The sequence below is a fragment of the Saccharopolyspora spinosa NRRL 18395 genome (assembly GCF_000194155.1).
Taxonomy (GTDB): Bacteria; Actinomycetota; Actinomycetes; order Mycobacteriales; family Pseudonocardiaceae; genus Saccharopolyspora; species Saccharopolyspora spinosa.
The window spans coordinates 2,142,033-2,199,703 of sequence record NZ_GL877878.1 but is presented as its reverse complement, the minus strand read 5'-3'; the positions used below and the strand labels follow the sequence as shown (position 1 = coordinate 2,199,703).

General features: G+C 66.3%; 46 protein-coding genes and 1 pseudogene (2 of these 47 cut by a window edge). 21 read left to right on the top strand and 26 right to left on the bottom strand.

Translation table 11 applies throughout. From position 1 onward, the window contains the following. The 8 genes in view from SSPN_RS0110995 to SSPN_RS54550 are tightly spaced (at most 37 nt apart) and all read left to right on the top strand, a layout consistent with a single transcriptional unit that may run on beyond the window. Positions 1-77 carry the 3' portion of a PE domain-containing protein gene (locus SSPN_RS0110995; protein ID WP_029535207.1) on the top strand. 349 nt of this gene lie to the left of the window's left edge, so 77 of the gene's 426 nt are visible here — the last part of the coding sequence; its start codon lies off the left edge, out of view; its stop codon occupies positions 75-77. Continuing rightward, positions 74-643, top strand: coding sequence for a DUF3558 domain-containing protein (locus SSPN_RS50775; protein ID WP_083821667.1), 570 nt, complete (start codon positions 74-76; stop codon positions 641-643). Before SSPN_RS0110995 ends, SSPN_RS50775 begins: the two co-directional genes overlap by 4 nt. Positions 644-655: 12 nt before the next feature. Further along, the gene (locus SSPN_RS0110985) at positions 656-1,906 is read left to right on the top strand and encodes a PPE domain-containing protein (RefSeq protein ID WP_010694439.1); all 1,251 of its coding nucleotides are present in this window, start codon (positions 656-658) and stop codon (positions 1,904-1,906) included. Positions 1,907-1,943: 37 nt separating this feature from the next. Beyond that, positions 1,944-2,252, top strand: coding sequence for a YbaB/EbfC family nucleoid-associated protein (locus SSPN_RS43385; RefSeq protein WP_010694438.1), 309 nt, complete (start codon positions 1,944-1,946; stop codon positions 2,250-2,252). 6 nt (positions 2,253-2,258) lie between these two features. Beyond that, on the top strand, positions 2,259-2,561 hold the full coding sequence (locus tag SSPN_RS0110975; protein ID WP_010694437.1) for a hypothetical protein: 303 nt from the start codon (positions 2,259-2,261) through the stop codon (positions 2,559-2,561). Between the two features lie 4 nt (positions 2,562-2,565). Beyond that, entirely contained in the window at positions 2,566-2,883 is a 318-nt protein-coding gene (locus SSPN_RS0110970; RefSeq protein WP_010694436.1) for a hypothetical protein, read from the top strand. Between the two features lie 34 nt (positions 2,884-2,917). Continuing rightward, positions 2,918-3,586 carry a WXG100 family type VII secretion target gene (locus SSPN_RS0110965; protein WP_083821666.1) on the top strand — a complete coding sequence of 223 codons (669 nt, stop codon included), beginning with the start codon at positions 2,918-2,920 and terminating at the stop codon, positions 3,584-3,586. A gap of 4 nt (positions 3,587-3,590) precedes the next feature. Next, positions 3,591-4,196, top strand: coding sequence for a hypothetical protein (locus SSPN_RS54550; RefSeq protein ID WP_143539474.1), 606 nt, complete (start codon positions 3,591-3,593; stop codon positions 4,194-4,196). 113 nt (positions 4,197-4,309) lie between these two features. Here SSPN_RS54550 and SSPN_RS0110960 read toward each other — a convergent pair whose 3' ends face one another. The 3 genes from SSPN_RS0110960 to SSPN_RS0110950 form a co-directional block, all read right to left on the bottom strand. Beyond that, positions 4,310-4,543 (bottom strand): hypothetical protein, encoded by a 234-nt coding sequence (locus SSPN_RS0110960; protein WP_010694432.1) that lies wholly within the window; start codon positions 4,541-4,543, stop codon positions 4,310-4,312. A 131-nt stretch (positions 4,544-4,674) separates the two neighbouring features. Further along, a complete protein-coding gene (locus SSPN_RS0110955; protein ID WP_010694431.1) occupies positions 4,675-4,905 on the bottom strand; it encodes a hypothetical protein in 231 nt (76 codons plus the stop codon). Between the two features lie 2 nt (positions 4,906-4,907). Then, complete coding sequence (locus SSPN_RS0110950; RefSeq protein WP_010694430.1) at positions 4,908-5,150, bottom strand: hypothetical protein; 243 nt, start codon at positions 5,148-5,150, stop codon at positions 4,908-4,910. A 340-nt stretch (positions 5,151-5,490) separates the two neighbouring features. Between SSPN_RS0110950 and SSPN_RS0110945 the strand changes: the two genes are divergently transcribed. From SSPN_RS0110945 to SSPN_RS0110930, 4 genes are all read left to right on the top strand, one after another. Next, positions 5,491-6,357, top strand: a complete 867-nt coding sequence (locus SSPN_RS0110945) for a helix-turn-helix domain-containing protein (protein WP_237710510.1) — start codon at positions 5,491-5,493, stop codon at positions 6,355-6,357. A 23-nt stretch (positions 6,358-6,380) separates the two neighbouring features. After that, positions 6,381-6,578, top strand: a complete 198-nt coding sequence (locus SSPN_RS0110940; protein ID WP_029535205.1) for a DUF397 domain-containing protein — start codon at positions 6,381-6,383, stop codon at positions 6,576-6,578. A gap of 216 nt (positions 6,579-6,794) precedes the next feature. After that, positions 6,795-11,612, top strand: a complete 4,818-nt coding sequence (locus SSPN_RS0110935; RefSeq protein WP_010694427.1) for a DEAD/DEAH box helicase — start codon at positions 6,795-6,797, stop codon at positions 11,610-11,612. Between the two features lie 130 nt (positions 11,613-11,742). Then, the gene (locus SSPN_RS0110930) at positions 11,743-15,009 is read left to right on the top strand and encodes a DEAD/DEAH box helicase (RefSeq protein WP_010694426.1); all 3,267 of its coding nucleotides are present in this window, start codon (positions 11,743-11,745) and stop codon (positions 15,007-15,009) included. 369 nt (positions 15,010-15,378) lie between these two features. Here SSPN_RS0110930 and SSPN_RS0110925 read toward each other — a convergent pair whose 3' ends face one another. From SSPN_RS0110925 to SSPN_RS50765, 11 genes and pseudogenes are all read right to left on the bottom strand, one after another. Continuing rightward, a complete protein-coding gene (locus tag SSPN_RS0110925; RefSeq protein WP_203218594.1) occupies positions 15,379-16,953 on the bottom strand; it encodes a restriction endonuclease in 1,575 nt (524 codons plus the stop codon). 350 nt (positions 16,954-17,303) lie between these two features. After that, entirely contained in the window at positions 17,304-17,987 is a 684-nt protein-coding gene (locus SSPN_RS0110920; RefSeq protein ID WP_044573788.1) for a DUF2637 domain-containing protein, read from the bottom strand. A 26-nt stretch (positions 17,988-18,013) separates the two neighbouring features. After that, positions 18,014-18,217 (bottom strand): hypothetical protein, encoded by a 204-nt coding sequence (locus tag SSPN_RS0110915; protein ID WP_010694423.1) that lies wholly within the window; start codon positions 18,215-18,217, stop codon positions 18,014-18,016. A 513-nt stretch (positions 18,218-18,730) separates the two neighbouring features. Continuing rightward, entirely contained in the window at positions 18,731-19,462 is a 732-nt protein-coding gene (locus SSPN_RS0110910) for a M48 family metallopeptidase (RefSeq protein WP_010694422.1), read from the bottom strand. After that, positions 19,459-19,791 (bottom strand): hypothetical protein, encoded by a 333-nt coding sequence (locus SSPN_RS0110905; protein WP_010694421.1) that lies wholly within the window; start codon positions 19,789-19,791, stop codon positions 19,459-19,461. Before SSPN_RS0110905 ends, SSPN_RS0110910 begins: the two co-directional genes overlap by 4 nt. A 92-nt stretch (positions 19,792-19,883) precedes the next feature. Then, a pseudogene (locus SSPN_RS43380) lies at positions 19,884-20,393 on the bottom strand (transposase family protein); the annotation flags it as partial. A 149-nt stretch (positions 20,394-20,542) separates the two neighbouring features. Continuing rightward, complete coding sequence (locus SSPN_RS56605) at positions 20,543-20,686, bottom strand: hypothetical protein (RefSeq protein WP_010694419.1); 144 nt, start codon at positions 20,684-20,686, stop codon at positions 20,543-20,545. A gap of 26 nt (positions 20,687-20,712) precedes the next feature. Then, positions 20,713-21,587 (bottom strand): IS5 family transposase gene (locus SSPN_RS50770; RefSeq protein ID WP_170121539.1). Its coding sequence is split into 2 segments (ribosomal slippage): positions 20,713-21,240 and positions 21,243-21,587, totalling 873 coding nucleotides; the frame shifts between segments, so codons are not numbered across the junction. A 23-nt stretch (positions 21,588-21,610) separates the two neighbouring features. Then, positions 21,611-24,547: a type I restriction endonuclease subunit R gene (locus SSPN_RS43375; RefSeq protein ID WP_010694418.1), complete on the bottom strand. Its 2,937-nt coding sequence runs from the start codon at positions 24,545-24,547 to the stop codon at positions 21,611-21,613. 20 nt (positions 24,548-24,567) lie between these two features. Next, entirely contained in the window at positions 24,568-25,329 is a 762-nt protein-coding gene (locus SSPN_RS0110875; protein WP_010694415.1) for a hypothetical protein, read from the bottom strand. A gap of 329 nt (positions 25,330-25,658) precedes the next feature. Continuing rightward, positions 25,659-26,249, bottom strand: a complete 591-nt coding sequence (locus tag SSPN_RS50765; RefSeq protein ID WP_083821664.1) for a restriction endonuclease subunit S — start codon at positions 26,247-26,249, stop codon at positions 25,659-25,661. Between the two features lie 1,213 nt (positions 26,250-27,462). Between SSPN_RS50765 and SSPN_RS0110870 the strand changes: the two genes are divergently transcribed. The 4 genes from SSPN_RS0110870 (at position 27,463) to SSPN_RS0110855 (ending at position 30,129) form a co-directional block, all read left to right on the top strand. Then, a complete protein-coding gene (locus SSPN_RS0110870) occupies positions 27,463-27,738 on the top strand; it encodes a hypothetical protein (protein ID WP_010694414.1) in 276 nt (91 codons plus the stop codon). A 390-nt stretch (positions 27,739-28,128) separates the two neighbouring features. After that, entirely contained in the window at positions 28,129-28,455 is a 327-nt protein-coding gene (locus tag SSPN_RS0110865) for a hypothetical protein (protein ID WP_010694412.1), read from the top strand. Beyond that, entirely contained in the window at positions 28,455-29,672 is a 1,218-nt protein-coding gene (locus SSPN_RS0110860; protein ID WP_010694410.1) for a putative T7SS-secreted protein, read from the top strand. The genes SSPN_RS0110865 and SSPN_RS0110860 overlap by 1 nt, the downstream gene beginning before the upstream one ends. 58 nt (positions 29,673-29,730) lie before the next feature. Then, entirely contained in the window at positions 29,731-30,129 is a 399-nt protein-coding gene (locus tag SSPN_RS0110855; RefSeq protein ID WP_010694408.1) for a contact-dependent growth inhibition system immunity protein, read from the top strand. 359 nt (positions 30,130-30,488) lie between these two features. Here SSPN_RS0110855 and SSPN_RS0110850 read toward each other — a convergent pair whose 3' ends face one another. Next, a complete protein-coding gene (locus tag SSPN_RS0110850) occupies positions 30,489-31,898 on the bottom strand; it encodes a WXG100 family type VII secretion target (protein ID WP_044573782.1) in 1,410 nt (469 codons plus the stop codon). Between the two features lie 2 nt (positions 31,899-31,900). After that, positions 31,901-32,356: a YbaB/EbfC family nucleoid-associated protein gene (locus SSPN_RS43370; protein WP_010694405.1), complete on the bottom strand. Its 456-nt coding sequence runs from the start codon at positions 32,354-32,356 to the stop codon at positions 31,901-31,903. Between the two features lie 1,166 nt (positions 32,357-33,522). Here SSPN_RS43370 and SSPN_RS0110840 point away from each other — a divergent pair. Together SSPN_RS0110840 and SSPN_RS0110835 are read left to right on the top strand one after the other, a co-directional pair. Beyond that, on the top strand, positions 33,523-34,194 hold the full coding sequence (locus tag SSPN_RS0110840; protein ID WP_010694404.1) for a TetR family transcriptional regulator: 672 nt from the start codon (positions 33,523-33,525) through the stop codon (positions 34,192-34,194). A 233-nt stretch (positions 34,195-34,427) separates the two neighbouring features. Next, positions 34,428-35,528, top strand: coding sequence for a helix-turn-helix transcriptional regulator (locus tag SSPN_RS0110835; RefSeq protein ID WP_010694401.1), 1,101 nt, complete (start codon positions 34,428-34,430; stop codon positions 35,526-35,528). Here the strand turns inward: SSPN_RS0110835 and SSPN_RS0110830 are convergent. The 4 genes from SSPN_RS0110830 to SSPN_RS0110815 are packed head-to-tail and all read right to left on the bottom strand — an operon-like array spanning position 35,437 to position 39,702. Beyond that, on the bottom strand, positions 35,437-36,933 hold the full coding sequence (locus SSPN_RS0110830; RefSeq protein ID WP_010694400.1) for an amidohydrolase family protein: 1,497 nt from the start codon (positions 36,931-36,933) through the stop codon (positions 35,437-35,439). The two genes, SSPN_RS0110835 and SSPN_RS0110830, sit on opposite strands and share 92 nt — an antisense overlap. Further along, positions 36,930-37,154: a phosphopantetheine-binding protein gene (locus tag SSPN_RS0110825; RefSeq protein WP_010694399.1), complete on the bottom strand. Its 225-nt coding sequence runs from the start codon at positions 37,152-37,154 to the stop codon at positions 36,930-36,932. The genes SSPN_RS0110830 and SSPN_RS0110825 overlap by 4 nt, the downstream gene beginning before the upstream one ends. Further along, on the bottom strand, positions 37,151-38,716 hold the full coding sequence (locus tag SSPN_RS0110820) for a (2,3-dihydroxybenzoyl)adenylate synthase (protein WP_010694398.1): 1,566 nt from the start codon (positions 38,714-38,716) through the stop codon (positions 37,151-37,153). Before SSPN_RS0110820 ends, SSPN_RS0110825 begins: the two co-directional genes overlap by 4 nt. Beyond that, a complete protein-coding gene (locus tag SSPN_RS0110815) occupies positions 38,716-39,702 on the bottom strand; it encodes a ketoacyl-ACP synthase III family protein (protein ID WP_010694397.1) in 987 nt (328 codons plus the stop codon). Before SSPN_RS0110815 ends, SSPN_RS0110820 begins: the two co-directional genes overlap by 1 nt. A 143-nt stretch (positions 39,703-39,845) precedes the next feature. On the opposite strand from SSPN_RS0110815, the gene SSPN_RS0110810 reads away from it, so the two are divergent. Then, on the top strand, positions 39,846-44,675 hold the full coding sequence (locus tag SSPN_RS0110810) for a type I polyketide synthase (protein ID WP_029535202.1): 4,830 nt from the start codon (positions 39,846-39,848) through the stop codon (positions 44,673-44,675). A gap of 111 nt (positions 44,676-44,786) precedes the next feature. On the opposite strand, the gene asnB is transcribed toward SSPN_RS0110810, so the two are convergent. The 6 genes from asnB to SSPN_RS0110780 are packed head-to-tail and all read right to left on the bottom strand — an operon-like array spanning position 44,787 to position 52,534. Next, a complete protein-coding gene (asnB, locus tag SSPN_RS0110805) occupies positions 44,787-46,604 on the bottom strand; it encodes an asparagine synthase (glutamine-hydrolyzing) (RefSeq protein ID WP_010694395.1) in 1,818 nt (605 codons plus the stop codon). 24 nt (positions 46,605-46,628) lie between these two features. Continuing rightward, complete coding sequence (locus SSPN_RS0110800; protein ID WP_010694394.1) at positions 46,629-47,840, bottom strand: cytochrome P450 family protein; 1,212 nt, start codon at positions 47,838-47,840, stop codon at positions 46,629-46,631. Further along, on the bottom strand, positions 47,828-49,264 hold the full coding sequence (locus tag SSPN_RS0110795) for an ABC transporter ATP-binding protein (RefSeq protein ID WP_010694393.1): 1,437 nt from the start codon (positions 49,262-49,264) through the stop codon (positions 47,828-47,830). The genes SSPN_RS0110800 and SSPN_RS0110795 overlap by 13 nt, the downstream gene beginning before the upstream one ends. Continuing rightward, positions 49,261-50,043, bottom strand: a complete 783-nt coding sequence (locus SSPN_RS0110790) for an ABC transporter permease (RefSeq protein WP_010694392.1) — start codon at positions 50,041-50,043, stop codon at positions 49,261-49,263. Before SSPN_RS0110790 ends, SSPN_RS0110795 begins: the two co-directional genes overlap by 4 nt. Continuing rightward, a complete protein-coding gene (locus SSPN_RS0110785) occupies positions 50,040-50,981 on the bottom strand; it encodes an ABC transporter permease (protein WP_010694391.1) in 942 nt (313 codons plus the stop codon). The genes SSPN_RS0110790 and SSPN_RS0110785 overlap by 4 nt, the downstream gene beginning before the upstream one ends. Further along, a complete protein-coding gene (locus SSPN_RS0110780) occupies positions 50,978-52,534 on the bottom strand; it encodes an ABC transporter substrate-binding protein (RefSeq protein WP_010694390.1) in 1,557 nt (518 codons plus the stop codon). The genes SSPN_RS0110785 and SSPN_RS0110780 overlap by 4 nt, the downstream gene beginning before the upstream one ends. Before the next feature lie 380 nt (positions 52,535-52,914). On the opposite strand from SSPN_RS0110780, the gene SSPN_RS0110775 reads away from it, so the two are divergent. Both SSPN_RS0110775 and SSPN_RS56600 read left to right on the top strand, forming a co-directional pair. Next, a complete protein-coding gene (locus SSPN_RS0110775; RefSeq protein WP_044572815.1) occupies positions 52,915-53,652 on the top strand; it encodes a thioesterase II family protein in 738 nt (245 codons plus the stop codon). Further along, positions 53,649-57,671: the 5' portion of a non-ribosomal peptide synthetase gene (locus tag SSPN_RS56600; RefSeq protein WP_010694383.1), read on the top strand. Its footprint extends 3,324 nt past the window's final position; 4,023 of the gene's 7,347 nt are visible here — the first part of the coding sequence; its start codon is at positions 53,649-53,651; its stop codon lies beyond the right edge, outside the window. Before SSPN_RS0110775 ends, SSPN_RS56600 begins: the two co-directional genes overlap by 4 nt.

Genomic DNA, 57,671 nt, shown 5'->3' with positions numbered 1-57,671 from the left:
ACTTCCGCGACAAGATCGAGGCCGCACAACGCGAGTACGAGCGTATCGACCAAGAAAACGAGATTCAGAAGTCATGAAACGAACAAAGACTGGTCTGGTCATCCTCATTGCAGTTGCATTCGCGGCTGCGGGCTGCACTTCTGGAGGTCCGTCGCAAGGCGATCCCGGTACTGCGTCCCCTCCGCCGCCCTCTGACCCGGCCATGCCAGCGGTCTCGAACCCGAAGAACCTCGACGCAGTCGCAGATCCGTGCCAGCTCCTTACAAGCGAGCAGTTGAACCAGCTGGGCACAGGAGGCGAACCAAGCCACCGCCCCTCGCCTTGGGGTCAGGACACATGTACCTGGGATAACCGCGTGCTTCGCGTGAAGCTCAGCCCGTCGACGACGATGGATCACGGGTTGAAGAGCGCGTTGCGCAGCGTCCGTAAGGAAGCTCCGGACGAACAGGTCGACGGATACCCCATGGTGACAACGCAACCGTTGAGCACCAGCTGCGGCATCTACGTCTCAGCGACACCACAAGACACTTTCGTCGTTGACGTCGACGCGACTGAAAGCGATCGACCAGAGCACCGGGACACGTGTGCCGTGGCGAAGCGGGTGGCGAGCATGGTGCTGTCGAATCTTCCAGCCAAGAACTGAGGGGGTAAGACTGTGTGGCCGTTCAGCCAACCGAAGAAGATCGAAGGGCAGGCGCAGGCCGCGTTCGATCACCCGAAGATCCACCGGGAACTTAACGGTGGTGTGGGGGTTTTGCCGCTGTCGATCGCTGCGGGCAACCTGTCCGGCCAGTTCACTGCGCGCCTGCGGCGCGTTGACGAGATTGTCCAAGGAGCGATCGGCCGCTGCAACAAGTCGTGGACCGGTAGTGCGTCGGAGGCGATGACGCAGGAGTCCTCGCCGTTCCGCAATGTCGTGCAGCAGTCCGAAGAGCTGTCGTCAACGCTGGCCACGGGCGTGGAGGGCCAGAGCGAGCACTTCAGCCGCACGAAGAACACGATGCCACAGCCTCACAACGTGCCGCCGCTGGATCTCGGATTCAGCGACCTGGCACCGACCAACCTCGGAATGAAGCTGGCCGGCCAGGAAATCCACGAGGCCAAGCACAACGAGGCCGAGCAGAAAGCGCGCGAGGATTACACCGCGTACCGGACTTCGTCCAACAGTACCGTCCAGTCTCTACAGCCGTATCCGGCTGTGCCCACATCCGTTTCGGATGTCCGCGTCGCCGAAACACAGCGCCCGAACGCGGTGGACCCGAGCACCAGCTACTCCGGCACTGGTTCATCGACGGCGGCCTCTGGGACGCGAACTCCGCGCGGCGACAGCACAGCGCACACTCCGCCCGGCAATGAACCCGGTTCCGTGCAGCCCGAACAGCCGAGTGCACCGGCTGAATCCGGTTCGGCTTGGGCAAACCACGCTCTCCCGATACCGGGGACCGTCCCACCGCCGAGCACAGGAACCAACGTGCCGCTAGCCGGAGGTATCGGGGTCGGCATCGTTCCTGGAACCGGAGGGACACCGGGCTCCGGAACTGGTCGTGGCGTCGGCGGCGGTCAAGTCGGCCGCGGTGGCTCTGGTGTTGGTACCCGTGGTGGTCCTGGTGTTGGCGGGCGCGGCGGTCTTGGTTTGGGCAGCTCCTCCACTGCTGGAAGCTCAGGCACTGGTTCGGGTGGCGGGCGCAGCGGGGCAGGCGCGTTCGGCGGCGCGGCCGGACCAGGCCAACGCGGACGGAGCGAAGAAGACCAGGAGCACGAGCGCAAGTACATCCGAAACACCGACGAGCACTTCGGTTTCAGCGGCGAGATCGACCCGAACACGGGCCATGCTGTCGCGCCGCCGGTAATTGGTGACGCGGATGCGGAAGTCCGCGAGGTACTCGACGAGGACACCGACTCGTAGTCGCCGTCCCGGAGTTGGCAGGAAACTGGAGGTCGTTGTGTCAGATCTTCCCGACATCGAGGCGATGTTGGCGGAGCTGGACAAGAAGATGAACACCGTGCAGGCGCTGCGGGATGAAGCCGCAGCAACCGCCTACACGGGCTCGTCGGCGGATCAAGCTGTGGTCGCGCGGGTGAACGGGCTTGGAGCGGTTCAGGATCTGTCGATCCCTGATGCCGAACTTCACTCCAGTCACCCATCGGCTTTGGGGGGAAAGATCCTGGAGGCGATCAATTCTGCACGCGCGCAGGCGGTCGATGACTCCAACGCGAAGATGATCGAGGCCCTTCCAGGCTTTGGGAGGTGAAAGACCGTGCCAAAGTACGCATCAGAACGCATCGCTGAAGAGCTGGCCCGAGCACAGGAGCGCTACAACCGGGCGGTGGAGCAGGCCCAGGAGCTGGGCGGGCAACAGGTCGTGATCGACCTAGAAGACGATCTGGGACAGCTCGTGCTGACCGCATACGGACAGCTTGCCGACGTGCGGCTGAACACTGAAGAGCTTCGCTACGCCAACGGGCGGCACCTTGCAGCGGTCGTCACGAGAGCTCTACAGCAGGGTGAGGAGCAGGCACGTCAGCTTCGTGAACCCGAGGAACCGAAGGGCTGGCTCTGATCTGATGAGCGATTACACCGTTGTCCCACAGGCCCTACGCAAGAACGTCACTTTCCTGTACGAAGCCGCCGACGCGTGGGGCAGGGCACACCGAGCACTGTTTGGAATGGAGCTGGACGATTCGGACCTTGGTCTTCTCGGCGGGCCATCCGGAGCGACCAGGAATCACAACTTGGCAGTTGCCGATGCGTTGGAGCGCCTAAAGGAAGGCCAGGAAGTTCTTGAGAAGGCCGCCGAGAGCCTCAAGACGGTGGCTGATGAGTACGAAAGCCGCGATGCCGAGTACTACGAAAAATTCGGCTACATGAGAGAAGGCATCTAAGTTTCGCCGTCGGCGACTGAACGAAAGGCGCATCGTGACCCTACCCGCCGGGCCACTATTTCCGTTTCCTGAAGAGGAAGCGAAGAAAGTTATAGAATACGGACAAAAACTAGGCGTAAGCGCCGTGGCTCAGATGATTAAAACCATCCGTGACATTTTTGGCCATCCGGAGAACATCGCGCCGCGCGTAGACGCCTGGGGGGTTGATGCGAAGGACTCGATCAACGACGCCGTAAGTTCAATTACGAACGCAAGGGCTGACCTCAAGGCATACTGGACGGGTTCAGCTTTTGACAGTTTCGGGGTTTACGTCGATCACCTTGAAAAGGTTTTCAACGCTGCCGGGGAAATCTTCGGAAGTATGTCCGAGCATCTCCAGGATATCGCGGCCACCATGATGGACGTCTACAACGCGGCCGTAACTGCGATTATCAACTGTGCCGCAGTGATTGTCCAGGCTGCGGGCGGAGTAATCGCTAATATCAAGGAGACGATCATAGGAGTCGCCGAGCCAATAGCCAACGCTATCGCTGAATTCATCAGGATCGCGGGCGATGCGATCGCGCGGGCGCAGACAGCGATCGCCGAGTATCGGCGAGCCGGCCAGGATCTTAAGCAGGAGATCGTCGATCTCAAGATTCCGGAAACGATCCCGTCATCGTCTGTTGACGCCGAGGGCTGGGGCGTCCGGAAGAGGAGCTGACATCATGCAGACCAGGTCAAAATTTACTCTCGGTGCGGCCTTAATTACTGCCCCTCTGCTGGTTTCATGCTCAGGTCAGTCGACGGAGCCGGACCCATTTTCTAACATACCGGATGCATGCACCGTGGTCAGTCCACAAGCAATACAGGAGATTGTCGGCGGGGCTAATGGCGAGAAGAACATTGCCCCGATCGCCGGAACGACGGACACGTGTGGGTGGAGCTACCAGGCCGACGACAAGCCGGAACCGTCAGCGCAAGGCGTCGTCCCGTACCGGCGCGGCCTTTCAGTCCAGTTATATCTACACAAATCCGTTGAAGGCTTGGCGGAAGGCAGCGGCGTAAGAACCGCCCAGACCACCTTTTCTACGCTGCGAAACAGTTCGGGCATGGCGGGAAAGGGGACGCTTGACGGTATTGGCGATGAAGCATACGGCCAGTTCGACGATAGATACGGAAAAATCAACTTCCGGCAGGGAAACATCACCGTCGAGATCCGCTACGAGGCAACGGGAGTTTCACCGAACGACACTACAGTTGGCCTTGGGGCTGATGCTAACCGTGCAGCACTAATGAAGGCCGCAACCGACGTCACCCACAATTTAAAGTGACCACGGCTGTGAAGAAGTACCCTGTTCAGACGAGTGGCCGGAGCTGGCATGCTCTGTGCCGATGCGGTCAGCGGCGGCGCCAACGCCGTCTTGAACGAAGTCGCGTGCTCTCCTTAACCTTCAGTCTCGACTGTTCCGTCGAGCTCCGCGTAGGCACACCAAGCACACTTGGGCAATGAGCCGTCCCGCACCGGTGCATCGACTGGGATTCCGATCAGGCCGCACAGTGCCACGACCGTCGATGATTCGGGCTCGTCCTGGTCCACCGGGATGAGGTGGTTCTGTAGTGCGTAGGCGGTCCAGCGGCAGCGCTTCCGCTCGACGCGTTCCTCTTCGGTGATGTCCATTGGCTTCTCCTCGAAGGGGGTGGTGGCCAGGTGCGTCGGGAGTGTCGGGGGTAGCGCGCACCTGGCCACCGGTCTCGGCGCTTACCCAAGGACGTCGTTGTCCTGGGCAGGGGGAGCGCCAAGTTCATGGGTTAGCGGTAGCCGAGCTCGTAGAGGTTTCGGCAGTGGGGACACAGGTCCAGGTCTGGTGCGGGTTCGCCGATGAGGTGGCGGCTGAGTTCTCCGCAGAGAGCAACCACCACCGGCTCGCCGCCCAGCACGCAGGTCAACGGATTCCGCTCGGGAACGAAGTGCCAGGTCGGCATGCCGCGCAGCTCCATGGCGTACACGGTGACCGTGTCTGACGTGACGACGGCAGCCATGATCAGGCGTCCCAGTTCCGCGAGGTTTCGTCCACCAGTGCCTGCAGACATTCGGGGCAGCGCTCGTCGATTCCGTTGCTGCGTGGGGTCTTTCCGTAGGGCGTGGCGAACGGCGCCTTGACCTTCTTCTCGCAAAGGACCTGCACGACATCCCCTTGAATCCAGGCGCCGGGACGGGGCCTCGTCGCATGCCGGACTTTCTCCGCCGGCGGCACAATCCAGAGCGCGTATGCCTCGGTCAGCACGCCGTCTCCTCACGTCGGATTTGGCGGCGCCGACTTGCCGGCCGTGCTCGGTGGTCGGCCCACCAGCTGGCCATGGCCGCGCTGCAGGCCAGCGACCACACAGCCACGGCGGCCCCGATCAGCACCAACATTCCGCTGCACCTTCCACGCTTTCCATGTCGTGACCTGCCCTGCCGCCTTGACCTGTGAGAGAGCGGCAGGGCAGGCGCCAGCAATATCTTCACGACATCAACTGGCGACATCAAGCTATCTCAGTTGATGTCGTGACGACATCGTCCGGCAGGGGGAACATGTAGGCACGACATCGACCAGCAGGCAGACTTGTCGCGTCAGTGATCACGTGGAGGTGCGGATGGCGAACACACCAAGCCCGACAATCCGGCGTAGGCAGCTTGGGAAGGCGCTTCGGCGAGAGCGGGAGAATCGCAAGATCACGCTGAAAGGCGCCGCTGACTGGCTGGACACCACCACGTCGAACCTCAGCAAGATCGAGCTCGGCAAACAGGCGATCAAGCCAAGCCATGTGCGCTTGCTGATGCAGCTGTTCGATATCGGCGCGCCTGAATCCGACACCTACATCCGGCTCGCACGTGAGTCGAACGAACGTGGCTGGTGGGCCAGCTACAGCGACACGATCCCGGAGTGGTTCGAAACCTTCCTCGGCCTTGAGGCAGACGCAGAGGAGCTGCGCACCTACACGGCCGAGCTGATCGACGGGCTGCTGCAGACGCCGCGTTATGCACAGGCCATCGTCCGGACGTACTGGCCGCAAATCTCCGACGACGAACTCCAGCGATCAGCAGACCTGCGTCAAGCGCGTCAGCAGCAGCTGCGGACACCGAATCCGCCGGTCCTGAAGGTCGTGCTCAACGAAGCGGTACTGCGCCGGCCGGTCGGCGATGTCGAGGTATGGAAGGAACAGCTGGAATACCTCGTGGCTGCCGGCGAGCGCGAGAACGTCACGCTCCGGGTACTACCGTTCTCCGCTGGCCCGCATCCGGCGATGACTGCGCCGTTCACGCTGTTCAAGTTCCCTGAGGGCTACGACATGGACGCCGTCTACATCGAGAACGAACGAGGCGCCCTCTGGCTGGAACGTCCGGCGGACCGAGCGCGGTACATCGACGTCTTCGACCGCATCTGCAGCCTCGCGTTGTCTCCGGAAGAGACCTCCCACCTCATCGCTAACCTGGCGCATGACCTGTGAGAGACACACGCTAGGAGCACGACGTGGAGGAGTTAACGCGCGCTGCATGGCGCGTCTCGTCCCGCAGCGGCGGACAAGGACAGTGCGTTGAGGTTGCCTTGACAAGCAACGTCGTAGGAGTCCGGGACACCAAGAACCGCAACGGCGGCACGCTCGCCGTCGCACCCGAGATCTGGACCGGCTTCGTCACAAAGATCAAGCATGGCGAGCTGGACCACTGAAAAGCTGATGGCCCCCACCGGTAGCTGGGGGCCATCGGCTTACGTTGCGAGCAGCGAAAACCTCCGTTTTCCTCCCAGCTCTGCTCTGTTGCCATCAGGGAACGACGCGGGAAGGTGATGTCCCGTCTTCGAGGCCGCACCCGCCGACAAGAACGCCGGCTCGCCGATTTCCGGCCCTCGACCCCGCGGCTACGCATCGTGAGACACACTTAGATCATGCCGACCACGATCACGGATCTCCTCGATGACCTCCGCGCTACGTCGCTGGATGAGAGGGACAAGGGTGACAAGTTCGAGCGGTTGATCGCGGCGTATATGCGGACGGATCCGGAGTGGCAGAAGCGGTTCTCGGACGTGTGGTTGTGGTCGGAATGGCCGGGCCGGAACGGTCGTCCCGACACGGGTATCGACTTGGTGGCGCGCAACCGGGATACCGGGGATTACGCGGCGATTCAGTGCAAGTGCTATGACTCGGACGCCACGATCGCCAAGGGCGACATCGACTCGTTCGTGACGACCTCCAGCAAGGCCGAGTTCTCGCTGCGCTACCTTGTCGACACGGCGCGGGACTGGTCGAAGAATGCCAAGGACGCCCTGGACGGATTGTCGGTGCCAGTACAGCGCATCGACATCCGCTACCTCGATGACGCCAACATCGACTGGTCGCAGTTCTCGTGGTCCACGCCCGAGGTCGTCGTCTCTACGGGCAAGAAGAGCCTGCGCCCACACCAGCAGAAGGCCCTCGACGCGGTCCGAGACGGGTTCGCCGAGCGTGATCGGGGCAAGTTGGTCATGGCCTGTGGGACGGGCAAGACCTACACGTCGTTGAAGATCGCCGAGGACCAGGTCGGTGCAGGCGGCAGCGTGTTGTTCCTTGTGCCTTCGATTCAGCTGCTGTCGCAGACGTTGCGGGAGTGGATGGCCAACTCCGAGGTTGACATCCGCCCGTTCGCGGTCTGCTCCGACGTCCGCGTGGGCCGCAAGACCGTTGACGACGACTCGGGCATGTCGACCATCGACCTGACCGAGCCCGCGACCACTGATGCGGCGACGCTGGCGGCGCGGATGCGGTCAGCTCCGAACGTCGACGGGCGAATGACAGTGGTGTTCGCGACCTATCAGTCCATCGACGTCGTCGCCCAAGCCCAACAACTCGACGTACCGGCGTTCGACCTGGTGATCTGCGACGAGGCACACCGCACGACTGGGGTGACCCTCGCAGGGCAAGACGAATCTGCTTTCGTCCGTGTCCACGACGGCGAATTCCTGAAGGCCCGTCGGCGGCTGTACATGACCGCCACACCCCGTGTGTTCGGCGACGATGCGCGCCGCAAAGCAGATGACGCCAACGCGGCCCTCGCCGACATGGATAAAGAAGCTCTCTTCGGGCCGGAGCTTCACCGGCTCGGTTTCGGCGAGGCAGTCGAAGAGCGCCTGCTGACCGACTACAAAGTCGTGGTGCTTGCGGTAGATGAGCAGTATGTCTCGGAGAACTTCCAGAACGCATTGGCCCAGTCCGGAGAGATCAAGCTCGACGAGGCGGCGCGGCTGATCGGCTGCTGGAACGGCCTGGCCAAACACTTCGGCACCGACGAGCAGGTCACGGATCGCACCCCGATGCGCACCGCGGTCGCGTTCGCCCGCGATATCAACGCTTCTCAGCGTGCAGCCGAAGGTTTCCCGATCCTGGTCGATCGCGTTCTTGAAGACGAAAACCCCGACGACGAGAGTCGGAACCCGCTGCGGGTTGAGGCCCAGCACGTCGACGGCACCATGCGGATCCACACTCGTAACGACAAGCTGGCCTGGCTCAAACAAGAACCAGAATCGAACGTCTGCCGGATTCTGACCAACGCCCGCTGCCTGTCCGAGGGCGTCGACGTGCCCTCGCTCGACGCGGTGCTGTTCCTGACCCCGCGTTCCTCACAGGTCGACGTCGTGCAATCAGTCGGCCGCGTGATGCGCAAAGCACCCGGCAAGGAACTGGGCTACATCATCCTGCCGATCGTCGTGCCGTCCGGCGTCGCTCCTGAGGAGGCATTGCGGGATAACGAGCGATACAGGGTCGTCTGGCAGGTGCTTCAGGCGCTGCGGTCGCATGATGATCGCTTTAACGCCATGATCAACTCGATTGAGTTGAACAAGAGCAAGCCCGACAAGCTCATCATCGACGACGGCACACCACGCGGCGAGAACGAAGCCGACCAGGGCGACCAGCAAGGACAGCAGGGCCAGCAGCTTACGTTCGACTTTGACTTCGATGCCTTCCGCGACGCGATGTTCGCCCGCATCGTGCAGAAGGTCGGCGAACGCAAGTACTGGGAAACCTGGGCCAAAGACATCGCTGAAATCGCCCAGACCCATATCACCCGAATCAACGGCCTGCTGAGAGACAAGACCTCACCCCAGGCGCAGGAGTTCGAGGAATTTGTCGCAGGTCTGCGTGGAAACCTCAACGACTCCATCACCGCAGACCAGGCCGTGGAGATGCTGTCCCAGCACCTCATCACCCGCCCCGTCTTCGAGGCCCTGTTCACTGGCTACGACTTCGCCGCTAACAACCCCGTCGCGCACTCCATGGAACGCATGATCGCGACCCTCGACCAAGCGGGCTTGGCAGCCGAGAACGAGACGATGGAAGGCTTCTACAAGGACGTACGCCGCCGGGTCGAGGGCGTAACCGAAGCCGAGGGCAAACAGCGGGTCATCGTCGAACTCTACGAGCGGTTCTTCGCCGCCGCCTTCAGGAAGACCGTCGACAAACTCGGCATCGTCTACACCCCCGTCGAGATCGTCGACTTCATCCTCCGCTCCGCCGACGAAGTCCTCCAAGCTGAGTTCGGCCAAGGACTCACCGACGAGGGCGTGCACATCCTCGACGGCTTCACCGGAACCGGCACTTTCATGGTCCGCCTGCTCCAGTCCGGGTTGATCAAGCCGTACGACCTGGCGCGCAAGTACGCCGAGGAACTCCACGCCAACGAGATCCTGCTGCTGGCCTACTACATCGCCGCCGTCAACATGGAAACCACCTACGCCGAACTCACCGGCGACCCCCAAGGCTTCCCGGGCCTGATCCTCACCGACACCTTCCAGTCGTGGGAAGACGACGATACCCTAGACCTCGACGTGTTCCCCGAAAACAACGCACGCCTGGAACGGCTCAAGCAACTCCCGATCACCGTCATCGTCGGGAACCCGCCGTACTCGTCGGGCCAGGACTCGGCCAACGACGACAACGCAAACGAGTCCTATACCTCGCTCGACGAACAGATCCGCACGACCTACGCCGACCGCTCCACCGCGACGAACAAGAACTCGCTGTACGACTCGTACATCCGCGCGATCAAATGGGCGACCCTGCGCATCAAACAACGAGCCGGACGAGGCGTCATCGCTTACATCACCAATGGCGGCTGGCTCGACTCCAACACCGCCGATGGCATGCGCAAAACTCTCACCGACGAATTCTCGTCAATCCACGTCTATAATCTGCGCGGAAACCAACGCACTGCCGGGGAGCAGTCACGCAAAGAAGGCGGAAAAATATTCGGCGGCGGCAGCCGCGCCACCGTGGCCGTGACTGTGCTCGTCAAAAATCCGGACAAGATCGGCCAGGCTACCATCCACTACACCGACATCGGCGACTATCTCACCCGTGAGCAGAAACTGGCCAAGGTCGCCGACGCGGGATCACTCACCGGACTCGACACGTACACGATCATACCGAACCAACACGGAGACTGGCTTAACCAGCGACGCGATGACTTCGTAACGTTCATAGGAATCGATGAGATTTTTGACGTATATTCAGGAGGACTCAAGACAAACCGCGATGTTTGGTGCTACTCATCCAGCGTTGCCCTGCTGGAGAAGAACATGAGGAAGCTCATCGCCACGTATGAATCTGATAGGCATGAAGGGCGATCATCAGGAAACGCGACATGGGACGAAAGTCTGATCAGCTGGAACCGCAGCTTGTTGGCAGATCTGGATAAGGGCCGTGAGCGCCGCTTTCGGAAGAGCGCCATTCGGAAGAGCGCCATTCGGCCAGCTATGTATCGACCGTTCGTGAAGCAGCGAGCTTACTTCGATAGGCCACTTAACGACATGGTCTATCGCCTGGAAAGGCTCCACCCGTCACCGGAAACTGGGAACTGGGCTATCTACTTTCCCAATCCTGGATCGATGGCGCCTCCCTTCATGTCGCTCATGGTTGCCGAACTGATCGATAACGGCGCTACGGGATCCAGCGGCGCTAATGAATTCGCTCGCTGGCGATACGAACCGATCGCTCCCGAGGCAGGTACCCTCGCTCTCGCTGTCGAAGACTCTGATGCTGAGGTCATCGACGGTTACCGTAAGGTCGACAACATCACCGACCAGACACTCAAGAAATTCCGCGTGGCGTACGGCAATCAGCAGATCACGAAGGATGACATCTTCTTCTACGTCTACGGCTTGCTGCACTCGTCCGAGTACCGTGAGGCTTACGCCGCCGACCTGAAGAAGTCCCTGCCGCGTATCCCGTTCGTCCGTGGCTTCGTCGGATACGCGGAAGCGGGCCGGAAGCTCAGCGAGCTACACGTCGGCTACGAGTCGGTGGATCCATACCCGCTCGACGGGCTCGACGTGGAGCCGACAGGCGATCCGTACGAATTCTTCGCGGTCGACAGCAAGAGGATGAAGTGGGGCAAGCCCACGCCGGAGCAGAAAGCCGCAGGCGAGAAGCAGGATAAGAGCACGCTGCACTACAACGACCGGATCACCCTGCGCGGCATCCCGGACGAGGCGAACCGCTACATGCTCGGCAGCCGCTCGGCAGTCGAGTGGATCATCGACCGCTACTACATCAAGACCGACAAGGCGTCCGGCATCGTCAACGACCCCAATGACTGGTCCCGAGAGGTAAGCAACCCGCGCTACATCCTCGATCTGGTGGCACGCGTGGTCATGGTGTCGGTCGAGACGATGAAGATCGTCGACGCTCTGCCTCCGCTCGAGGTGATCGAACCCGGCGCGACGAAAGCGTGACGATCGACGAACTCACACAGAAGTGATCCAGGTCGCAATTATTGCCAGATGATGGCTTCCCCGAAGGTCACTGGTCGCATAGTGGGCGATCACGTTTCGTCGCGGTGGTCTTCTCGGATTGGGGCGCTGAGTGGTTGCGGAGGACTCGGAGCGGGCGGAGATCATCCGGTTCTGGCGTGCCGTGGAGCTGTTCAGCCCGCAGTCGGTGAAAGCGGTCAGCCGGGAACGCCGGGTATTCAAGGTCAAGCCGGGACAGCCGCTGCCGTGGGAACCTGATCATGAGCTGGGTCGTATACGACTGCGCCCTGAGCAGGCATGGCGGCACGTAGTCTACGTGGGCGTGTACCCCATGGAGTCGGTGTTCGAGGTGCTGTCGCGGGTGTTCACCCCGGATGCGGACAGCTTCGACGAACGTCCCAACGGGGAGAGCGCGCTCGCGGCGTTCGTGGTCTCCGGCGAGGGGCGCCCGTTGATCGGCTCCGAAGTGCTGTCCAGTTGTGCATGGGCGACGGGCCGCGTGCTGCATCCCGGTCCCGGAACGCCGGGATGGTTGTCGGGATTCGACGCCACCCGCACCGAGTTCAGCGCCGACTTCGAAGACCTCATGGCAGCCGACGAAGACGACGAATGGGCAAAACGGCTCCGTCGCCGCGGCCACGAAGTCGGACGGCCGATCTTCACCGACGAACTGGAGAAATGCCGGGATCTCGCGGCCGAGCTCACCGGGGTCGAGACGGCGCTGCAGCCGGTGGAGATCAGGGTTCAAAGCCAGGTGGTAACCAAGCGCAAGGCGTACGGCGTCGACGGGCACGATTTCCTGAATAGCTTCATCGTCGACGACCTGGCGAAAGTGGCGGAACGAGCTGAAACCGGCGCCATCGGCGGCGCACTGGAGAAATACTTGCGACCGGACGCCGCGCTGGATACCTCGCGCCGCGTCGACGTGCAGAAGAACCTAGACACAGTCCAGCGGGCCACGGCACCGGATCAGGTACCGCTCGGCCGATGGCCGGAAAAGTCCAAGTACCCGTTGGCGCTGAGTCAGCAGCTCGCAGTCGGCTCGGCACTGAGCATGCAGGGCCACGCGGCGGTTTTCGGGGTCAACGGCCCACCGGGAACCGGGAAAACCATGATGTTGCGCGATCTCATCGCTGCACTCGTGGTGCAGCGCGCCTGCCGCCTCGCTGACCTGACGCGTCCCGAGGACGCTTTCACCGGCCAGAAGTACACGTGGAAGACCGGTGACTGGACTCGGGTGGTCCACGAGTGGATACCAGAACTGACCGGGTTCGAGATCGCGGTGGTCTCGTCGAATAACGGCGCCGTCGAGAACGTGACCCACGAGATTCCCGCTGCCGACTCCATCGACGACGCCTGGCGCGAGGCCGCCGCGGAGCTGGACTACTTCCCGTCCATCGCCTCGGCACTGCTGACCGTCGACGAGGAGGACAACGACGCCGAGGAGGACAACGACGCCGAGGACGACGAGCCCGCCTCGCCCGAACAGGCGTGGGCGTTGATCGCGGCGCGTCTGGGCAACAAGCGCAACCGCAGCAGCTTCGTGGACGCATTCTGGTACCGCAAGCCCGAGTCGCTCCCCGGCATCGACGATGACGACGATCCGCTGGCGGGGCTTTCCGCCGAGGATGTCGCGCAGTGCGGAATGTGGACGATCCTGAAAAGCTACGAACGATCCACCCCGTCAAGCACCTGGGACGACGCCGTCGCCGAATTCCGGAAGACCCTCGACGAGGCGTCAGTGATCCAGGCCGACCGCGAACGGGCGCACGCCAACCTGGCACGCAAGACTCGCCTGGACAACGACCTGCGGCAAGCACGCGACGCTCAGTCTCAGGCGAAGCAGACGGAAACCGAGCTGCGGGAACGGCTGAACCAGGTCGAACGCACCGCACAGTCCCATCAGGAGCAGCGCGAGCACCACGTGCAGCGCCGTGTTGAACACCACCAGTTCCAACCCGGACTGATGCAGTGGCTGCTGACGTTGGGCAAGGCGATGCGCGAGTGGCGGGAGCAGGACAGGAAACTCGCGGCCAAGGTCACCGCCGCCGAAGAAGCACTCAATTCCACCTACGACGAACTCGCACAGATCACCCGCGAGGTCGAACTCGCCAGCCACGCCACGGCGGCAGCGCGTCAGACCACCCAACGCTGCGCGGACGAACTCGCCACCGTCACCGCCGCACTGAGCCGTGCTCGCGCCGAACTCGGCGACTTCTTCCCAGACACCGACTGGTGGTCCGATCGGAACCGACGGGAACTCGGTGCGCTGTGGACCGACCCGGCCTGGAACGACGCCCGTACCGAGGTGTTCCTCGCGGCACTGCGTCTGCACAAAGTGTTCCTGGAACACGTTCCCACCCAGATGCGGCAGAGCCTCCACGGTATGGCCGACATCCTCGGCGGCGAGGCACCTCGCGATCTTCCCGAAGACGCCGCGTTGACCGCGTGGCGGTCCCTGTTCTTTGTCGTCCCGGTCATCTCCACCACGTTCGCCTCGTTCGCCCGGCTGTTCTCCCATCTCCAGCAGGAAGCGCTGGGATGGCTACTCATCGACGAAGCCGGCCAGGCTACCCCGCAAGCAGCTGTCGGCGCGCTGTGGCGGAGCAAACGGGCGGTCGTCGTCGGAGATCCGCTGCAACTCGAACCCATCACGACGCTGCCGTTCCGCGCCGAACAAGCCATCCGCACCGATCACGGCGTCGACGAGCAGTGGCTGACCAGCCGCACCTCGGTCCAACGACTCGCCGACCGGCTCACCCTCCTCGGCACATGGCTGCCCAGTGACGACGGCCAGATCTGGGTCGGCTCCCCGCTGACCGTGCACCGGCGCTGCGACCAGCCCATGTTCGATATCGTCAACGCCGTCGCCTACGACGGCCTCATGATCAACGGAACACCGCCGAGCAAAGCGACCGAGTTCGCCGAAATGCATCCGGTGCTTCCTGCGTCGAAGTGGATCGACGTCGTTTCCGACCAGTCGCAGGGGCACTGGATCCCGGAAGAGGGCCGCCAGCTCGACCGCATCCTGAATGCCCTGATCCGGCTCGATGTCGACATGTCCGAGGTCATGGTCATCGGCCCGTTCCGTGACATCGCCCGCCACATCGAGCGACGAGAAGACGACTACCCCGGTCTGACAGCGGGAACCGTCCACACCGCACAGGGTAAACAGGCCGACATCGTGATCCTCGTCCTCGGCAGCGACCCACAGCGCCCCGGTGCCCGCCGCTGGGCCGCCCAGAAACCCAACCTCGTCAACGTCGCCGCCAGCCGCGCCAAACGCCGCCTTTACGTCATAGGCAACCGCAGCGCATGGGCCGAACAGCGACACTTCGACATCCTCGCCCGCCACCTGCCGCACGCCCCGCCCCAGTAGCCACGGAAACGGCCGGCACTGCCCCTTCGTTCATGCCCTTGCGGCCACTGCGAGGAGGATGCCGCTCAGTAGGGCAAACCGCGTCTGCTGTTCGGACCGATGCTCCCGCCGTGCCTACTGCAAGGCGAACCCAGAAAAGGTCCGGGCAGCGAAACATCGTGGAAACCACCAGCGCCGGGCGATGCTCGCCCATGCTGAGCGGTACAGCGCGAGAACATATACTTCAGGCTTTTGTTCCGAGAGATACAATAATTCTCGCATCTGGCGAAATTCCTCCGGGTAATTCGTGACCATCAATGGTCTTGAAATGTCCACACAGTGGCCCTTGATCAACGGATGATTTCGCCTGCTGTTATTAGACAAGAGGATTCACGTCTTGCGTCGCGGGTTCAGGATGCGGGCGGGGATGTTGTGCTGGTGGCAGAGATAGAGTAACCCGGTGCCGTCTATGAGTTGGAGAAGTTTATTGTTTGCGAAGTCCTGGCTGGTTGGGCCGAATCCGCTGGTGGTGATGAGGATTCTCTTGGTGGCGCCCTCGCCGACGACCACGCCGTAGAGGTCACGAACGTGTGTGGGTGCGACGGTCTTGGTGTAGAGCTTGACCTGGATCACATACTTCCCGCCGGTGATGGGGGTGGGGTCGTAGGCAATGCAGTCGATTCCGCCGTCTCCGCTGGCCTTGAACTGTTTCGTGTCGAATCCCATGCGAGTGAAGAGGTTCTGCACAAATGCCTCGAACTCTTTGGAGGTGAGTTCAAGTAGGTTGGGGCGCTTGTCGATATCGCTGATGACGTCGACCGGGTCGACAATACGCGGGTCTGCCATGTTGAAACTTAGGATGGGTGCCACGGCAGCTAGCTCATCAGGATGCTCCGACACCTCCGCGCCGAAGTATTTCTGCACGCACTGCACGGGATTGACACCGTGCAGTTTGACTTGATCGAACTGTTCTCGGGTAGCACGCATAGTGATCAGCTCTGGGCGGATCTCGTGACCGGTCACCGGGTCGATCGCCTCCACGACGCCATTGAAGACGATAGTCGTGACAAGGTTCGCTGGATCGGCAGAAAAGAGCACATGCAATGCACGCAGTGCGATTTGCGCGGCCATCCCGTTATAGATCTGCCGGATTTCGCTGAGCGGCCGGGACTTGCGGATGTCGATCACATCGCGAGACTTGACGTAGGCAAACTCCTTCTCCCGCGGAACTGCCTCGGTCGAGGGCAGTTCCCATTCGATGGCCAGCAGTTCGGACTCGGGCACGTACGCGGCTCGCCGCGTATTGGGAAGCCCAGAAGGGTCCTTGATGCTGTCAAGAACGAGTTGGAAGTACCTACTTACCGCGTGCCGATCCTTCTCACGGACTTTGCGCCGCAAATCCTCGATGGATTGGTGCTGGGTTGCAACGCGTTTCTTTGCTGCTTCCACCTGCTCTGCGTGCTTCGCACGAGCTTCGACGACCCGCTGTTGCCGTGCCGTCTCATCCTGACGATGACTTTCGAGCGCGGCCTCGAAACTCTGCTCGGCGATTGCCTTCTCTCGCTCGTACCGCGCCTGGCCACCGAACATCCGGCTCACAGTGCCGGGAGTATCCGGCGCGAACTGCTCCCATCGAGGCGGCGAAGTCGGCTGCGCGTCAGATCTGAGATCCAGCGTCGGCAGGGACGGCTTGTCCTTCACCGTCTTGAAGTCCAGAGGCCCAACGGGTTTCGACAGCGCCGCAGAAAGGATGCCGGTAAGTTCGGTTACGCGCTGCTCGACGGCTTCGGTTTGCCGCTTCGCCGACTCTTGCTGCTCACGGACATGGTCTTCTTGGCGCTGCCGCTCGTCGGCCTTGCGTTGCCGCTCCTCCTCTTTCCGTTGCGACGCCCGCTCCCGCGCTTCGCGGGCGGCTTGCTGACGCATCCACGTTTCGTGCTGCCGGTTGCTGCGTCGCTGTGGCACGCCCCAGACCTTTCATCCGTGCTGAAATCCTGCACGTGGCACGGTAAAGCCAGGAACCGACAGCGCGGGAGCTTGCTGCTGTGATTACACCAAAGAGATCAACACGCCTGCGGCAGCTCCAAGTCCCGTAGTCTGCTGCGGATTGGCTGAAGGCGAGCGTCAGTGCCTTTGGCAAGCTGTTAAGGCGGTCGAGACAGCCACGGGAGACGATCCCGATTTTTTTTGGCCAACTGCCCGGACGCGGCTAGTCACTTGCATCGAGGTCTACTTGTCTCAGCTGAGGCCAGGTCCTTGCCGTCCACGCAAGAGGTCCCGTCACCTATTTGCGTGCGTACCTCGTGATCGCGCGTTCATCCTGAGCGACTCGGAGTACTGGTTGACCACCCGCGTGTGCGCCACCGGCGCAGAACGCGGCGGCCGTAGTTGTTCGTTCCGGCGATCCGGTCAAGCTCCGCGCCCGTCGGCGTGCGTCCTTTGGCTCGCTCTGTGTGGTAGTAGGCCCACATCCGTTGCTCTGCGGTCGGCTCCGTCTGATGCCGGGACTCGCCCGAGACCTGTGAGAGCGTCACTGGCTGCTCGGTCTCGTCGGCCGTCTCGCCGGTCTCGGTGGTCTCGTTTCGGGTCTCGCCTGTTGTCTCGGTGTGGCGGCGTTTGAGCGCCCTGTTTAGTAACTCGACTGAGAGCAGCAATGCCAGCGATGGGCAGGCCGCGACCGCGATCGCCAGCACACTGAGCACTGGCGCGGCGGCGACGTTGGCGCATAGCGACAGGGAGACGCCGAACAGGAAGGCCAGCCACGCCGACCACTGACCGCCGCCGCGTTTGCGTGCGTGGTGTCCGGTCTTCCATAGCTCGACCGTTGCGCTCATCAACATGCCGTCCACGATCAGCGGCCAGATTGCCGCTGTGATGTCGTCCGCGCCGAATCGGAGCGCGAATTCGCGGCCGTGGCGGTACGAGGCGTAGGCCGAGCCGAAGGCCACCAGTGCGGTGCAGGCGCACTGCAACCACAGCGCCCGGTCCCGTCGGGGCATCTGCGTACTCGGTTCAGTGGTGGTCATCACCGACCCCCACTCGTACGGAGTCCCATGACGGCCGCCTCGGCGCAGCGGTCGGCACAGGCGAACACCTGGGAACCGGTTTTCGAGCGCCCAACGGGCACCGAAGCAACCTGGACGTACAGGTAGTTCACTTCGCACACGACACAAGCCAGGCCATCAGCCTGCAATGCGGTCAGACCGTCGACAATCTCGTTCAGGTTCACCGGGAACCACCGCCCGAACGGCGGCGGTTGCGAACAACGTCAACGGTGGCCGAAACCAGCAGCTCGCGATGGGTGCGGGTTCGTGTAGATGCTGTACGAGCCAGCCCGGGGGCACCAAATGATCCAGCATTTTCGCAGGTCATCCCAGGTCCTTCTAGAGGATCATCAAGGGCGCGAGGTGCAAAGCCACAGGTCAGCCCAGTTTGGTATGTGCCCCCTGGGGGCACACTGACCTCGCTTCGTTTCCGCCCACAGAACAACGCTGACAGGATCAGCACATGCCCGGCGCCGAGGCCGGCAGCCGCCATGACGACGTCAACGGCATGCGGCAGATCAGCGAAGGCTGACCGTGCTTACCCCTTCGCCCTGTTCCCGGAAAACCGCCTGATGGTCCAAGCACCCCTGGGCGGGTGTCTCGCTCCCGAGCTGAGCCGCCGCGCTTTGTGCTGCGGATGGAGCGAAGGTCAGTCGAGGAGGGCGACGCCGACGAGCATGGGGGCCAGCGGTGAAGAATTAGAGCGCAGCGCGAACAGCGCCCATCCACACGCGCCGCCCCTCGTCATGCAGCTTCGACTCCAATACGACGGCCTCTGGCAATGCCACCAACAGCCGCTGCCTGAACTCGTCGTCGTGGCGAGGCACGAGGAGATGAATGAGCTCATGGACAACCACCAGGTCAAGCAAATCCGGCGAGAGCTGCATCGACGCCCAGTGAAAGGCAAGCGAGCGGTCCTTCGTGCGCAAGCCCCACCGGGTAGAGAGGTCGCGGACAAGTACTTCTGGCGGCTCGACACCGACTCGACCTGCCCATGATCGAACCTTCTCGATCAGCCAATGCCGGCCTCGGACGCGGTACCAGTCGACGATGTCCGCGGCCCCTGCATCGCCCCTCAGCCGCAGCCATCCTCCACGCAGCCTCACCGGCGCCGTCTGCTCATCGACCAGAAGCAAACGGTAGTGTCGCCCCAGGTAAGTGAACCCCTCGCCGTTGACAAGTTCCTTGGCTGGGTGCTCGGCTGCCAGAGCCTCTCGGCGTCGAACCGCTTTGGCCAACCACAACCGACGTTCCCGGAGTACGCCGGTCACGTCTTCAGGTGTGGTTTGCCGAGGCACCGCGATCACAATCGATCCATCAGGCAACACGTCCAGGCCCAGCGTCCGGCGTCGTGGTCGTACCTCGATCCGCCAGGACCAATGGACCGGCAGACCTGCCCGCTCCACGGCCGCGTCGAGAATGTCGGTCATCGTGGGGGCCGATCGTTCAGCCGCAGGAAGCGCTCTCGGTTGCTCGTGGCGAGATCGACCAGCCTGTCCGCGATGTGTTGCGCGGTGGCCGGCGTGAAGCGGATGTCGACCACGAGTGTCTGGATCAACCGCTTGCGGGCGGTTTCTCGCACATGGCCGTTGTACAGGAAGTGCGGTCGAAGCACCTCGTCGCTGATCTGTACCGCCAATCCACGCGCCGCTGTGACGATGTCGAGTTGTGCGAGAGCAGGCCGATCCGCCATAGCTTCCTCGAGGAGGCTGTGGATCGGCTTCTCGGTCCACCGATCGAGCCCCAGCTCCGTGGTCACCTTCTCCTCTTCCACTGAGCCTTTCCGGGTAACGGTTGGTCGCTGTGGGTGATCATGTTGTGCGGTCGTGTTCCGGGCATGATTTCGGGGTGGGCGCGGAGCGCGGTGGTGTCGTGCTCGCGGCCCGGGCGCACCTGGGAGGTCCATAGCGGCCAGCCGTCGGGGGCGGTGATGACCTGGATGTTGCCTCCGTGGTTGGAGTGTTTTCCCGACCACCACAGGTCCACGCCACGAGTGGGGCCGGGTGTACGGACCCGATCGGTTTCGATCAGGGTGCCATCGATGGAGATGTGGCCGTGGCCTGCGATTTTCGCTGCCAGCAGTGCTGATTCCAGTGCTGGAGCCTGGGCGGCGAGCACTGCGAATCCCTCATGGAGATAGGTGTATGCGGTGGAGGAGCTGATCGTGTGATCGACGGCCAGCTGTTTCACGCGAGTGCCGTCGAGAAACCAGCGCAGCACCAGGATCGCCTGCTTGTATGTGCTCAGCGATCTCCGGTGCTTGCGGGTGCCGCACCGCAGGCGTTGGGTGTGCAGCAAGCTCGACAGGTACAGCACGGTCAGGTCGCGTACCGGCAACGTCGCGGTGTATGTCACACTCATCAGGCGCGGAACTCCTATGAAGTTGATCTGTGGTAGGACCAAATTCATACCCGGGGTTCCGCGCTTTAACTTTGCATCACAACAACTTCGGCGTGTCACCGCCACACGCACCAGCCGCAGCCACGACGACTACCCAGAGCCACAGATGCTTACCCGGAAAGGGTCACTGTCTGCGCCTGCAGGCCCACCAGCTCCAGGTATGCCTGTCCGAAGTCGTGGTCGTCCTCCATCTGTCGGAGGATCTCTTCGAGGCGTTCACTCAGCCGTTGGTACGTGTGCGGGTCGGATGCCATCCGGGTACTAGGGTCTGTTTCAGATGTCAGAGCCACTCGTTGATAGACGCGATGACCACCGTGGCCTCGTAACGGACAGCGAGTTTGTCGTACCGGGTGGCCACGGCCCGGTTCCGCTTGAGCCGGTTGATTCCGCATTCCACGGCATGACGCTGCTTGTAGATCTCCGTGTCGAACGCCGGCCGGCGACCACCGCGCGAACCTCGGTTCTTGCGGTGACGGATCTGGTCCGCTTTCTCGGGAATGGTGCACCGAATGCCCCGTCGCCGCAGGTACGAGCGATTGGCGCGCGAACCGTACGCCTTGTCGCCCAGCACCCGGTCCGGACGTGTCCGCGCCCGGCCCCGACCAGTGCGGGGCACGCTGATCCGCTCCAAGACCGGCTGGAACTGCGGCGAGTCACCCCGCTGCCCCGCCGTGACCACCAGCGACAACGGCTTCTGACCCTGCTCAGTGGCCATATGCAGCTTGGTGGTCAGCCCGCCCCGCGACCGGCCGATTCCGTGATCATCCGGTTCGGTGTCAACCCCGCCCGGCGGTTCCCGCTGTTCAGCCCCTTTTTTCGCGCACCGGCGGCGTGCTGGTGCGCGCGAGCGACAGTGGAATCCACGCTGACATCCCAGGTGATCAGGCCTTCGGCGTCGGCCTGGGCTTGCAGCCGCGTCAGGATTCGCTTCCAGGTCCCGTCGCGCTGCCAGCGCCGGAACAGCCCATACACGGTCTGCCACGGGCCGTATCGCTCCGGCAGGTCACGCCACTGCACACCCGTGCGCACCCGGAACCGGATACCGTTGATCAGCTGCCGTTTCGGATGCTTGGGCGGGCGGCCCGACTTCTTACCCTTGGGCAGCAACGGTTCCATCTTCGCCCACTGCTCGTTCGTCAGATCACCTCGACCCACACGAAGATCATCTCAAACCGAGATCAACTTCTGAAACAGGCCCTAATGTGCTCACGCATCGCGTGCTTCATTTCGAGCGCACGTGCCCGGTCGTCAGGAAGCGCGTCGACCTTCTCGGCGAAGTCGTCTGCGGTGATCGTCACCGGCGGGATGCGTTGAAGGATCCCTTCCACGCGGATGTGCGCGTCGATGAGCTGCCGTACCTTCAACCCGTACCGGTACGGGTTGAAGTGGGCGCGAGCATCGCGGTAGCGACGACGTGCCAGGTACTGGACGATACCGAGATTGCGGGCGAACTCTTGGTACTCCAATGCTTCCGCACGAGGCAGCACCGCGTTGAGTGCGGTCAGGAACGTCCTGGTGACGTCATCGAACTCGGCTCGAAGCTCCGGATCATCGAGCAGCGCGAGAAGCTCCTCACGCTGCTCGGGGGTGTCGAGGCCGGAAACTCCTTGCTCCGCCAGGAGAATCGCTACGCGCTGCTGCTGATCTCGCAGCTCCGGAACGACAGCCTCGTCCAAGGGCATCATGACCGCGTCGGCGTCCGTGTCTCCGACAACTTCGCGCAAGTGCTCGGGGTCGTAGTCGCTGAGTGCCTGGGCGAGCTCGGCCGAGACACCGACGTAGTCGACGATCAGTCCGAACGCCTTGTGCTTGCGGGGCCGGTTCGGTCGGGCGATCGCTTGCAGGAGCTCGACGCTCTGCATCGGCCGATCGAGGAAGAGGATCTGTTCGACAGGAGCGTCGAAGCCGGTGAGCAGCATGGACTTCACCACGATGAAGACGATCGGCTCGGCGGGAACGGCCGCGTCGGCTGGAGAATAGGTGACCTCGCCACCGGGTACCGTGACATCCACGCGCCACGGTTCCCCGCCACCGTCGTGGATCGGATGCCAGTGGCTCAGTGCGCCAGCATGATCCGACCACATCCGGTCCGGCTCCGACTCCAGCGCTTCACCAAAGCCGTCCTTGAAGCGCCTGATGTACTCCTTGTGGCGTGCCTTGTCCGTCCACTCCTGCCACGCCGCATCGTCAGGTGTGCTGCCCTGTGAGATGACCGCAGCAGCGGTGATTCGTTCCAGGAGCTCACGATGCTCGGCAGCCTCCAACAGGATCTGGGTGCGCTCGTCGGCTTCCTCCCACGCCATCGGGTCGTAGAGCAGCGCCGGGCTGAGCTCTTGAACCTCGACGAGCAGCCGTGCTCTGGCCTCAAGGAGTGCACGTTGGTAACGGACAGCTGCCTTGCGAGACACCGCGACCACCTGGGCGGAAAACCTGTCCGGCATGGCGTAGCGGACCCAGTAACGGAACATGTCGTCAGCTTTGGCGCGGATCAATTCCGCGGCCTCCAGCACCTCCCTGTGGCGGGCGAGCTGCCGGACCGCTTGTTCTCGCTGATTTCCATCACCCGGTACGGCATCCGCGAACCCCGCGTCGAGGATCGCGCGATCGATCACCGCGCCAGGAACCTCACGCGACTCGTACCGCAACGGAACGATGGCGCGATCCCGCTCGGCGTCCTTCAACGCATACACGTCGAGGATGGGTCCGAAGATCTCTTGAGTGGTCTTCTTCCGGCCACGCAGGATCGGAGTGCCGGTGAACCCGATGAGCACCGCGTTCGGCAGGTTCCCACGCAGTCTCGCGTGCTGCCACGACGACTGCGACCGATGTGCCTCGTCGACGAGGACGACGATCTCGTCGCTGTCGTTCAGTGCCGACGCGACGACCTGTGACTCGTCCTCGTCGGAGTCCGGCTCGTCCTCGTCCCGGGACTTCTGGATGGTGACGAGCACCAGGTCCGGCCGAGCCCGCGCGAGGTGAACGCGGGCATCCGCGACCGATGTCGCGCGCAGGGGCGTCTCTCCGGTGGTACCCAGGCTGTGCCGGATCTGTTCTTCCAGGTCAAGACGGTCAGTGACGACGACAACCTTGAACCCGCGCAGCTCCTCGTGTCCGCGCAGCACTCGCACCAGGAACGACATGGTGAGGCTCTTGCCGGAACCTTGGGTGTGCCAGGTGACACCGCCGTGAGGATCGGGTGCCACCGTTGCCGAGATGGCCCGCTGGCGTTCCTCGAGCCGGCGAACCAGCCGGCGCACCGCTCGATACTGCTGCCACCTGGCCACGATCTTGACCTGTCGGTCGTCCACGACCTGACCCACGGTGAAGTCACGGATGACGTTGAGCAGGGTGGCCAGTCGCAGCATCTCGCCGACGAGAATCTCCTGTTCCAGGAGTGGTTGATCAGCGGGCTTTCCCGTCTCGGCGCGGATGGTCTGCTCAACGGCGGGTTCGACGAACCGCCAAGCGGCGAAGTACTCGTGCGGCGAGGTGATGGTGCCGTACTGGGCGGTCTCGCGGTCTGTCGCGATGAGCAGCTGGGCGAACCGGGCAAGATCCGGTGCATCGTTGACGTAGCCATGCAGTTGGATGATCGCCTCGTCGACAGCGGTCGGGCCGGGGTTCTTGCATTCGATCACCGCGAACGGCAGGCCGTTGACGAACAGGACAAGATCAAGGACGACGTACGGGCGGCGCCCTTTGAACGTGTCGATCCGGAACTGCGACACGACGAGCAGTTCGTTGCGCTCAGGATGCTTCCAATCCACCAGCTTGATCGGCTGGCGCAGGCCGTCGTCCCAGTCCGGCCGCCCCACGACGGTCAGCTCCGCCCCGGTCAGCAGCTCCGTGAACGCGACGTTGCCCTGCACGCCCTGTTCGGGCTCGCGGATGACCCGGTTGACGATCGTGGTGAGTCGTTCGTCATCGAGCCAGGGCCGTCCGTCCGGGTCTAGGTTGATCGCCTTCACGACGTCGCGGAGGCGCTCTTCCAGGATGACGTCACCGAAGGTCTGGCGCCCCTGCCCTGGTGCAGCGAACGGCAGATGGGTCCACCCCATCGCCACCAGCTGATCGATCATGGGCCGCTCGACCTCGTCCCGTTCCGGGTGCCGCATCCGTCACACTTTAGTCTCGATCATGCGTAGCCCAGTTCAGTGAGGTACTCGGCGAGCTTGCGTGTCGCGGCATCACGTTCGGCTTCCAGCTGCGACAGCGGCACCCGATACTTGTCACTCCATCGGTTGAAGGTGGCGATCAGTTCCGCGCGTCCGGCCGCGAGGTAGCGATCCAGTCGGCGGGCCAGATCGCGTTCGAACACCTGGAGCACGATCTCGACCACGGCGTCGGTGGTCAGCGCCTGTTGCGCTGCGATCTGGAGCTGCTCCTTAAAGAGCTTCTCCAACTTCGTGCGTTTGGTTCGGGCCGCGGACGCCACCTTCTTGAGACGTGCCACCTCTTCCGGAGTCACCTCGGACTCCTCGGCGTCGTCCGCCTCGTCCTCGTCGCTGCCGTCCAACGCAGTCTTGGCCGCCTTGTGTGCTGCGTCGGCTTCGGCGAACTCCGCCTCCGCCTTCTCCAGCTCGGCCAGGAACTCCGGCAGCAGATGCGGAACGACCGGGTGATCCAGCGCCTTGCGGCGCTCGACGGCGGTCGGCTGCTTGAACTTGCCGTTCGGCTGCTCGACGGGCTCCAGCATGGCTTCGATCGTGTCGACCCACCCCTCAAGCACTCGCTCGAACCCACCGGCGGCCAGAGCCTTCAGATCGTGCCGGTTGTCCATCCACCAGCCGGCGACGATGCCCGCCGTGGTGAACTTGTCGAGCACGCCCAAGGGCACAAGCGCACCGGTGAACCCGCTGAGCAGGCCTGCCCGCAGCAACATCAACTGCTTGTGCACCGGCAGTTCGCATGGAGAACCACATGGCCATAGACCAACCGTAATACCTGAGACTTGCCAGTCGACTCCGATGCAGGCACCTATTCCTGATGGCAGCGTTTCCATCAGAGCGAACGCGAATAACGGGTCTTCGAACTTGGTCGGACACGGCAACCGAGCTGGTGACACAGCGTGGCCGAGGACCGAGTGCCCACAGTGCCGACAGGTGGATGAAGGGACCCTTCCTGTACCTCAGATGGATGAAGGGCTGCCCGCTCAACTTCAAAGACCCCGAGTAGCAGCACGGGGCCGCCCGGCGGCGACCAACCCTCGACGACAGAAGTCCCCACTCATGCCGGTAGCACGCGGCCAGTCAGCAAGTCGTCAACCAACCCTGCTTTAAATTGAAACAGCTTGGATCTTTCCGCCTCAATGGACCTAATTGCCTTATCAAAGGAATCCAGAATCTTAGAAATTGCACGTCGCTCGCCAGCTGTCGGCAGCAGCACTCGAAGCGACAACAAGTCACCACGAGAAAGACCTGGAATTAGGCCGGAACTAGCACGAGACTGCAGTTCTTCGTAGTGAGCATTAATGATAGATAGCCAATAATTTCGCTCATCCACTGGAGTGCAGATGGCAGCAAGTTGACGACTGATACAGGCATCCTCTACAGCGATAGCTACACGGCCAGCACCGGAACCTTTGACAGTTACAAGGATATCTCCAGCCTGACACATCACCTGAGGCCACTCGGTGTACCGCGTGGCTACCGCAACATCGCCTTTGAAGTCGGCGGGTCCAGTTAGATATGGAACACCCCGCCCCTCATTATTAGCAAGTTCCGAATCAATGTGCACACCGGAGATCATTCCGACATGCTCGCCAAGACTAGATGCAGTCCATGTCGAAGGATTCAGCTTAATCTTGCCAAGATCCATATCGGTCACGAATTTCTCCTATTGCCGTCCAGCACATCACGCACAGCCTATAGCCGACGCCAATCGTCACAACACTACAGGTGGATCGCCCCACGGCTTCCTGGGCAAGACCGCAGCTTCTGAGAGCAAGCAGCTTGTCGCGACGGAAGCGCTGAGCGTCCGGCCTCCACATTCATGCCCAGGAGGTCGCAGACGGTACCGACCCCCATGTGCAACCGTGTCCGGCTCCTGCGCGCACGACCGACCACAGGTGCGCAACGTCAGGTCGTAACGACTCGACGATCATAGGAAGCGGTGCACGCCTGACGTGCCGCAAGATCGGCGCCGGTGATCGAGCAAGCGGTGTAGCGGTTTGCGCTGCACCACGACTGCACTCGCCGAGATGAGGCATCCAGCCAGGCTTAGCTTGGTTTTTAACCCTTTCGTCGTGGGCGGGGGTCTTGGGCTTGGGTTTCCTGGTTGTTGTCGTGGTGACGATGTGCACGTCATGGCGGGTGGCTGGGTGGCGGTTGCGGAGTCCTGGTGGGCGTCCTGGGCCGGGCTGGGAAGGCTTCGGTGCAGCCGCAGGGTTTCCGACTTTCGTGCGCAGGTTCCGAAACCCGCGTCGGACCCGGGCCGGGGTGAGTCGTTCGGGTTCGGCGGGTTTCTCCCACCCCGTCCGGTAGTGCCGTACCGGACAGGGGCTGCTCGACGTGCACCACGCGTTGCTCCGTAATCGAGTCTCGCACCAATCCGACGCCCCGAGCCTCATTGCTCCCGTTCGTGGGCCCTCCGACGACGGTTCGGTGAAATCTCCGCTGTGGCGGTAACCAGCAGCTCACGGCGGGTACGGGTTCGTGTAGATGCTGTACGAGCCGCGCCGGGGGCACGCATCAACTTCCGAGCTCAGAGCCCGCGTGGATGTTTCCGAGTCTCGCCGTGACGGTGGGGTACCCATCGTTTACTCATCGCTTTGGTCCGCGGTAAGGGAGTCGGAGATGGGTCGACCGCCCCTCGAGATCGGTTCTCACGGGAAGATCAGTACGACGCGGCTGGATGACGTCGCATGGCGGGCGCGCACGCGGTTTCGGGCCTTCGACGGTAAGACGCGGCTCGTGGAGCGCTCCGGCCCGACGGAGAAGCGAGCCGTCGAGCGGCTGGAGTCGGCGATCGAGCGGCTGCAGAAGGCCAGGGCGCGGCTGACCGTGGACTTTAAGTTCCGTGAGGTGGTGGAGTGCTTGACCGGATCGCTGATCTGCGTCTCCGGGAGATCAGCGTTCCGGTCCTCGAAGAGTTCTTCGAGAAGCTTGAAGAGGAAGGGTATTCGGCGAGCTACCGGCGATCAGTCCGCACGGCCATCAGGGGCACCCTGCAGATCGCCGTGCGCTATGGGCTGCTGGACAGCAATCCGGTGCGGGAGCCGGCAGGTATGAGATTTGACTGCTCAATGTCGGGCTGCGGCCCTCTCCGAAGTGCCGCAGCCCCGTGGTTGGCGAACCGGCGTCCATGACTGCTGCGGTGGTGTTTCGGTCACGGTAAACCGACCATGGTTGTAGTCGGCTTGTGAGCGGTGCGTGGCACCGAACGGGCATTGAACGAGGGGCGGCTGAAACGGGGATTCGACCTAGGCTGCCAGGAGGGCCAGCTCCAGAAGCGCCGGACCCTCAGTACACGGCCACGATTCGGGTGGTAGATGCGCATGGAAGATCGTGCCCCAGGCGTAGGCAACGGCGACGTAACTAAGGTAAACGCTGCTGCCGACGGCGGCGGCTACTCGCCGTGCTCGGCAAAGTGCCGGGCAGTTCTTCCATTCGGAGGATGAAGCTGCGTACCGACTCTGCGGTGGCCGCACGGTCCTAGGGTGTGGCGGGCACTGGAGCCAAGCCGAGGACGGAGCCGCATGACCGACGGGTTTCGCGTCGACTTACCTGCCTTGACACAAGCATCGGAGGGTGTAAACGAAACCATCGAGTCGGTTCGGAAGCAGCCGGTACGCGACATCGATTGCCCTGTGGATGCGTTCGGTCATGATCGGCTTGCCACCACGGTGGCTGAGTTCTGCGATCGCTGGGATCAAGGAGTGGTCAACCTGGCCGACGACGGGGCGGAGATCGCCGGTCGGCTGGCGCAGTGCGTCGAGGTCTATCGACGGACTGACGAGGCGGTTCAAGCCCACTTCGAAGGCGTTGTGCAGCGCTTGACGGGCGAAGATCCGGCGGCGGAGTGATGGCAGCCGAACTGGGTACGACCAACGATCCCAAGGCCCTCGTGCCAGGCGATGCCGACGCCCTGCACCGCACGTCGGTATCGATGACCGCTTACGGCGACATGTTGTGTGAGGCTGGCGAAGGTCTCAAGCGCATCGACAGCTCAGAAGGTTGGAGCGGCGAAGCAGCGGAGCAGTTCCGCTCCGCATTCGACGGCGAACCGATCAAGTGGCTGGAAGCCGGAGACTGCTTCCACTACGCCGCCACAGCGTTGGAACGCTACGGCGGAACCCTCACCTGGGCACAGGTACAAGCAGGCGAAGCGATCCGGATGTGGAACGAGGGTGAGGCTGCCACCCAAAGCGCTCAGGCCGAGCATGCACGGTTGGTCGAGCGAGCTCAGCAACAGGTGCCTGCAGGCGCGCCTCCCGCCGACGATATCCCGTTTACGGATCCGGGTGAGGCCAAACGTCAAGCGGCACGAGAAACTCTTAGCAAAGCACGTAGCGACCTTGCCGCAGCGGGTGAGGCGGCTGCCGACGCGATCGGCCGTGCACGAGATAAGGCCCCCGACACTCGCAGTTGGCTGGCCAAAGCCGGGGATGCCGTCGGTGATGCGGCAGGCACCGTAGTCAACGCGTTCGCGTCGGTGGGCAACGCCGCGATCAACCACCCAGGAATGGTTCTTGGCCTCGCGGGTGGCGCTGCGCTCACTGCGGTCAGCGCGGCAGGCGAGACCGCGGGTGTGCTGCTTGATGCCACTGGTGTCGGCGCCCTCGGTGGCGTTCCACTCGGCGCGGTCTCGACAGCAGGGATCGCGACAGGTGTTGGCATCATGGGCGCCTCGATGGCCGGACTGGCCGCGGAGGCGGCAGGCGACGATGAAGTCAATCCCATCGACACCAGCGATGACGTTGTTGAGTCGACGGAGCCGCTGCCTGCCGAGCAAACGACGAAGACCGACCGCATCAAGGAGCACCTCACCGAGAAGGATCTCGACGCGGCCCGCCGCGAGCTCAACGGCGAGGTGGTCGCCAGAAAACCGAACGGGGAGCCGTGGGATCACGTCGATGAGGTGCAAAACGCCCAGCGTGGTTTGGTGAACCGCATCGAGCAGATCAACCGGCAACTGGGTGACTCCCGGACAACGCCGGAGCAACGCGCGGGCTTGGAATCGGAGTTGTCCGAGGCAAGCCGTCTACTGGACCACTCCGAGGGCTATGTCCCACGTGGCTGACGGGCGCGGAGGGCTCGATACGATTCCCCAGAACTTTCGTGAAGGTGGTGGCACGGTCATGGCGAACGAGGAGAGCCGCGACGACCTGTCGTTGGAGCAGATCGAAGACGACACCTGGGGGGAGCCCCCAGCGGATGCAACCAAGCTCGTGAAAACCGTGCATCAGTTGCGGCGCAAGCCGATAGGGGCACTGAGCGACGCGGACCTCCGTGTGCTCCTGGCCCAGAAGGTCGGGATCGACGTACTCGTGCCCCGTGTCCTCGCGCTGTTGGAACGGGATCCGCTACTGGAAGGCGATTTCTACCCAGGCGACGTACTCGTTGCCGTCCTGAAGGTCCCCGTCGATTACTGGTCCGCCAACCAGGAGCAACGCGCCAGGGTCGAGCGAGTCATCGCATCGATCGACCATCCAGACTCCCAACTCCAAGCCGATATCGACAAGTTCCGCAACCAGTAAGGTCGTAGGACAGTGGAGGACACCTCACGCCCAGGGCGGCCGTACGCGGTGTCGGCCCAGCCGCTGCCGACATCAACAGCGGCTGGCCAGTCGCCGAGGTCGACATCTTCGCGACCCATCCCCGCCGCGCCTGCGGGGCGCACGAAGGCGGCACCGGCAGCACCTGGAAAGTCGCCGACTCAGCCCCGCCAAGAACACGAAGATTTCCCTCGTCCAGCGCAGCGCTCTGTAAGGTCGCGCCACATGTCGCCGTGCTGGTGCCGTCTGCGTCACATGAGGGCGCCTGGTTTGGCCTCTGCAGACGCAATAACCGCAAGGCACTAGCGGCAGACTGCCGCGTTTGGTGATCCTTCGACGGACTAAATCGATACCATGGTGACCACGGTACCGTCCCCGTCGCGTACGGCTTGGTGTGCGAACCGGTTACCCGTGGTAGACGCCATCGAAGCGTTCTCCCGGGCATTTTCGACCCGGCGCAGCGCGTCATCCAGTTCGGCCTGAGCACCGGGCCTTCCTTCCGCAAGTGCTTTTTCCGCTTGTTTGACCGCTTTCTGGGCATCGACGAGGTCGCCGGTGTCGCCTCGGGTAAGCGTCTTGGCTAGCGGGTTGGCGTCGATCTTGCGTGCTACCCACTGTTCGACCTTGTTACCGCCTCGCAGCCCGTTCATCTTCTCCACGACTTTGCGCAGTGGGCCTTTGCGCAGCATCTGGAGCAGGTCTTCGAGTTTCGTGACCAGCGGCTTGAGCTTGTGCACGAGGTTGGCGACCTTGGTGCCCAACCGGGTTCCGATGATCGCGACCTGGGACGCGGTCAGCCCGGAGGCCGCACCGACGGAAGCGCCTGCCGTGATCCACGAGGCCGCTAATGCGGCGATCCATTCGATGATCAGGCCGATGACCAGTTCCTGGATGATGTCGATGACCATCTCGACGAACGCGTCGAAAAGGTCCGCGGCGATGTCCAGGATCTGCTTCAACCCGCGGACTTCGGAGGCGAACGTCTTGGTGCCCTCGGAGAATTCGTCGAGTTGCTTGCGGAACGCATCGCCGGCCTGGCCCTCCCAGACTGGCTTGGTCGCGTCGGCACGCTGTTTTTCCTGCTCGCCCAGCTTCTCCAGCCACTCGGCGACCTGTTCCCAGCCCTTACCTGTGCTGCGCATCTGTTCGGGGTCGCCGATAGCCGGTTCCAGGACGAACTCGACGAGCGGGCTGATCACCAACGATATGAGAAATCCAAGTCCGTTGTCGATGAACGACTGGCCCGGGCTGGTGACGAACTGGAGCTGTTCCATGCGGGCATTGACGGTCGCGATCGCGATGTCGGGAGGGTTGTCGGCCTTGGCTAGATCCTGGGCAGTCGAGACCGTGGACATGCCGTATCCGGCCGTCTGGGCCATGAACCCCCGCTGCGGGCCACCCGCACTGTTGACGCCAGCCAGCGTGGTCGGCCCCGCACCGGACACCTGCAATCCGCTGACGTCAATCGCGCTTAACTCAGTGGCCTGCCCTTGATCGGTTTCGCTGTAATTCTTCGCGCATTCGCTCACCGCCTCCGAAATCTGCTGCATGAAAGCACCGGCCTGCTTCGCCAGGTCACGGCACTCCTCAAGCGAATCGAAGTACGCGAAAGCCATGAACTCGCCGATAGGCCCAAAGCAGTCATCGCTGACCCGGGCCTGCTCAAGCACCGACGAAAGCTGATCAAGATGCTCCGCTACACCTTCAGAACCCGTGCTGTGCGCCGACAGCGCTTCCGGCGCCACCTTCATCGTCACGCCGCGTCACCCCAAGAAAGTGCTGTCGGAAAGGTCGTCGTCGTAGTCGACGGAGTCGTCCGCCCGTCGCACTGCGCCACAACCCGATCCCCGCCAGCCTGGATGTCCCCACTCGCCGAGTCCGCGTTGAACGCGCTCTTGAACTGTTCGGCACGGTCGCCCAGCGCTGACTGCACGACCTCGTCCATCTGGTGAGAAGACTTCCGCGTCGCCTCGCGGATCGCTCCTGGGATGCTTCGCCGCAACGCGTAGTGGGACTGTCGCATCGAGTCCGGATTCAACTGCAGATCCAAGACCGCCCCAGACCGCGCAACAGTGACCATCATCGAGCTGTCACTGCTGCGGGCCTGCCCCTTGAGCTCCTGCATTCTCTCCCGGAGCCGACATGCCTGCGCAGTCTGCTCCTCGGGCCTCCGCATCATCTCTTGGATGCGCTCCGACGCCTGTGCCACGATCCTCCCCTGCCCGTGTCTGGCCTCGTACTGACTCGTGATGCTATCGAGACAGCAACACGAACTGGGTAGGTTCGACAGATCTACCTCGTGGTGCACAGCACCAGCTCACCAGAGGTCACAAGTCGGCTTGAGGCCGTTCGGAGCCGGCTCTCATCCCCTCCGCACCGCTTACCTGCCCACCCAGTGCGACGCAGCAAAGCGTGCTTGCCCGGCCAGCTGCGTGCTCCATTTCCCTCATGGGAAAGCACGCGCCCAGCACGCTTTCTCACACCGTGTCGGGCCTGGGTACGATCCGAACCTGTCCTGTGTGGGCTTGCTCAGCACACCAAGCACAATCGGGGCGTTCATCCTTATTGGACATTTCCTCGGGTCGAGCAAGAACTCCGCACAGCCCCGGCAGCTTGTGGTCTTTCCGTTTCGGGGGCTTGGTGAGGATGACATGGTTCTGGTAGCCGAACGCCACCCAGTAGCCGGAAGGCGCTGGGCACACGGCAGGCCGATCATCTGACATGACAGATTCCGTCGTGCGTTCAATAGGATTTGGTACCTGCGGCGGAGTTACAACCAACGCCGTGCAGCCGCACTGCACCCATAGCGCGAGGTCCCGGCGCGTTGGGACCGTGGCGCTCATCGTCCACCGCCCACTCGTCGGCCGGCCTCGATATCAGCCTTAGCTGAATCGGCGCACCTTTCGATGCAGGCATGCACCTGGGAACCAGTCGCTGAGCGGCCAACGGGCACTGCGGCAACCCGGACGTGCAGGTAGTTCGCTTCGCATACCCCGCAGGCCAGGCCGTCAGCCTGCAAGGCGGACAGACCTTCGTCTAGCTCGTTTCGGGTTCATCGGAAACCACCGCCCGAACAACGGCGGTTGCGCACAACGTCAACGGTGGCGGGCCTCTCCGCACGTCGAGGACAAATACGTGCTGCTCGTACAGCGCGCGCATCTCAGGCCGGAGGCGGCAGTTGACTCGCGCACGACAACTGTCGTGGCCGTGTGGGGCGCGTCGACGGACACCCGGTGTCCGGCCTTGACCTCGACCGGCACTTTGATAATCATTATCGTCTTCGGGCGGGGTTGGGTTGGGGGTACCGGGGCGAAATATGCTGCCTCGGTGATGTCTCATCCTCCGAAATCCCGCGGTGCGGTCGGGCTGCCGCCGATGACCTCGGACCAGGTGGTGGATGCTGCTGTGCGGCTCACGGTGCGTCACGGGATCGACGGCTGGACGATCCGGGGGCTGGCGCAGGAGCTCGGGGTGGCGCAGGCGGTCGTGTACCACCACGTCGGCGGTCGGCGTCAGCTCGTGCGGTCGGTGGCGCAGCGGGTGGTCGCGCAGGTTCCGTTGCCGGAGTTCGACCTGCCCTGGCGCCAGTGGTTCGAGGTGCTGCTCGCCGACGTGCGGAGGGTGGCGTTGCGCCATCCTGGGATCGCGCGGCACCTGGTGGTGCTCGGGCCGGTTGCGGGCGCCCAACGGGTGATCGACGCGGGATTGAGGGTGCTGCGGGAGGCGGGGTTCGCCGACGAGGCGGCCATGATCTACAACTACCTGGCGAACACCGCGCTCGGTCTCATCGCGGTCGAGGACGAGCGGAACGCGGACCCGGACGAGCGGGTGGCGCTGGCACGCGAGGTCGCGGAGATGGCGAGCGACCCCGGCAACGAGGGCATGTCGGCGATGGGGGACTGGCTGCGGTCGCGGGCCCTGAACATCGACCACCTGCGTGCGTCCGACGCGCAGTTCTACCGGTTCTGCGTGGGCCGGGCGCTGGACGGCGCGCAGGCTCGGCTCGCTGTGGTGAAACGCCGGTCTGCTCGGCGCCGGTCGCGTTGAACGACGTTCTACTAAGACGCAACGATCCGCGAACGCCCAGTTGGACGCATAGGCAGCACTTTTGGCGCGTTTGTCACCTTGTTTGACAGCAATGGGTTAATTAGGCTCACCTAACTGTGACCCAGGTAGTCCGAATGTGCGGTGCGTCGCGCGGCCCTGTGAGGGCTCTGTCATCACACGACCGGTGGCCTATCGCCGGCCGTGCCGACGAGCTCGGCAGGATCGGCGCGGCGGTGGCGGCCGGCTGCGGTGTCGTGCTCACCGGTGAACGTGGGGCGGGACGGAGCAGGCTGCTTTCCGTCGCTCTGGGACACGTCGACGGTTCACAGGTGTGGCTCGCGCCGTTCGACCTCGACGGGTTGCCGGACGAGCACGTGGTGGTCGGCATCGACGACGCCGAGACACTCACGTCCGAGTGCGCCGCGCGGCTGCACCACCTGGCGACCGCGGGAAGGGTGTCCGTGGTGGCGGCCGTGCACGAGGGTGTGTGGGTGCCGGAGGGGATCAGCAGGCTGTGGCTCGACGGCCTGGCCGAACGGGTGGAGGTCCGGCCGTTCGGGCACGAGCAGATCGCTGAGGTGCTACGGGCCAGGCTGGGAGGCGAGGTCGACACCGAGGCCGTGCGCGACCTGGGCATGCTCACCGCTGGCAACGCGATGCTGCTGCGCGAGCTCACCGAGCACGCCGTAGCTGAGGGCAGCTTGCGACGCGAGGGCGGAACGTGGCGGTTCCACGGTCTGTTCTGTGCGGACGGGAGGATCGCCGATGTCGTGCGGGTGCGGCTGGGCAGGCTGACCGGGGCGGAGGCCGAACTGATCGACCTCGTCGCCCTCGCCGGGACGCTGTGCCTGGACACGCTGCCCGGCTTCGAGGAGGCTGCCGAGGCGCTGAACCGCAGGGGAGTGCTCACCGTGACCAGCGGGCTGCATGTGCGGTTCGCCTTCCCGTTGTTCGACGAGGTCGTGGCGGCGGCCGTCCCCGAGCTCACCGCGCGCAGGCTGCACGCCAAGCTCGCCGTCGCGGGTCAGGCCGAGCCACCGCCTCCCGTGCGCACGCTCAGACCTGTTCGCGAGTCACGGCCACTGACGTGCGCTGCGGAACCGTACGCGCTCACGACCAGGGAACGCGAAGTCGCCACGCACGCCGCGAACGACCTGACCAGCAAGGAGATCGCCGAGCTGCTGGTGCTGTCGGTCCGCACGGTGGAGAACCACCTGCAGCGGGCCTACCACAAGCTCGGCATCACCCGGCGGGCCGATCTCGGCGCGGCGCTGGCCGGCGCCGCGCCGCCCGCAGCAGCGGTGCCGCGTCAACCCCGAGGCACCGCGAGCTGAAGGACCCCAGCGCGTCCAGGTAGTCGGCGCGCAATGCGTCCTCGTCCACCTCGGTCGCGCGGCCGTCCCGGATCACGACCCGGCCCCCGGCGATCACCGTGTCGACGTCCTGCGAACTGCCCACCATCAGCAGGCTCTCCAGCGGACGCGGCTGCAGCAGGTAGCGCCAATCGTCGGTGCGCACCAGCACGAGGTCGGCGAGGTTGCCCGGTTCGATCGACCCGATTCCTGGCCACCGCAAGCTCGCCGCGGGGACGCGGGTGGCCATAGCGAGGGCGTCGGTCGGCAGCACTTCGGCGGGGTCCCCGGTGCGTTCGGCGACACCGTGCCAGATCGCGCGCATCGCCTCCACCACGCCCGCGTGCGGCAAGGGGGAGCCGTCGGTCGATAACGACACCGGCAGCCCGGCGCGGCGCAACGCGGTGATCGTGCCGGACTCGGTCATCAGCGTCTCACCGCTGCAGCCGTACTTCGCCGGAGACACGGTGAGCGAGGCGTTCGCGTCGAGCAGCAGCCCGCGTTCCTCGTCGTCGAGGAAACCGCAGTGCACGGCGGTGAATCTGTCGTTGACCAGGCCGAGGTCGTGCAGCCGGCGCAGGCCGGTGGTCCCGAAATGCCTGCGCATCACATCGGCTTCCGAGCGCAACGCCGCGACATGCGTGACGAACGGCAGATCGTGGCGCGCGGTGAGGTCGGCGAGCCCCTTCCCGAGCTCGTCGGTCATGTTGGTGACGTAGATGGTGCCGGGACGGGCGCGCACGTGCTCGCCGTCAGCCAGCCGCACGACCTCCTCGGTGCGTGCGAGCAGGTCGTCCGCGTCTCTCGTACGCACCGGTTCGTCGGAGCCTGGCTCGCACACGGCGTCGCCCGCCCACAGGCTGACGGCGCACCGGATGCCCAGCCCGGCCGCGGCCTGGGCGAGCGCCGCCGGATGGTTGATCGACCCGGTGTCACCGAGAGTCGTCGTGCCACAACGCAACTGCGTCCACATCGAGTACCGCGCCACCGCCGCCGCCTCGCCAGCGGTGAGCAGGTCGGCCAGGTCGGCTGATCCGTCGAACGACGCCGAGACGTCGTACGTGTTGCCGCCGTTGCTGAGCATTCCGCCGACGTCCGCTCGATCGGACGTGGGGCGCAACGCGTTCTGTCCGGTCAGCCGCAACGCGAATGTCTCGTGCCAGTGCGCGTTCACGAACCCCGGCAGCACCATCATGCGGCTCGCGTCCAGCACGGCCAGTTCGGCCGCCCGGTGTGGTGGAAGCGCGGCGACGGCGGCGCCGACCTCCTCGGCCGTGCCCACCGCCGCGATCCGGTCGTCGACGACCAGCACACACCCGCGCGACAACACGCGATGGCCGGCGTCCGCGGTGTAGACGCAGCCGTCCTGGAGGAGCAGAACGGTCATCGGGCGTTGAGGTGGACGAGCCACTGGTTCAGCGTCGGTGAGCGCACGAGCGCGGCGAACGAGATCTGCCTCTTCTCCCGGCGCCAGCGGCTCGCCATCCGCATCACCTCGAGCGAGCTCAGCCCGAGCAGGACGAGGTTCGCGTCGCCGTCGATCTCGTCCGGCGCGGTGCCCAGCGCGCCGGCGACGGTCGTGCGCAGCTCTGTCTCGGTGATGCTCATTCCTTGGACCTCAACGCTTTCTTGTCCGGCTTGCCGAGCGGGGTGAGCGGCAGCGCGTCGATCAGCTCCAGCCGGTCCGGCAGCTTGTATTCCGCGACACCCCTGGCGTGCATCGACTCGCGCAGTTCCGCGAGCGTCGGCGGTTCACCGCGAGCGACGACGTACGCGCAGGTGCGTTCGCCGAGGAACTCGTCCGCGTAGCCGATCACCGCGGCGGCCGCGACCGCCGGGTGCTCGACGAGGTAGGACTCGACCTCGCCCGCGGAGATCTTGTCGCCGCCCCGGATGATCATGTCCTTGATCCGGCCCTCGATGACGAGCTCGCCATGCTCGGTGAGCCGGGCGAGGTCACCCGTGCGGTAGAAACCGCCCTCGGTGAACACCTTCGCGTTGTGCTCGTCCGCCCGGTAGTAGCCGCGGACCGTGTACGGGCCGCGTGTGACCAGTTCGCCGATCCCGCCCGGTGGGAGCGGTGTCCCGCCCTCGTCGACGATCAACACCTCGTCCTCGCGGGAGATCGGAAGTCCCTGCGTGCCCAGGACGTGCTCGTCGGAGGCGCCCGCGCGAGTGAACGTCAGCAACCCCTCGGCCATGCCGAACACCTGCTGCAGCACGCATCCCAGCGACGGACCGATCGACCGCACGAACTCCGGTTTCATCCGCGCGCCACCAACTTGCAGCAGCCGCAACGACCCCAGGTCCTCCTCGGTCCACCCGGCCTCCTCCACCCAGAGCTGGGTGAGCGACGGCACCAGCGACGTCACCGTCACGGATTCCCTTGCCAGCAAGGGGAAGCACGTCTCCGGTGACGGGTCGTCGGCGATCACGACGGCACCGCCGGTGAGCAGCGTGCCGAGGACGCCGGGACAGCCCCAGGCGAAGTTGAACTCGATCGGCAGCGCGGCCAGGTACACGTCGTCGCCGGTCAGTTCGCACACCGACGCCGCCGTGCGCGCCTGGTACAGGTAATCGTCGTGGGTGCGGGGGATGAGCTTGGGCAACGCGGTCGTGCCACCGGAAAGCAGGAAGAACGCCACGTCAGACGGATCCGGTTCAGCGAACTCGCTCGGTTGGGCGTCGGGCAACGAGTCCACGACGAACAACGAGCGCAGGTGCGGGAGATCGGCGCGCAGTCGTTCGCCCAGCGCCCGGTGGTCGAAGTCGCGGTGCACGCCCGGCCCGACGTAGGCGACCGCCTCGGTCAGCTCGCACAGGTGACGCAGCTCGGTGTCGCGGTGGGCGGCGAGCGCGAAGACCGGAACGGCGCCCAGCCGGAACAACCCGAAGCAGATGGCGACGAACTCCGGCACATTCGGCAGCTGCACCACGACGCGTTCACGGGACTTGACACCCGCCTCGGCGAACCCGGCGGCGAGCCTGCCGGCCCACTCGTCCAGCTCGGCGTAGCTGTAACGCTTGTCGTTGTGCACCAACGCGGTCCGTGGGCCGAACCGCGCCGCCGCGTCCCGCAGTGCCGACCCCAGCGACTCGCCACGCCAGATCCCGGTGGCGCGGTAACGCCGCGCCACCTCGTCCGGCCACGGCATGCATCCGTCGAGCATCAGACCCCTTCCCCCGTGATCTCCACGACCGCGCACCCGGCCTCCATCCCGGTGGTCGACCCGATCAGCATCACGTGGTCGCCCACCCCGACCTCACCGCCGCGACACAGGTGTTCCAGCGCCAGGAAAAGGTCTGCGGCTCCGGTGTGACCGACCGTGCCGGTGAACTCCTGCGTGCCCTGCTCGGTTGCGACGTCGAGCGGGTCGAGGAAGATCGCGTCGATCGCGTCCTCGGTGTAGCCGGGGTGGCAGACGCGCTTGATGTCGTCGATGCTCACGCCCGCCTCGGCCAGCGTGCGGTCGGCGATCTCGGCCACCTGCTCGCCGAACCCGAGGATCGGCGGTGCCTCCCCCGCCGCCCACTGCTCGCGCACGTGGTCGGCCCGTTCGCGGAAGTTCAGGCCGCGCCCGACGGTCGCGCCGGGCGGGAACAACGGCTCGCCGGCGCGGTGCAGGACCTCCATCGCAGGATCCGAGAGCGACCCGATCGCCTTGACCCTCGCGAAACCGTGCGTCGTGGATATCACGACCGCCGCCGCGCCGTCCGCGAGCACGAAGAGGTCTGAGGCGGTCCAACGGTCTGCGAGGCTCGTCGAGAAGTTGTCCGCGGTCGTGACCAACGCCGCGTGGTGCGCGGGATTCGCCTTCAGCCGGTAGAAGGCGGCTTCCACGCTCGCGAGCATGCCGAGGCAGCCTTGCCGCAGCTCGATCGCCGGGATCGGCTGCTTGAGCGTGTTGAGCAGGACGTAGTGGGGCGCGGACCAGCCTTCCGGTCCTTGCGGATGTGTCGCGCTGTGCAGCAGCACGGCGAAGTCATCCGGCTCGTGCCCGCACGCGGCGAGCGCTCTGAGCGCGGCTTTGACGGCCATGTCCGGCGCGGGTTCGTCCGGGCTGACGGTGACCGAGCGCTGGCCGGGGAACTCGGAGTCCACCCTCGGCGGGAGATGGCTGCCGATGCCGGCGAGAAAGAGATCGTCGGTGCGCACACGATCAGGTGATCACACGATCGAGTGGCATCGCATGAGTAGTGACTACTCAACTGCAGGCGTCTGAGTATGTGCGCGCTCTCACTGAAGTTGAGTAGCCGCTACTCACGCATCCCGTGTCGGCGGACTGTTCTGCTGGAGCGGTGGTTGCTACAGGTCAGCACGTCGCCATCGTCGGAATGGGTTGCCGGTTCGCGGGCGGGGTGACCTCCCCTGAGTCCTTCTTCTCCTTGCTGCTCAAGGGTTCTCGTACCGCAGGGCTGGTGCCGCCGGGCCGCTGGGACGCGGCCGCGGGGCTGTCCCGGGAGAACGCCGCCGCCCTGTCACGGGTGACCGCGCGCGGGTCGTTCCTCGACGACGTGGCCGGTTTCGACAACGCGTTCTTCGGCATCTCCGGCGTCGAAGCGTCTCAACTGGACCCCCAGCAGCGCATCGCGCTGGAGGTCGCCTGGGAAGCGCTGGAACACGCGGGTATCGACCCGGCCTCGCTCGCGGGTACGGACGCCGGGGTTTACCTGGGCGTCGGCACCGACGACTACGGGCGCCGGTTGCTGGAGGACCTGCCGGGGGTGCGGCCCTGGACCGGCATCGGCGCCTCGCTGTGCGCCGTGGCCAACCGGATTTCCTACACGCTGGACCTGCGCGGCCCGTCCCTCGCCGTCGACACCGCGTGTTCCTCGTCGCTCGTTGCGCTGCACCAGGCCTGCGCGGCGGTGGCGTCGGGCGAGGTGCCGCTGGCGCTGGCCGGCGGCGTGATGATCATGTCGGGCCCAGGGCTGACCGCGGTGCTGGACGAGGCTGGGGCGATCTCACCGGACGGCACCTCCAAGACGTTCACCGCGGACGCCAACGGATACGGCCGCGGCGAGGGGTGCGGTGTCGTGGTGGTGAAGCGGTTGGCCGACGCGCTCGCCGACGGCGATCACGTGTGGGCCGTCGTGCGGGGCGGGGCGGTGCGGCAGGACGGCCGGACCGACGGGATCATGGCGCCTTCCGGTGTGGCGCAGGAACATCTGATGCGGTCCGCTTACACAGACGCCGGCGTCGACCCACGCGAGGTCGGGTACGTGGAGGCGCACGGCACCGGCACCAGGGTCGGCGATCCGATCGAACTCGGTGCCATCGCGGCGGTTCTGGGCGAGGGTGGGTGTCTCGTCGGCGCGGTGAAGCCCGCGATCGGGCACACCGAGGCGGCGGCGGGCATCGCGGGCGTGATCAAGACCGCGCTGGCCCTGGACGCGGGCGTCGTGCCGCCGACGGTGCTGGACTCCCCGCCGCGCACCGACTTCGACTGGGCGGGGTCCGGGCTGGAGGTCGTCACCGAGGCGCGTCCGCTCACGTCCCGCTACGCCGGCGTCGCCAGCTACGGCTATGGCGGAACGATCGCGCACGTCGTGCTCGAGCGCGCACCGGAGGTCGTCCAACGCCCGGTAGCCGCGAGTTCCGGATTGCGGTTGTACCCGGTGTCCGGTGGTTCCGCCGAGGCAGTGCGGAACCAGGCCGCCGAGCTCGCGAAGGTGCCTGCGGACGTTCCGCTGTCCGACATCGGCCACACGCTGGCCCACCGACGGTCGCACCTGCCAGTGCGCGCTGCCGTGGTGGCGGCCGATCGGGAGTCGCTCACCGCGGGTCTGCGTTCGGTCGAACCAGCGGAGGTCCTCGCCTCGCAAGGCGTTGTGTGGGTCTTCTCGGGCCACGGCGCCCAATGGTCGGGCATGGGGCGTGAACTGCTGGCGAGCGAGCCGGTGTTCGCCGAGGTCGTCGACCGGCTCGCGACGACGTTCACCGAGGAGTTCGGTGTTGTTCCGCGCGATGTGCTGGAGTCGGGTGACCTCGGTGGGGTGGACCGGATCCAGGCGATGCTGTTCGTGATCCAGGTCGGTCTGGCTGCGGTGTGGCGGCACCGGGGGATCGATCCTGCCGCGATCATCGGTCACTCGGTGGGCGAGATCGCCGCGGCGGTGGTGGCCGGTGTGCTGACCGAGGACCAGGGCGCGCGGCTGGTCTGCCGCCGTTCGCGGCTGCTGCCGGCGGTGGCGGGTCACGGCGCGATGGCGATGGTCGACCTGTCCTTCGCAGACGCTGTTGCTCACTTGGGCGGACGCACGGACGTGGTCGCCGCGATCGCCGCCGCGCCCGCGTCCACGGTGCTCGCCGGCGCACCGGAAGCGGTTGCCGAGGTGAGTGCGGAACTCGCCGCCCTCGGCCAGGTCGTGCGCCAGGTCGACTCCGACGTCGCCTTCCACTCGCCGCAGATGGCGCCATTGGCAGAAGAACTCGCACCGGCTGTCGCGGAACTCGAGCCGCGGCCCGCGCGCGTGCCGCTGTACGTGACGGCCGTGGACGATCCGCGTTCGGCACCGCCGCAGGACGCCCGCTACTGGGCGGCCAACCTGCGTGAGCCCGTGCGGTTCGCGGGCGCGGTCGAGGCAGCGGTCGAAGACGGCCATCGGTTGTTCCTCGAAGTGTCCGCGCATCCCGTCGTCAGCCACTCGGTGAACGAGGTGCTGCACTCCCGCGACGTGCACGGAGCCGCGGTCGCGAGCCTGCGCCGCAACCGGTCCGAGAGCGAGTGCCTGCTGGCGGGGCTGGCCGCGTTGTACGGGTACGGCGTGGACCCGGCTTGGTCGGTGCTGCAGCCCGACGGCGGCTTCCATCCGTTGCCCGGAGTCGTGTGGCGGCACATTCCGCACTGGGTCAGCGGTCCCGCCGCGCAGTTCCCGCCGGACACGCTGCTGGGCACGCCGGTGGACGTGCACGGGTCGGCCACGCGGGTGTGGAGCACGACGCTGGCCATGCGCACCCGCCCGTACCCCGGCCTGCATCCGGTGCTGGAGACGGAGATCGTGCCCGCGGCGGTGCTGCTGAACACCTTCCGGACGGCGGGCGAGTGCGCCGGGCTGCGCGACGTGCGGCTGCGGATGCCGGTGGCGGTGCCCGCGGACGAGCCCAGGGAGCTGCAGGTCGTCCGGGACGGCGAGGCGTTGCGGATCGTGTCGCGCAACGGCGGCGACTGGGTGGCGCACACGACGGCTGTCGTCGCGGAGACCTCCGCCGAGCCGTTCGGGGTCGTGGCCGACGAGGAGCTGCCGCTCGACCACGTCGTCACGCGGCTCGCCGAACTCGGCGTCGCCGCGATGGGCTACGACTGGAGTTTCACCGCCCTGTCGTGCGGGCCCGGTGCGTTGCGCGCCACGGTGGTCGCCGACGGGTGGACCGCGCTGTTGGACGCGGCGCTGTCCCTCGCCTCGGTGGCGTTCGACGGACCGCCGGTGCTGCGCATGCCCGCGGAGATCGGGGCGTTCGGCCTGCGCGGGGACGCTCCGGCGACCGCCGAGATCGTCGTCAGGGTCGACCCGGACCGTCCGCACACGGTGGACGTCCGGGTGGGCACCGCGTGGATGCACGGGCTGCGGTACGGCGAGCTCGACGGCGAGCGCGGCGACTCGTTGCCCGCGCTGAGCTACGAGGTGCGCTGGGAACCGCTGCCGGCCGAACCGGACGCCAAGGCGACCGCGGTGGTGCTGGGGGACGCCAAGCTCGCCGCCGCGCTCGGCCTGCCGCTGGTCGAGAGCCCGCACGACGCCACCGGGCACCTCGTGCTAGCCCCCGTCCGCACGGAACCGATCGCCGTGGTGGAGGAACTGCTCGACACGGCACGCGCACTCGTCGCGATGCCGGGCGAGAAGCCGAAGCTGTGGTGTGCCACGAGGTCCGGCTCGCTCGATTTCGCACCGCTGCACGGCGTGAGCCGCGTCGGAGCGAGCGAGCACCCGGACTTCTGGGGCGGCGTGCTCGAGCTGCCCGCCGAACCCACCACCCTCGACGCCGAGACCCTCGGCCGGGCGCTCACCGTCCGCCGTGAACCGGTTCTGGCCGTCGAGGCGGGTCAGGTGCGGGTGCCGCGACTTGTGCCCGCGGTGCCGAGCGGGCCGGCAAGGTGCCGCCCCGACGCCACCTACCTGGTGACCGGCGGCTTCGGCGCCCTCGGCCGGAAAGTCGCTCTCCACCTGGCACAGCTCGGCGCCCGCCGCGTCGTCCTGCAGGGCCGCACCGCGCTGCCCGCCCGGTCGTCCTGGGACGACGACCCGCGCGGACGTGTGGTGCTCGAACTCGAACAGGCCGGCGTCGCCGTGTTCCCGATCGCCGCGGACATCGCCGACCTCGAAGGCACCCGAGCCGCGCTCGCCGCCCTCGCGGTGCCGCCGATCGCGGGCGTGGTGCACGCCGCCGGAACGGTCCGAAGTGGACTGATGGCGGACGTCACGGCCGACGACCTGGCCGACGTCATGCGGCCGAAGGCCGACGGAGCCCGCGTGCTGCACGAGCTGTTCCCGGTGGAGTCGCTGGACTTCCTCGTCCTGTTCTCGTCGGCGGGCCCGCTGCTCGGACTTCCCGGCCAGACCGCCTACGCCGCGGCCAACGCCTATCTGGACGCGCTTGCCACGCATCGGGGGCCCGGCACGGCGAGCGTCGCGTGGACGAGCTGGCGCGGACTCGGCATGTCCACCTCGGCCGCCGCGACAGACGTCGAGTTGGAGGCTCGTGGCACCGGTGACATCACGGCGGACGAGGCGTTGCGCGCCTTGGACTGTGTGCTCGCCGCACCGAACGGTGTCACGGCGGTGCTGCGCGTGCGGCGCGACCACACCGGGCCTCGTCCCTCGGTGCTGTCGGGCCTCTCGACGGTGGCAGAGGAAGGCTCGGCGAGTGCGTGGGAGGGACTTTCCGGTGCGGAACTGCGCGCCTGCCTGGAAGACCTGGTCGCGACGGCGATCGGCTCGGTGCTCGGCGTGCCGGCGGACGCGGTGAGCCCGACCCGGGCGTTGACCGAAGCGGGAGTGGACTCACTGCTCGCGTCGGAACTACGGGTGCGCCTGGAGCGGGAGACAGGGATGGCATTGCCCGCCACATTGCTGTGGAACCACCCGACACCGGCTGGGATCGCGGCTTACCTCGCGGGCGTGATCTGAGAAGCGGGGTGGGCCGAGACGTCGGCCCACCCCCCACGAACGTCGTGCAAGTGAAGAGGGGCGGCCCGAGTGGGCCGCCCCGTCGGCCCGAGAGAGGGCCGCCCCGTCGCGTCAGAACGTGAACTCCGGCCGGTACTCCTGGACCCAGTGGTGCGCGTCGAGCACCCGCTCCAGCCCTTGGCGCCGCGGCCCGGTGATCTCCTCCGGCGTCAGCGCCACCGCCGCGCGTACCCAGCCGCGGTCCACCAGGGCGAACGCCGCCGAGTCCGCCGCCAGCACCTCGGCCGCCTGCGACTGCAACGCGGTGGCGTACTTCGTGTCCTGCACGCTCGGGTACGGGCTCTTCAGCCGATCGGCCACCGAAACCGGCAGCACGTGCCGGACGGCCGCACGCAGCAGCGACTTCTCCCTGCCGTCGAACGACTTCAGCGCCCACGGCGTGTTGTAGACGTACTCGACGAGCCGGTGGTCGCAGAACGGCACCCGCACCTCGAGGCCGGTCGACATGGACATCCTGTCCTTGCGGTCGAGCAACGCCCGTACCAGCCGGGTGAGGTGCAGGTGGCAGATCACCCGCATCTGGCGTTCGAGCTCGGACTCGCCGTCGAGGAACTCCACCCGTGCCACGGCCGTCGCGTACTGGTCGGCGACGTACGCCTCGATGTCGATCCGGTCGCGGAGATCCTCGCGCAGCACCGCCATCCGGTCGGTGTTGATCGAGTGCGCGAACGCCAGCCACGGGAACGTCCGAGCGGTGCGCGCCGCCTCGTGGTGGAACCACGGGTAGCCGCCGAACACCTCGTCGGCCGACTCGCCCGACAACGCCACCGTCGACTCGGCGCGGATCGCCCGGAACAGCAGGTGCAGCGAGCTGTTGATGTCGCCGAGCCCGAGCGGGAGGTCCCACGCGCGCACGACCGTCCGGCGCAGCGCCGGGTCGAGGAGCTCACGGGTGTCGACGGTGACGGTGCGGTGCGTGGAGCCGACGTGCGTCACGACCTCGCGCACGAACGCCTCGTCGGAGGCGGCGCGCAGCTCGTCCGGCCGGAAGTTCTCCTCCTGACCGGTGAAGTCCACCGAGAACGTGTGCAGCCCCGGCATCACCTCGGCGGCCAGGCCCGTCAGCGCGCTGGAGTCGAGCCCGCCGGAGAGCAGCACACCCTGCGGCACGTCCGCCACCAGCTGGCGCCGCACCGCGTCCGACAGCAGCGACCGCACGGTCTCGACCGTCGTGTCCTGGTCGTCGAGGTGCTCGGTCGTGCCGAGCCGCCAGTAGACGTGCTCGCGGATGCCCTGCGACGTGACGGTCAGCACGGTGCCGGGCTCGACCTCGCGCATGCCATCCCACAACGCCCAGCCCGGTGCCTTGGTCTGCCCCACCAGCTCGTGCAGGCAGTCGAGGCCGACCTTCCGCGACGCCAGCGGGTTCGCCAGGATCGCCTTGGCCTCGGAGCCGAACAGCACGCCGTCACGGGTTTCCGCGTAGTACAGCGGTTTCACGCCGAGGCGGTCGCGCACGAGCGTCAACGAGCCGGATCGTTCGTCCCAGACGGCGAACGCGAACATGCCGTTGAGCCGTTCCGCGACCGCCGCGCCCCACTCCAGGTAGCCGTTGAGCACGACCTCGGTGTCGCTCGCGGTGCGGAACCGGTGCCCCCGCGCGGCCAGCTCGTCGCGCAGCTCCACGAAGTTGTAGACCTCGCCGCTGTAGACGAGTGCCACGGTGTCGTCGAGCGCCGTCATCGGCTGGACGCCGCCGGGCAGGTCGATCACCGCGAGCCTGCGGTGCCCGAGACCGGCCCGCGGGCGCACCCACACGTCACCCGCGTCCGGGCCGCGGGCGGCCAGGGTGGCGGTCATGCCGGCCAGAACGTCTTGCTGCTGGGTGAGATCCGTGTCGTAGGCCACCCAGCCGGTGATGCCGCACATCGTCTTTCTCGTTTCGTCGGAGGGTCAGCGGCGCAGGACCAGCGGCAGCGACTCCAGGCCGTGCATCTGGGTGCTACTGCGCCACCGCAACGACGCCGGGTCCGTCGCCAGCTCGATGTGCGAGAAACGTTCGAGCAGCCTGCCGATCGCGATCTCGCCCTCCAGCCGCCCGAGGGGCGCCCCGACGCAGTAGTGGATGCCGTGCCCGAACCCGAGGTGCGCGCCGGTCGGGCGGGTGATGTCGAGCCGGTCGGGGTCGGGGAAGCGCGCGGCGTCGCGGTTTCCGGCGAGCAGCGACACGAACACCAGCTCTCCTTCGGGGATCTCGACGTCTCCGACGACGACGGGTTCCTTGGTGTAGCGCGGGGACGCCATGTTGTTCGGCGTCTCGAACCGCAGGAATTCCTCGATCGCGTTGGGCAGCAGCTTCTCGTTCTCCCGCAACACCGCCAGCTGGTCCGGTGCCTGCAGCAGACTGAACACACCGCTGGAGATCAGGTTGACCGTGGTCTCGTAGCCTCCGATCAGCAACACGAACGTCATCGCGATCAGCTCGTTGACCGACAGCTGGTCGCCGTCCTCGCTCGCGTGCACCAACGCCGAGAGCAGGTCGTCGGCCGGCTGTGCGCGCTTCTGCTCCGCCAGCCCCATGAGGTACCCGGCCATCTGCCCGGACGCGGCGCCGATCTCCTCCGGTGCCGCGGTCGACACCATCTGACCGGACCAGGTCGCGAACTGCTGCTGGTCGGCAGCGGGGATGCCCATCAGCTCGCAGATCACCTTGATGGGCAACGGAAGCGCGAACGCCGTGATCAGGTCGACGGGTTCGCCTTCCGGGATCGCGTCGAGCAGCTCGGCGGTGATCTCCTCGATGCGCGGAGCCAGCTTCGCGATGGTGCGGCTGGTGAACGCCTTGTTCACGAGCTTGCGCAACCGGGTGTGGTCGGGCGGGTCGACGTTGAGCATGTGCCCGGCGAGCGACCGGGAGAACTCGATCTTCTTGCCTTCGGCGAACGCTCGGGCGTACTCAAGCCGGTCGTACACGGCATCACTGCTAAGCCGGGGGTCGGTGAGCAACGCGCGCGCCTCGGCGTGCGTCGTCACGAGCCACACACGTACGCCGTCGGGCATGACGACCTGCCGTGCGGGGCCTTCGACCCGCAGCCGTGCCGCGAGCGCGTGCGTGTTCTGCAGGTAGGCGTCGTCGAGCTGGGGGAGTTGTTTCAGATCTTGCACGGGTCCTCCGCGGTCGGCCGTCCGAGCGCGAGCAGGGACGGGAGGTCGTCAGGCCGGGCGAGCAGCTCGTCCGTGCCGCCGTGCGCGAGAACACGGCCTTCGGCGAGGACGAGCACCCGGTCGGAGATCGCGGCGGCGACCGCCGCGTCGTGGGTGATGAACACGATCGCGAGGCCGCGTTCCCGGCGCAGGTCGTCGAGCAACGCGAGCACCTCGGCCCGCGCCCGCGGGTCGAGCGCCGAGGTGATCTCGTCGCACACCAGCACCTTTGGCCTGGCGGCGAGGGCACGGGCGAGCGCCACGCGTTGCCGTTGCCCGCCGGACAGCTCGCCGGGCAACCGGTCCGCCAGCTTCGCGGGAAGTCCGACCGCGGCCAACAGCTCGTCGACGCCGTGCTGCTGCTTGCGCAGCACCTTGAGCGGGCGGAGCAATGCGGTTCGCACGGTCTGCCTGGGGTGCAACGACTCCGCGGGGTTCTGCGGGACGAGCTGCACCCTCGCCCGCTCGTCCCTGCTACGGCCGCGCACGTCGCCGGCGAGAGTGGTCCCGGCGAGCGCCGTGGTGCCGGAAGCGGGCCGGTGCAGACCGGCGAGGCAGCGGGCGAGGGTCGACTTGCCCGCCCCGGAGACCCCGAGCACGGCGAGGCACTCTCCTGCGTGCACGGTGAGGTCGACGTCGCGCAGCACCTGCGTCCTGCCGTGGCGGGCGCTGATGGCCGTCGCCGTCAGCACCGGCTCTCCGTCCTGAGTGGACGGTCTGCGCACCACGCCGGCCACCGGCTCTGGTGCGGAGGCGATCCGGCCGTGCCGCAGCGCCAGGGTCCGGTCGACCAGCTGGCCCAGCGCCCCGTGGTCGTGGCTGATCCACAGCAGCGCGACCCCGTTGTCCCGCAACCGGCGCAGCTCCGCGAGCACCTCCGCGCGCGCCATCACGTCGAGGGCGGCGGTGGGTTCGTCGAGCACCAGCAGCCGCGGTGAGCGGGCCAGCGCGAACGCCAGCGCCACCCGTTGCTGCTGCCCGCCCGACAGCTGGTGCGGATACCGGCGTGCCAGCCGACCAGGCAGTCCGACGCGGTCGAGCGCCTCGGACACGTCGGCGGCGCCCGCCAGCTTCAGTGCCGCGTCGACCCGCAGGTAGGGCGTGAGCCCCAGGCCGGGATCCTGGCCGAGGTAGCCGATCAGGTGGCCCCGTACGCGTGGTGGGGGCTTCGGCAGCATCGGCCGGCCGTCGACGAACGCCTGCCCGCTCACGTGCGTGGCGCCGTCGTGGAGGTGGCCGAGCAGAGCCAGCGCGAGAGTGGTCTTGCCGCATCCGGACGGGCCGACGAGACCCACCGCCTCGCCCTCGCCGATGGTGAGGTCCACGCCGTCCAGCACGGCCCGGCCGCCGGCCTCGACGCGCAACGCGTCGACGTTCGCGATCATCCGGCGAGCCCTCTCGACGTCCGCACCACGCGGTCGGACAGCAGGTTCGCCCCGATCGCGAGCGCCGCGACCCCGATGACAGGCACGGCGAGCGCCCACGGTTGCAGGGCGGCACCCGGCAACGCGTCCACGATCATCAACCCCCAGTCCGAATCGGACACTCCGAGCCCGAGGAAACCGGCAGCCGCAACGAGATGAACGGCCGACACGAACCGCATACCCGCGTCCGCGAGCACGGTCGCCGCCACCAACGGCCCTACCTCGCGGACCACCAGCCATGCCCAGCTCTCACCCCGGGCCACCGCTGCCTCGACGTGCGCACGACCGGCGACCTGCGCGGCGGCGGCCATCGTCACGCGGGCGGTGAGCGGAGCCGTCGCGAGAGTCACGGCGAGCACGAGCCCGGCCCGGGACGGCAGCGCGGTCATCGTCAGTAGCAGCACCAGGATCGGTGGCACGGCGGCTATCGCGTCGAGCGGACGCATCACCGTGTTCTCCACCCACCTCGACCGCGTGAGGGCGGCCACGAGACCCGCCGTCGCACCGACGACCGCGCCCATCAACGCCGCCGCGAGACTGGTGAGCACCAACGGCATGCCGCCGTGCAGCAGCCGCGACAGCACGTCGCGGCCCAGGTGGTCGGTGCCGAACGGCGTCGCGCCGGACGGTGCCGCGTAAGGCAGGCCGACCGGGGTGGTCGCGGCGTGCGGGGCGAACAACGGCCCGAAGAGCAGCAACGCCAACACGATGCCACCGAGGACCAGCAACGTCTTCTTCACGCGGCCACCGCCTGCGTGCGCAACCGGGGCGTCAGCAGCACCACCGCGAGATCCGCGACCGCCAGCGCCACCAGCATCGCGCTCCCGAGCGCCAGCACCAGCGCCTGCACCACCGGTAGGTCGCCGGTCTGCACGGACGCCACCAGCAGTTCCCCGATGCCCGGATACCCGAACACCTTCTCCACCAGCACTCCTCCGCCGACCAGCCCGACCCCGGTCACGAGCCACACCTGCAAAGCCACCGGCAGCACCGCCGGGAGCACGGCCGCTCGCAGCACCGACCGTGACGAAATCCCGTTGAGCCGCAGGAACTCCACGTACGGCGAGCCGAACGCGGTCACCGCCGCGGAGCGGATCGTGCGCACCGCGTAGGACAGCCCGACGCCGAGCAGCGCCAGCACCGGCAGTACCAACGCCTCCGGGTGGGAGAGCGGGCTGTCGCCGAGCGGGATCAACGACACGGCGGGCAGCCAGCGCAACGTCACCGCGAACGCCAGCGCCAACGCCCCGGCGACCGCGAATTCCGGCACCGACACCAGCAACAGCGCCCCCACCGACACGGGCCTGCCGCGCCAGGTGGCCGCGAAGACGCCCAGACCGAGCGACAGCGGCACGAGCAGGGCGAGCGTGACGGCGGTGAGGATCACCGAGTTGCCGACGCGGTCCGACAGCATCTCGGTGACGGGCTTGCCGGTGACCGACAGGCCGAGGTCGCCCCGCAGCACGCCGCCCAGCCAGTCCAGGTACCGGGCCAGCACCGGCTGGTCGAGTCCCAGCCGGTGCCGCAGTTCCTCGACCCGCTCGGGTGTCGCGTTCGGGCCGAGCCGAGCCGTGGCCGCGTCACCGGGGAGCAGATCCACGCCGACGTGCACGAGCACCGACAGCAGCAGGACCAGCCCGGCGCCGGTCGCGAGCCGCAGGCCGGCGCGCCTGATCACGCGAGCCCCGCGTGACCCAGGTACGGGTACTTGGCCAGGCCGCGCACCTCGACGCCCGCGACCGCCTTGCGCGCCAGGCTGAGGGTGTCCGCGAGTCCCCAGACGACGGTGTTGCCGCGGTCCGTCATGACGCCCTGCACCTGCGTCCACGCCTTGGCTCGCGCCGCGGCGTCCAAAGAGCCGAGGCCGGTGGCCATCGCGGCCTTCAGATCGTTATCGGCCAACGCGAACGCCGGGTTCGACGCGAGCCGCGCGTACAGCACGGGCAGCGGCAAGGCGCCGATGGAGAACGTCATCGCGTTCGCCGCCGTGATCGCCGCCGGGTCGTAGAAGTCCGCCACACCGACGATGTCGGGCCGCACGTCCAGTCCGGCCTCCTTGAGCTGCTCGGCGGCGAGCTGGGTGGAGGCGTTGAAGCCGATCTCGTACTCCGCCGAGCGGATCACGATCGGCACGCCACCGGCGTTCGCCTCCTTGACGAGCTTGCGGGCCTCGTCGAGGTTGCGCGCCAGCGGTTCCCGTGCGCTGAAGTCGGTGGCGCCGTAGCCGAACAGGTCGTTGCCGACAGTGCCGTAGCCGAGGAAGACGCTGTCCACCAACGCCTTGCGGTCCAAGGCGAGCCGCACCGCACGCCGCACGCGCGGATCGTTGAACGGCGCGATGGTGGTGTTGAGCACGAAACCGAAGCCGACGCGGCTGCGTTCACCGGCGGTGCGGACCTCCAATTCCGCCGACGCCGCGCCGATCTTCGCGGTGGTGAACGGTATGTCGGCGGCGTAGTCGGCCTGACCGGTGAGCACCGCGTTGGTCTTGGCCTGCGGGTCGGTGAGGCTCAGTAGCACCAGTTCGTCGACCACCCCGGCCTTGTCCCAGTAGCCGTCGAAGCGGGTCAGCGTCGCCTCACGGCCGGCCTCGAACGCCTTGACCCGGTACGGCCCGGTGCCCAGGGCGGTCTGCGGGGCGAACGACTGCGTGCCGTTCTTGATCACCTTGACCAGGAACGCCGCCAGCAACAGTGCCGGGTCACCCAGCGCCTGCACGGTCGGCACGCGCACGGTGGCGTCGTCCACGACCTCGATCCCGGCGAGGTTCACGTACATCGCGAGCTCGCTGGGGAACGCCCGCTCCGGCGCGCCCAGGTAGCGGAACGTGTGCGCGACGTCCTGTGCGGTCAGTGGCGAGCCGTCGTGCCACTTCACGCCGTCGCGGATCTTGAGCGTGAACGACTTCGCGTCCGCGGCGGGTTCGGCGGACAACGCCAGGCGTGGCACGGGCTTGCCGTTCTCCAGCGTGAACAGCGAGTCGAAGATCACGTCGTTGCGCACGATGTCGATCGGCGCCTGCCCGGTGAACGGATCGAGCGACTCCGCCGCTCCGCCACCGGTGAACACCGCTCTGAGCTTTCCGCCCTGCCTGGGTGTGCGAGCGCCGGTGTCCTCGACCGGAGCGGCGCCGGGCGTGCTCGCCCCGCACGCGCCGAGCACCGAGGTGGCGCCGGCGACGCCGAGCGCGAGCCCGGCGGTGCGCAGCAGATCACGACGACTGAGCCACATGGACGAACCTCCAGCAAACGCGGCGGACTAAGACTTAGGTCTACCTAAGCGCGGTGCAACTTAACCCAGCGTTCCGCGCGGCACAAGCACCTTGTTCGAAACCGGGTTCCAGGTCACCTGGAAACCCATTTGAGACCGGATCGACGCACTTTCCCACGCCTATACGGGTATCTGGCGAATGGCGGAATCTGACTTTGGGTTCGGCAGTGACCTGGACTTATATGTCGATGTGCGCATCAGTCGACGTGATACTCGCGACTAACCGCAGGTGATTTGCCGAACGGGTCTGCGTATTTCCCTGCGGCGAGTTAGGGTGCCCTTGCTTGCCTTGAACATTGCTCTACCTCATCAGGACTCCTTCGAAGGGAAGTGAGCTGCTCGTGCTGCCCCGAACCGCCGCGCGCTGGCTGCGCTGCCGAACCCCGCGCCCCGCCGCTCGCCTGCGTCTCGTGTGCTTTCCCCACGCCGGCGGTGCGGCCAGTTTCTACAGCGACTGGTCCGGTCTCGCGCCCGCGGACGTCGAGGTGCACGCGGTGCAGTACCCCGGCCGTGAGGACCGCATCGCCGACGCCCCGCCGACCGCCATGAGCGAGCTCGTCGCCGGTGTCACCGCCGAGGTCGAAGCCCTTTCGGGCGCACCTCTGGTCCTCTTCGGGCACAGCATGGGTGCGCTGGTCGCCTACGAGGTGGCCCGCGAGCTGAGCGTCGTGCCCGCGCGGCTGGTGGTGTCCGGCAGGCACACGCCGGACGAACTGGTCGGCGGTGACGTCCACCTGCGCGACGACGAAGGCTTGGTGGCCGAGGTGTTGCGGGTCGGTGGCGCGGGAGCCGAGATGCTCGCGTCCGCCAAGGAACTGTGGCCCGTGTTCCTGCCGGCGATCCGCGGCGACTACCGGGTCGAGGAGACCTACCGGCACCAGCCGGGGGCGTCCCTGTCCTGCCCGGTCACCGCGATCATCGGGGCGCAGGACGGTGAGGTCACGACCGAGCAGGCGGACCGCTGGAGCACGTACACGTCGGGCCCCTTCACCCGTCACGTCGTGCCGGGCGGCCACTTCTTCCCCGCCGAGCACGCCGCACGCGTGCTGGGCCTCGCCATCGAGGAGACATCGCGGTGACCAGCCTGGACGTTCGCTCGCTGGTGGCCTCGGTGCTGCGGGTGCCGGCGGACCAGCTCGACGACGGCGCCGACCTGATCGCGGGCGGCATGACCTCGATCGCGATGATGCGCGTGGCCGGCAAGCTCAGGCGGGCGGGGGTGACGGCGAGCTTCGCCGAGCTAGCGGAGCGACCGAGCATCGCCGCGTGGCGAGAGCTGGCAGGAGACCGCGCCGCGACCACCGCCGATGAGTCCGATGTGGACGAATCCGCGGCGTTCGACCTCGACCCGTTGCAGCACGCGCTGTGGATCGGCCGCCGCGACGGCCAGGAGCTCGGCGGCGTGGCGGCACACTTCTACACCGAGTTCGACGGCGGCCCGGTCGACCCGGCCACGTTGGAACTGGCTGTGCGCGCTGTGTTCGCCCGGCACGGCATGACGCGTGTCGCGGTCGACGACTCCGGCCGCCAGCGCATCGCCTCCGAGACCTCGTGGCCCGGCCTGACCGTGCACGACCTTCGAACCACCGGCGAGGCCGAACGCGTGCGGCGTCTCGCGGACCTGCGCGCCGCGCTTTCCCAGCGCGTCATGGACGTTTCCGGCGGCGAGGTGTTCGACGTCCAGCTGACCCAGGTCGGCGATGACGCCGCACGGGTGCACGTGAACGTGGACATGGTCGCGGCGGACGCGATGAGCCTGCGGATCCTGGTCGCCGACCTCGCGCGCGCCGTGGCCGGGGAACCGTTGCCGCTCATCGGGTACAGCTTCCCGCGCTACCTCGCCGACCGTGCCCGCACGCGGGGCGAGGTGGTGGCGAGCGACCGCGAGTGGTGGTTCGGCCGCCTCGACGACCTTCCCGGTGCGCCCGCGCTGCCGGTGCGGATCACGCAGAACGAGGAGACCACCGGCCGTCGCCGCGAGCACTGGCTCGACCCCTCCGCGTCGGCACGGCTGAAGGAGTGCGCGCACGCCGCCGGACTCACCCCGGCTGTCGTCTTCGCGACCGCGTTCGCCGAGGTCGTCGGCGCCTGGAGCGCCGAGCGCGACTTCCTGCTCAACGTCCCGGTGTTCGGCCGCGAGCCGTTGCACGACGACGTGGACGAACTCGTCGGCGCCTTCTCCAGTTCGGTCCTGCTCGGTGTCCGCACGGGTCTCGCCGAACCGTTCGAGCAAGCGGCGAAACGCGCCCAGGACGAACTGCGGGACGCGGCCGGGCACGCCTCGTTCACCGGCGTCGACGTGCTGCGCGAGCTGACCAGGGCCAACCACGGCGAGCAGGTGCTCGCGCCCGTGGTGTTCTCCAGCACGCTCGACTTCGGCGAGCTGTTCGGGCCGCAGGTGCGCGAACGGATCGGCCGTCCGGTGTGGATGATCTCGCAGGGGCCGCAGGTCTGGCTGGACGCGCAGGTCACCGAGCACGAAGGCGGTGTCCTGCTCAGCTGGGACGCGCGCGAGACGGTGTTCGAGCCCGGCGTGCTGGACGCGATGTTCGGCGCGTTCACCGCGCTGGTCGTCCGCCTCGCCGCGGGCACCGGGTGGGATGTTCCCGTCGGCGGCCTGCTGCCGGAGAGTCAGCGTTCCGTCCGTGACGCCGTCAACGCCACCGACGGCGCCGCGCCCGGCAGGCCGTTGCACGAACGGTTCTTCGCGCTGGCCGAGGCCGAACCGGACAGGGTCGCGCTGGTCTGGGGCGACGAGGAGGCCATGACCTACGGCGAACTGTCGCGCCGGGGCCGGCAGCTGGTCTCCCTGTTGCGCGCCAACGGAGTCCAGCAGGGCGACGCGGTCGGCATCACCCTGCCCAAGGGCGTGGACCAGGTCATCGCCGTGCTAGGTGTGCTCGGCGCGGGCGCGCACTACGTGCCGTCCGGTGTGGACATTCCGGCCGCGCGCCGGGCGGCCGTGCACGAGTCCGCCGGTGCCAGGATCGTGCTAACCGACGACGTCGTCGCGAAGTCCGCCTCGCACGAGCCGGCGGCCGATCTCGCGGTGGCCGACGGCGAGGACGTGATGTATGTGATCTTCACGTCCGGCTCGACCGGCACCCCCAAGGGCGTCGAGGTGCCGCACCGCGCGGTCGCGAACACCGTCGAGGCGGTCAACGACCAATTCGGCGTCACGCCCGAAGACCGCACGATCGCACTGTCCGCTTTGGACTTCGACCTGTCCGCGTACGACCTGTTCGCGTTCCTGGGCTTCGGTGGCAGCGTCGTGCTGCTCTCCGAGGACGAACGCCGCGACGCGCACGCATGGGCGCGGCTGGTGCGCCACTGGGACGTCAGCGTGGTGAGCTGCGTGCCCGCACTGCTCGACATGCTGATCGTCGCGGGCCAGGGCCAGGGCCAGGGCCAGGGCCAAGGCCTGGGCGACGCGCTGTGGCTCGTGATGCTCGGCGGCGACTGGGTCACCGTCGACCTGCCCGCGCGCCTGCGGGAGCTGCGGCCCGGCTGCCGGTTCGCGGGACTCGGCGGCATGACCGAGGCCGCCATCCACGTGACCATCTGCGAAGTTGGTGAGGTCGACCCGCGCTGGCGGGCGGTGCCGTACGGCAAGCCGTTCCGCAACACCCGCTGCCGGGTCGTGGACGCCCGCGGTCACGACAGCCCCGACTGGGTGCCCGGCGAGTTGTGGGTCTCCGGCACCGGCGTCGGGCTCGGCTACCAGAACGACCCGGAGCGCACGGCGGAGAAGTTCGTCGAGCACGACGGCCGCCGCTGGTACCGCACCGGCGACCGGGGCCGGTACTGGCCGGACGGCACCGTGGAGTTCCTCGGCCGCACCGACCACCAGGTCAAGATCCGCGGCCACCGCATCGAGCTCGGCGAGATCGACGCAGTTCTCACCTCGTTCCCCGGTGTCTCCCAGGGCATCGCGCTCGTGACGCCGGAGCGGCGCATCGCCGCCGTCGTCACGACGAACGTCCGGGCGGAGATCGCCGACTCGTTCCTGGCACACCTGCTCGACGAGGTGCCGGACGCCGAGGTGCCGTGGCGTGACCGGGTCGGGAACGCGGAACCGTGGACCACGCTCAGGTGGAAGCGCAACGAGCCGTTGGTCCACCGGCTCGCCGAGCGCACCGACGAACTGGTCGCCGTCCTGGAGTCCGGCGCCGACCCCGGGCCGCTGCTCGCCGAACTCGACGAGGAGGCGCTGCGGCGCTCCCTCGCCGACCGGCTGCCCGCGGTGATGGTGCCGGACCATGTCGTGGTGCTGCCGTCGTTGCCGTTGACCCGTAACGGAAAGGTCGACCGCGCCGCGCTCGTGAGGGCCGTCGCCGAGCTGTCCGCCGACGACGGTGAGCTGACCCCGCCCGCCGGAGCGATAGAGGAGACGGTCGCCTCGGTGTGGTCCGGCCTGCTCGGTGTGCCGGTCACCGGCCGCGAGCAGAACTTCTTCCAGCTCGGCGGCGACTCGCTGCTCGCGACCCGGCTCGTCGGCAGGCTCACCGCCGCCGGGCTGTCCGAGGTGGCGCTGGCGAAGCTCTTCGCGAACCCGGTGCTGGCCGACTTCGCCGCCACGCTCACGACGGGCGAGTCCGCGACGCTCGCTCCGGTGGTGGCGGATCCGGCGAACCGCTTCGAGCCGTTCCCACCGACCGACGTCCAGCGCGCGTACTGGGTCGGCCGCGGCGAGGGCTTCACCCTGGGCGGCGTCGGCAGCCACTTCTACCGCGAGTACGAGATCACCGATCTCGACGTGCCGAGGCTGGAAGCGGCCGTGGACGCGCTTGTGGCACGGCACGACATGCTGCGCGCGGTGTTCCTCGACGACGGCAGCCAGCAGGTGCTGGAGGAGGTGCCGCCGTTCAAGCTGAAGTTCGTCGACAACCCGCGGGAGACCTGGTCGCACCACGTGTTCGACCCGTCCGCGTGGCCGTTGTTCTCCATCACCGCCGGACGCGGCGTGCTTGCGATCGGCACCGACAACCTGGTGTTCGACGCGCTGAGCGTGCTGACGTTCTACTCGGAACTCGGTGCGCTGTATGAGAATCCGGCCGCAGAGCTGCCGCCGGTCGGCGTGACGTTCCGCGACTACCTG

Coding starts and splice junctions, on each gene's coding strand:
- SSPN_RS50775 (WP_083821667.1), top strand. CDS start 74: ATGAAACGAACAAAGACTGGTCTGGTCATCCTCATTGCAGTTGCATTC.
- SSPN_RS0110970 (WP_010694436.1), top strand. CDS start 2,566: ATGAGCGATTACACCGTTGTCCCACAGGCCCTACGCAAGAACGTCACT.
- SSPN_RS54550 (WP_143539474.1), top strand. CDS start 3,591: ATGCAGACCAGGTCAAAATTTACTCTCGGTGCGGCCTTAATTACTGCC.
- SSPN_RS0110960 (WP_010694432.1), bottom strand. CDS start 4,543: ATGGACATCACCGAAGAGGAACGCGTCGAGCGGAAGCGCTGCCGCTGG.
- SSPN_RS0110955 (WP_010694431.1), bottom strand. CDS start 4,905: ATGGCTGCCGTCGTCACGTCAGACACGGTCACCGTGTACGCCATGGAG.
- SSPN_RS0110935 (WP_010694427.1), top strand. CDS start 6,795: ATGCCGACCACGATCACGGATCTCCTCGATGACCTCCGCGCTACGTCG.
- SSPN_RS0110920 (WP_044573788.1), bottom strand. CDS start 17,987: ATGCCCCGACGGGACCGGGCGCTGTGGTTGCAGTGCGCCTGCACCGCA.
- SSPN_RS0110910 (WP_010694422.1), bottom strand. CDS start 19,462: ATGACCGACATTCTCGACGCGGCCGTGGAGCGGGCAGGTCTGCCGGTC.
- SSPN_RS56605 (WP_010694419.1), bottom strand. CDS start 20,686: ATGGCATCCGACCCGCACACGTACCAACGGCTGAGTGAACGCCTCGAA.
- SSPN_RS43375 (WP_010694418.1), bottom strand. CDS start 24,547: ATGCGGCACCCGGAACGGGACGAGGTCGAGCGGCCCATGATCGATCAG.
- SSPN_RS50765 (WP_083821664.1), bottom strand. CDS start 26,249: ATGGATCTTGGCAAGATTAAGCTGAATCCTTCGACATGGACTGCATCT.
- SSPN_RS0110865 (WP_010694412.1), top strand. CDS start 28,129: ATGACCGACGGGTTTCGCGTCGACTTACCTGCCTTGACACAAGCATCG.
- SSPN_RS0110860 (WP_010694410.1), top strand. CDS start 28,455: ATGGCAGCCGAACTGGGTACGACCAACGATCCCAAGGCCCTCGTGCCA.
- SSPN_RS0110855 (WP_010694408.1), top strand. CDS start 29,731: ATGGCGAACGAGGAGAGCCGCGACGACCTGTCGTTGGAGCAGATCGAA.
- SSPN_RS0110850 (WP_044573782.1), bottom strand. CDS start 31,898: ATGAAGGTGGCGCCGGAAGCGCTGTCGGCGCACAGCACGGGTTCTGAA.
- SSPN_RS0110840 (WP_010694404.1), top strand. CDS start 33,523: ATGACCTCGGACCAGGTGGTGGATGCTGCTGTGCGGCTCACGGTGCGT.
- SSPN_RS0110830 (WP_010694400.1), bottom strand. CDS start 36,933: ATGACCGTTCTGCTCCTCCAGGACGGCTGCGTCTACACCGCGGACGCC.
- SSPN_RS0110825 (WP_010694399.1), bottom strand. CDS start 37,154: ATGAGCATCACCGAGACAGAGCTGCGCACGACCGTCGCCGGCGCGCTG.
- SSPN_RS0110820 (WP_010694398.1), bottom strand. CDS start 38,716: ATGCTCGACGGATGCATGCCGTGGCCGGACGAGGTGGCGCGGCGTTAC.
- asnB (WP_010694395.1), bottom strand. CDS start 46,604: ATGTGCGGCATCACCGGCTGGGTGGCCTACGACACGGATCTCACCCAG.
- SSPN_RS0110795 (WP_010694393.1), bottom strand. CDS start 49,264: ATGATCGCGAACGTCGACGCGTTGCGCGTCGAGGCCGGCGGCCGGGCC.
- SSPN_RS0110780 (WP_010694390.1), bottom strand. CDS start 52,534: ATGTGGCTCAGTCGTCGTGATCTGCTGCGCACCGCCGGGCTCGCGCTC.